25 protein-coding genes and 2 rRNA genes are annotated in these 41,126 nt (G+C 70.5%); 17 read left to right on the forward strand and 10 right to left on the reverse strand.

The annotated features are described in order from the left end of the window. Both HMPREF2883_RS08245 and rrf read left to right on the forward strand, forming a co-directional pair. Positions 1 to 157: ribosomal RNA gene (locus HMPREF2883_RS08245) — 23S ribosomal RNA — on the forward strand; the annotation flags it as partial. A 199-nt stretch (positions 158 to 356) separates the two neighbouring features. Beyond that, positions 357 to 474, forward strand: a 5S ribosomal RNA gene (gene rrf, locus HMPREF2883_RS08250). Positions 475 to 1,023: 549 nt separating this feature from the next. On the opposite strand, the gene HMPREF2883_RS08260 is transcribed toward rrf, so the two are convergent. Beyond that, entirely contained in the window at positions 1,024 to 3,231 is a 2,208-nt protein-coding gene (locus tag HMPREF2883_RS08260; RefSeq protein WP_070660922.1) for a dolichyl-phosphate-mannose--protein mannosyltransferase, read from the reverse strand. Between the two features lie 53 nt (positions 3,232 to 3,284). On the opposite strand from HMPREF2883_RS08260, the gene rsmI reads away from it, so the two are divergent. Beyond that, positions 3,285 to 4,205, forward strand: coding sequence for a 16S rRNA (cytidine(1402)-2'-O)-methyltransferase (gene rsmI, locus HMPREF2883_RS08265; protein WP_070660927.1), 921 nt, complete (start codon positions 3,285 to 3,287; stop codon positions 4,203 to 4,205). A gap of 44 nt (positions 4,206 to 4,249) precedes the next feature. Then, positions 4,250 to 4,852 carry an isochorismatase family protein gene (locus HMPREF2883_RS08270; protein WP_070660930.1) on the forward strand — a complete coding sequence of 201 codons (603 nt, stop codon included), beginning with the start codon at positions 4,250 to 4,252 and terminating at the stop codon, positions 4,850 to 4,852. Between the two features lie 134 nt (positions 4,853 to 4,986). Here HMPREF2883_RS08270 and HMPREF2883_RS08275 read toward each other — a convergent pair whose 3' ends face one another. Next, the gene (locus HMPREF2883_RS08275) at positions 4,987 to 6,054 is read right to left on the reverse strand and encodes a hypothetical protein (RefSeq protein ID WP_070660933.1); all 1,068 of its coding nucleotides are present in this window, start codon (positions 6,052 to 6,054) and stop codon (positions 4,987 to 4,989) included. Positions 6,055 to 6,312: 258 nt separating this feature from the next. Between HMPREF2883_RS08275 and metG the strand changes: the two genes are divergently transcribed. From metG to HMPREF2883_RS08310, 7 genes are all read left to right on the forward strand, one after another. Continuing rightward, complete coding sequence (metG, locus tag HMPREF2883_RS08280; RefSeq protein WP_070660936.1) at positions 6,313 to 8,160, forward strand: methionine--tRNA ligase; 1,848 nt, start codon at positions 6,313 to 6,315, stop codon at positions 8,158 to 8,160. A gap of 6 nt (positions 8,161 to 8,166) precedes the next feature. After that, positions 8,167 to 9,093 (forward strand): TatD family hydrolase, encoded by a 927-nt coding sequence (locus HMPREF2883_RS08285; RefSeq protein WP_070660939.1) that lies wholly within the window; start codon positions 8,167 to 8,169, stop codon positions 9,091 to 9,093. A gap of 319 nt (positions 9,094 to 9,412) precedes the next feature. Beyond that, complete coding sequence (locus HMPREF2883_RS08290; RefSeq protein ID WP_070660942.1) at positions 9,413 to 10,417, forward strand: G5 domain-containing protein; 1,005 nt, start codon at positions 9,413 to 9,415, stop codon at positions 10,415 to 10,417. Between the two features lie 200 nt (positions 10,418 to 10,617). Next, positions 10,618 to 11,520, forward strand: a complete 903-nt coding sequence (locus tag HMPREF2883_RS08295) for a resuscitation-promoting factor (RefSeq protein ID WP_070660945.1) — start codon at positions 10,618 to 10,620, stop codon at positions 11,518 to 11,520. A 128-nt stretch (positions 11,521 to 11,648) separates the two neighbouring features. Beyond that, a complete protein-coding gene (gene rsmA, locus HMPREF2883_RS08300) occupies positions 11,649 to 12,743 on the forward strand; it encodes a 16S rRNA (adenine(1518)-N(6)/adenine(1519)-N(6))-dimethyltransferase RsmA (protein ID WP_070660948.1) in 1,095 nt (364 codons plus the stop codon). Next, on the forward strand, positions 12,740 to 13,726 hold the full coding sequence (locus tag HMPREF2883_RS08305) for a 4-(cytidine 5'-diphospho)-2-C-methyl-D-erythritol kinase (RefSeq protein WP_070660951.1): 987 nt from the start codon (positions 12,740 to 12,742) through the stop codon (positions 13,724 to 13,726). Before rsmA ends, HMPREF2883_RS08305 begins: the two co-directional genes overlap by 4 nt. Further along, positions 13,726 to 15,636, forward strand: coding sequence for an ABC-F family ATP-binding cassette domain-containing protein (locus HMPREF2883_RS08310; RefSeq protein WP_070660954.1), 1,911 nt, complete (start codon positions 13,726 to 13,728; stop codon positions 15,634 to 15,636). Before HMPREF2883_RS08305 ends, HMPREF2883_RS08310 begins: the two co-directional genes overlap by 1 nt. Positions 15,637 to 15,768: 132 nt before the next feature. Here HMPREF2883_RS08310 and HMPREF2883_RS08315 read toward each other — a convergent pair whose 3' ends face one another. Next, positions 15,769 to 16,314: a hypothetical protein gene (locus tag HMPREF2883_RS08315; protein ID WP_070660957.1), complete on the reverse strand. Its 546-nt coding sequence runs from the start codon at positions 16,312 to 16,314 to the stop codon at positions 15,769 to 15,771. Positions 16,315 to 16,411: 97 nt separating this feature from the next. Here HMPREF2883_RS08315 and HMPREF2883_RS08320 point away from each other — a divergent pair, with 97 nt between their 5' ends. From HMPREF2883_RS08320 to HMPREF2883_RS08330, 3 genes are read left to right on the forward strand one after another with little or no spacing between them, the layout of a single operon-like run. After that, positions 16,412 to 17,125, forward strand: coding sequence for an FHA domain-containing protein (locus HMPREF2883_RS08320; protein ID WP_176747183.1), 714 nt, complete (start codon positions 16,412 to 16,414; stop codon positions 17,123 to 17,125). A gap of 8 nt (positions 17,126 to 17,133) precedes the next feature. Beyond that, positions 17,134 to 19,287: an FHA domain-containing protein gene (locus tag HMPREF2883_RS08325; protein WP_070660962.1), complete on the forward strand. Its 2,154-nt coding sequence runs from the start codon at positions 17,134 to 17,136 to the stop codon at positions 19,285 to 19,287. Then, positions 19,287 to 20,753 carry a serine/threonine-protein kinase gene (locus HMPREF2883_RS08330; RefSeq protein WP_070660964.1) on the forward strand — a complete coding sequence of 489 codons (1,467 nt, stop codon included), beginning with the start codon at positions 19,287 to 19,289 and terminating at the stop codon, positions 20,751 to 20,753. Before HMPREF2883_RS08325 ends, HMPREF2883_RS08330 begins: the two co-directional genes overlap by 1 nt. A 129-nt stretch (positions 20,754 to 20,882) precedes the next feature. Here HMPREF2883_RS08330 and HMPREF2883_RS14195 read toward each other — a convergent pair whose 3' ends face one another. The 7 genes from HMPREF2883_RS14195 to HMPREF2883_RS08365 form a co-directional block, all read right to left on the reverse strand. Then, the gene (locus HMPREF2883_RS14195) at positions 20,883 to 24,053 is read right to left on the reverse strand and encodes an RDD family protein (protein WP_083313566.1); all 3,171 of its coding nucleotides are present in this window, start codon (positions 24,051 to 24,053) and stop codon (positions 20,883 to 20,885) included. After that, a complete protein-coding gene (locus HMPREF2883_RS08340) occupies positions 24,050 to 26,635 on the reverse strand; it encodes a transglutaminase-like domain-containing protein (protein ID WP_070660967.1) in 2,586 nt (861 codons plus the stop codon). Before HMPREF2883_RS08340 ends, HMPREF2883_RS14195 begins: the two co-directional genes overlap by 4 nt. Then, on the reverse strand, positions 26,632 to 28,011 hold the full coding sequence (locus tag HMPREF2883_RS08345) for a DUF58 domain-containing protein (RefSeq protein WP_070660970.1): 1,380 nt from the start codon (positions 28,009 to 28,011) through the stop codon (positions 26,632 to 26,634). The genes HMPREF2883_RS08340 and HMPREF2883_RS08345 overlap by 4 nt, the downstream gene beginning before the upstream one ends. A gap of 5 nt (positions 28,012 to 28,016) precedes the next feature. After that, the gene (locus HMPREF2883_RS08350) at positions 28,017 to 28,982 is read right to left on the reverse strand and encodes an AAA family ATPase (protein ID WP_003787581.1); all 966 of its coding nucleotides are present in this window, start codon (positions 28,980 to 28,982) and stop codon (positions 28,017 to 28,019) included. Between the two features lie 80 nt (positions 28,983 to 29,062). Continuing rightward, positions 29,063 to 35,353: a fibronectin type III domain-containing protein gene (locus HMPREF2883_RS08355; RefSeq protein ID WP_083313567.1), complete on the reverse strand. Its 6,291-nt coding sequence runs from the start codon at positions 35,351 to 35,353 to the stop codon at positions 29,063 to 29,065. Beyond that, the gene (locus tag HMPREF2883_RS08360; RefSeq protein ID WP_070660973.1) at positions 35,350 to 35,790 is read right to left on the reverse strand and encodes an FAD synthase family protein; all 441 of its coding nucleotides are present in this window, start codon (positions 35,788 to 35,790) and stop codon (positions 35,350 to 35,352) included. The genes HMPREF2883_RS08355 and HMPREF2883_RS08360 overlap by 4 nt, the downstream gene beginning before the upstream one ends. Next, positions 35,790 to 37,244, reverse strand: a complete 1,455-nt coding sequence (locus HMPREF2883_RS08365) for a sugar transferase (RefSeq protein ID WP_070660976.1) — start codon at positions 37,242 to 37,244, stop codon at positions 35,790 to 35,792. The genes HMPREF2883_RS08360 and HMPREF2883_RS08365 overlap by 1 nt, the downstream gene beginning before the upstream one ends. Before the next feature lie 718 nt (positions 37,245 to 37,962). Between HMPREF2883_RS08365 and HMPREF2883_RS08370 the strand changes: the two genes are divergently transcribed. The 3 genes from HMPREF2883_RS08370 to HMPREF2883_RS08380 all read left to right on the forward strand — a co-directional run bounded on the left by HMPREF2883_RS08370 (position 37,963) and on the right by HMPREF2883_RS08380 (position 41,085). Continuing rightward, positions 37,963 to 39,222 carry an oligosaccharide flippase family protein gene (locus HMPREF2883_RS08370; protein ID WP_070661141.1) on the forward strand — a complete coding sequence of 420 codons (1,260 nt, stop codon included), beginning with the start codon at positions 37,963 to 37,965 and terminating at the stop codon, positions 39,220 to 39,222. Positions 39,223 to 39,391: 169 nt separating this feature from the next. Then, a complete protein-coding gene (locus HMPREF2883_RS08375; protein ID WP_070660979.1) occupies positions 39,392 to 40,126 on the forward strand; it encodes a CDP-alcohol phosphatidyltransferase family protein in 735 nt (244 codons plus the stop codon). 53 nt (positions 40,127 to 40,179) lie between these two features. Next, complete coding sequence (locus HMPREF2883_RS08380; protein ID WP_070660983.1) at positions 40,180 to 41,085, forward strand: O-fucosyltransferase family protein; 906 nt, start codon at positions 40,180 to 40,182, stop codon at positions 41,083 to 41,085. Positions 41,086 to 41,126 lie beyond the last annotated feature (41 nt).

Here is a 41,126-nt window from a genome sequence, read left to right on the forward strand (position 1 = left end):
CTAAGCGGGAAACCATCTTCAAGATGAGGTCTCCACAAGAAGGACTTGTCCTTTTTGGTAGGCTCCCAGTAGATGACTGGGTTGATAGGCCAGGAGTGGAAGACTGGTAACGGTTTAGAGAGCTGACTGGTACTAATAAGCCGATACAAACAACAACAACCCCCACACCATCAGGTGAAACCAGCGGGGCGAGCACAGTTAAGAAGCGTAGTAGCGTCCACTATACGGTCCACACCCAACCCAGCCACCAGGCCACACACGCGCGTCGTGTGTGGTGTGGGTGGGCGGCTGGAGTCGGATAATTTGATAGCGTCCAACACAGACGACAGCGTATTGTGCACTGCCCGTGTAGTCGTCTCGGTGGTCATAGCGGCAGGGAGACGCCCGGCATCCATTCCGAACCCGGAAGCTAAGCCTGACAGCGCCGATGGTACTGCACCCGCCAGGGTGTGGGAGAGTAGGACACCACCGAGCACAAGCTAACTGGTTCAGCCCCCGAGGGGACTCCGTGACGGAGCACCCCCTGGGGCTGAATCTGTTTCTGTGGGGCGCTCGTCTCACCTCGATCGTCAAGAAACGGTACGGCCGCCCGTCCGGAGCTCATGCCTGGTCCACACAGTCAGCACAAGGGGCCAGCGAAAGGGGCTGCGCTCGGCGTCGCCTCGCACCTGCTGCGCGTGGCCGTCGGCGAGAGCACGGCGGGCCTCACGAAAGGCTACCCAAGGCGAGATCGCCGGCCTCACGAAAGAGACTGTGAGTGGCACCGTCGTCGCACTGCGCTTGCCCGCGGGGTCCGGGAGCGACTTGGCCCGAACTGACACCGTCCGTCCCGCAGTCCGCCCCAGGAGCCGACGGGCCGTGCTCATCATCGGGGGCGCAGCGGTGCTGAACTCGCCCACCGATCCCGGCACTCCTGGAACTGACGAATCAACCCCCGAACACCTGGCGCTCGCCGTCGTCGACGAGCTGGAGCACCCCGGCGGCGAGCAGCACATCACCGTCGTCGCCGGGGGCCCGGGCGACTCAAATCCAGGACGACAGGAACATGTGCGAGACCCAGAAGGAGCGTGAGACCGTCTGCCCGGTCCAGATCGGCCACCAGAAGGCTGCGGCCGCACAGGCCAGGAGCGTGACCGCGATGATGAGGCCGATGCCCTCGGTGCGGATCTGCCACGTGGGGGCCATCGTCCACCTCGCCAAGGAGGCCCACGGGCGGCGCCGGTCAGCCAGCCGTGGCACGCCGCCGTCGGACCACGCCGGCTTGGTGGCGTCCCCGGATGTCGACGGGGTCGGGTAGCCGGTCATCTCGTCGTAGTTGCGCGCCAGGGCCGCATCGGTCCGCGGGTCGCTGAAGGGGGCGCCGGGCTCGAGGTCGTCGCCGTCGACCAGGGTTGGGTTGATGCGGTAGATCCCGGGGTCGGTCTCCTCCACTGGCGGCGTCCACACGGGTGTGCGCGCGAACTGCGGGCCGAAACCCAGGAACCTGGCGCCCATGCCGCGCCACGGTCGGATACCCGGGCCGATCTGCCGCCTGAGGAGGGCCACCATCTGGGTGTCGGCGCTCGCCGAGCCCGGCAGCGGTGGCAGCAGTCCGGACGCCATGCCCAGCGCCAGCACGAGGACGAGCACGACGCAGGGCACGAAGGCCACTGTGTAGAAGGTGAAGATGGTGCGATCCCGGTACTGGAACCAGGGCACATACAGGCCCAGGTAGCCGATGAGAGGCACCCAGGCCCGCCAGTCGCGGTTCTTCACCCCGATGATGATCACGGCCACCAGCGCCACCACGGCGGACCACCAGATGACGATGTTCCCGATCGAGGTGATGGCCTGAATGCAGTCCCCGCCCCCGCAGGTCTGCGGCACCTGAGCCTTGTCCTCCCAGAAGAAGGAGGTCGGTCGGGTCTGCAGCAGCCAGCCCGAGGGCTTCGACTGGTACGTGTGCGGGGCGTCCAGGCCCACGTGGAACTCGTACATCTGCTGGTGGTAGGCGATGAAGTCGTTGATCTTCTCGAACACCGAGTTGTCGACGTAACCGGACAGCCAGGGGGCGGGAACCGGCAGCCCCTGTTTGATCTGCTCGGCCGTCCAGCCGTGCTTGAAGGCACCCGGGTGGGTGAACCAGGACCACCAGCAGCCGACGTAGACCACGATGACTATCGGAATCGCTTGCAGGAAGTCGCTCACGCCCTGGGCGACCGTCCCCTCCAGGAACCAGGCCCGTGCGCGCACTCGCCGTAGCGCCAGAGTGTCCCAGGTGACGACGGCGATGCCGGATACCGCGACGAGGTAGAGCCCTGACCACTTGATGGAGCAGGTCAGCCCCAGCGCGATGCTCGCGGCCAGCAGCCAGGGGCGGATGGTGGCGTGCGGGGCGCGCGCCCCGGGCGTGGTCCCCGCCATCCTGCGGGCCAGTCTCGTCCGCGACCACTCCCGGTCGCGGACCAGGCAGTACAGAGACAAGGTGGCGAAGAAACCGATGAACACGTCCAGCAGCCCGATGCGGGACTCGGTCAAGGCCACGCCGTCGATCGCCAGGAGCAGTCCGGCCAGGCCCGCCAGCAGCGGTGAGCGCGTCAGGCGCATCGTCAGGCGCGCCAGCAGCATCACCGTGAGGACTCCGGCGACGGCAGGCATGAACCGCCACCCGAAGGGGGACGCCGGCCCGAAGATCTCCATGCCGGCGCCGATGAGCCACTTGCCCAGCTGAGGGTGGACGACGTAGGCGGCCTCGGTGGACAGCCCGGAGAAGTCCCCGTTGGCGAAGGCCGCATCGGAGTTGGTCGCCCAGCTCCCCTCATAGCCCAGGTGCCACAGGGAGTAGGCGTCCTTGACGTAGTAGATCTCATCGAACATGAGCGTCTTGGGGTGGTTCAGTCCGATGAGGCGCAGCAGGGCTGCGATGACGCCGACGACGCCGGTGACGATCCACCCGCGGGCCCTCACGTCGAGGGGCATCACGGCACCCACCGGGCCCAGCCCGAGCATGGTGCGCAGCTCGGCCTCGGTGCGCTCGGCGGCGGGCTCGGTGTCGCGTTCGGCGATGACCGGCTCGGCGACGGCGACCTCGACCGGCGCGGGGCCCGTGGCCTCGTCCCGCGCCGGGGCGGCTTCCTGTGCTCGTTCCTGCTCCGCGTCCGGGTCGGGGGAACCGTCGCGGGACTGCTCTGGGGACTGCTCTGGGGCCTGTTCGGGGGACTGTTCGGGAGACAGCGCGCTCGGAGTCGTCACACCCCGAGTGTAGGCGGAGGCTTCATCGAGGGCGCACCGACATACTGTGTCCTATGACTGAGAGCAGCCCGCCCCCACCTGCCGCCGCCGACGTCGATCCCGTCGATGCCCCCGCCGCCCACAGCCCGGACCTGCGCGGCGGGACGATCACCCTGGCCGCCACCCCGATCGGCAACGTCTCCGACGCCTCCCTGCGGCTGCGTCGCGCCCTGGAGCAGGCCGACCTCATCGCCGCCGAGGACACCCGCCGGCTGCGGGCCCTGGCCCAGCGCCTCGACGTCGAGGTCGGTGGGCGCGTCATCGCCTTCCACGAGCACAATGAGCGCGAGCGCGCCCCCGAGCTGCTCGAGGCCGCCCGCGCCGGCCTGCGCGTCCTGGTGGTCTCCGACGCCGGTATGCCCTCGGTCTCCGACCCCGGGTACCGGCTCGTCCAGGCGGCGGTGCACGAGCAGGTGCCCGTCACCGTTGCACCGGGCCCCTCGGCAGTGCTGACCGCTCTGGCCCTGTCCGGGCTGGCCTCCGACCGCTTCTGCTTCGAGGGGTTCCTGCCGCGCAAGCCGGGGGAGCGGCGCCGGGCCCTGGAGTCCCTGGCCAGCCAGGAGCGCACCATGATCTTCCTGGAGTCCCCCCGCCGCGTCCACGACTCCCTGACCGCCATGGCTGAGGTCCTCGGTGACGACCGCCCCGCGGCACTGTGCCGGGAGCTGACCAAGACTCATGAGCAGGTGCTGCGGGGCTCCCTGGCGGAGCTGACCCGGGCCACGGCCGACGGCGTCCTGGGGGAGGTGGTCCTCGTCGTCGCCGGAGCCGAGCCCCTCGTCGCCAGTCCTGAGGCCGCCGCGCACAAGGCCCTGGCGCTGGCCGAGGCCGGTATGCGCCTCAAGGCGGCCGCGGCCCAGGCGGCAGGCGAGGGCGGTCTGCGCCCCAACGAGGTCTACCGTGCGGCCCTGGAGCTGCGTGACACCAAAGGCTGAGCCGACCGGGCTCCTGGCGGGGCCGAACCCGCTATGGTCGGGTCATGAACACCGAGCACCGCACCGGTTCCCAGGCCCCCGCTCGCCGGGCCCTCATCATCGTCGACGTCCAGCCCACCTTCTGCGAGGGAGGCGCCCTGGCGGTGGCCGGCGGCAACGCCGTCGCCGAGCGCATCGCCGCCTACCTGTCCTCCCACCGGGAGGACTACGACCTGGTGGTCACCACCCAGGACTGGCACATCGACCCTGGAGAGCACTTCTCCAGCGAACCCGACTTCATCGACACCTGGCCCGTTCACGGCGTGGCCGACTCCGCCGAGGCCCAGCTCCACCCCGCCCTGAACGGACTCGAGGCCGACGCCGCCGTGAAGAAGGGCCAGTACGCCGCCGCCTACTCCGGCTTCGAGGGCGTGGACGAGGACGGGCGCACCCTGGCGGACATCCTGAGCGCCGCCCGTATCGAGGCCGTCGACGTCGTCGGCCTGGCCGAGTCCCACTGCGTCAAGGACACCGCCCTGGACGCGGTCCGACAGGGCTACCGGGTGCGGGTCCTGACCGATCTGACCGAACCGGTCAGCCCCGAGCTGGGACGCGTCGCCCGCGCCGACATGAGCGCCGCCGGCATCGAGCTGGCCCCCTCCCACTGAAGGACTGCCCGCACCGGTCACCGGGGCCGGTCGCCAGGCTGCTCACCAGGGTTGCGGCCCCAGTCGCCCCCGAACACCATGGGTGCCCTCGCCGATTGCCTCGGCGAGGGCACCCATGCGTTGCCTGAGACGGGTTACTGGGCCGGCCAGCCACCGGGCTGCTGGTACGGGCCGGGCTGCGCCTGCGGGTTGTACTGGCCCTGCTGGCCCTGCTGCACAGGCTGAGTGAAGACCGAGGGCTGCGCGGACTGAGCCTGCTGCTGCGCCGGTTGCTGACCCGTCCAACCGAACTGGGCAGTCGGGGCCACCTGCGAGTACTGGGGCTGGGCTCCAGCCCCCGCGGCCGAAGCTGCATAGGGGGCCTGCTGGGGGGCCGGCTCGGGCTGCTGGTACTGGGGCTGCTGGGCGTACTGCGCCGCCTGCGGCTGCTGGTCGGACTGCCAGGCCCCCTGGGTGTAGACGGTCGGGGTCCCGGGCGCCGCGCCGGACATCGGGCTGAACGCCTCACCCGCCGCAGTCGGAGCGGTACCGGCGGCGGCCAGCTTGGAGCGCCAGGCCATGCCGCCGGCGCCCATCACCAGACCCACGACCGCCATGATGATCGTGCCGACGACCCCGAACATCGACATCAAGGTGGCCTTCCCCGACGAGGGGGCGATGATCTCACCCATGGAGACTCCCGCAGTGTTGTTGCAGTCAACGGTGTAGGCGCCCGACTTCTGGGAGGAGAAGGTCGAGAAGAGCTTGCCGCCCTTGACCTTCGTGGACGACGAGCTGGACTTCGTGTCGACGTCGTCGCCATCGGGAGAGGCCACTGAGCACTCCGGCGCGTCGTCGCCGTCGCTGTAGAACAGCCCGTAGGTGCTGCCCTTGTCCAGCTTCACCGTGGCGGCCTGGTCATCCGGCAGGTCGGTGATGGTGGCGTTGAACTGGCTGCGGGTGACCGCCGAGCCGATTCCGCCGATGATGGCGATCAGGAGAATGGCCAGGCCGGCCACCGCCAAGGCTGTCGGGGCGGCCAGGCTCCTGGACGCCGCCGGCTGGCTCGCGGCACCTGAGTAACCGCCCTGAGGCGTCTGGAACGGTGCGGCCGGCGGGTACTGCGAAGGCTGAGGCTGACCGCCGGCAAGAGCCGGGTCATAGCCGTTGGCCGACCAGCCTGCTGAGCTCGCTGGGTACTGGGAGCCGGGGTACTGGGACATAGCTGGCCTTTCTGGTCCATCGTGTCCGTGTGAGAGGCGCGTGGGAACACGTCATGACGGCGTGCACGGCAGCAACGCGAGGCTGGAAGCTCGCAGCGCACCCGAGGCCTCACAGGAGGCGTCGATATGTCGGAACAATTACCGGGCGGGAGCCGCACGACTCGGATAGACTACCGGCAGGTGGCGGTGCCTCGCAGGCCGTGGACCAAATCTGTGGCCGTGAACTGAATCGGCCGGGAACCCGATAGGCTGACCTCCATGACCCACATCCTGTCCGCAGTCGCCTGGCCGTACGCCAACGGCCCGCGTCACATCGGCCACGTCGCCGGCTTCGGTGTTCCCTCTGACGTCTTCTCGCGCTACATGCGCATGGCCGGTCATGACGTCCTCATGGTCTCGGGCACTGATGAGCACGGCACCCCGATCCTCGTCGCCGCCGACGAGGAGGGCCTCAGCGCCCGTGAGCTCGCCGACCGCAACAACCGGCTCATCGTCGAGGACCTCGTGGCCCTGGGCCTGTCCTACGACCTGTTCACCCGCACCACTGCCGGCAACCACTACCACGTGGTCCAGGACATGTTCACCACCGTGCGGGACAACGGCTACATGGTCCAGCAGGTGACCCGCTCTGCGATCTCCCCCTCCACCGGGCGCACCCTGCCCGACCGCTACATCGAGGGCACCTGCCCGATCTGCGGCGCCGAGGGGGCCCGCGGGGACCAGTGCGACACCTGCGGCAACCAGCTCGACCCCACCGACCTCATCAGCCCGCGCTCGCGGATCAACGGCGAGACCCCCGAGTTCGTGGAGACCACCCACTGGTTCCTGGACCTGCCCGCCCTGGCCCAGGCCCTGGGCGCCTGGCTCGACGAGCGCGAGGCCTCCGGCACCTGGCGGCCCAACGTCATCAAGTTCTCCCAGAACCTCCTGGGGGACATCCGCCCGCGCGCCATGACCCGGGACATCGACTGGGGCATCCCGGTGCCCGGCTGGGAGGACCAGCCCACCAAGCGCCTCTACGTCTGGTTCGACGCCGTCATCGGCTACCTGTCCGCCTCCGTGGAGTGGGCGCGCCGCAGCGGCGACCCCGAGGCGTGGCGCGCCTGGTGGAACGACCCCCAGGCCCTGTCCTACTACTTCATGGGCAAGGACAACATCGTCTTCCACTCCCAGATCTGGCCCGCCGAGCTCCTGGGCTACAACGGCCAGGGGGAGCGCGGCGGCGAGCCCGGGCGCCTGGGCTCGCTCAACCTGCCCACCGAGGTCGTCTCCAGCGAGTTCCTCACCATGGAGGGCAAGAAGTTCTCCTCCTCCCACGGCATCGTCATCTATGTGCGCGACTTCCTCCAGCGCTACCAGGCCGACGCCCTGCGCTACTTCATCTGCGCGGCCGGCCCGGAGACCGCGGACGCGGACTTCACCTGGGCAGAGTTCGTGCGGCGCACCAACGGCGAGCTCGTGGCCGGCTGGGGCAACCTGGTCAACCGCACCGCCTCCATGATCCACAAGCGCTTCGGGCAGATCCCCGAGCCCGCCGAGCTGGAGGACATCGACCGCGCCCTGCTCGACGCCGTCGAGGCCGGCTTCACCTCCGTGGGCGACCTCATCGCCCAGCACCGCCAGAAGGCGGCCCTGGGGGAGGCGATGCGCCTGGTCGGCGAGGCCAACAAGTACGTCGCCGACACCCAGCCCTTCAAGCTCAAGGGTGAGGACCCCGCCACCCAGGCCCGCCTGGCCACGGTCCTGCACACGCTGGCCCAGGCGGTCACCGACCTCAACCTCATGCTCTCGCCCTTCCTGCCGCACGCCGCCAACGACGTCGACCGGGTCCTGGGCGGGAGCGGCCGGATCGCCCCGATGCCCCGCATCGAGGAGGTCGACGAGCTCGACCCCGACCACCTGCCCGAGGCCTTCGACGGTCGCACCGGCTACCCGATCATCACCGGCGACTACCAGGACGCCCCCACCTGGGGACGCCACCCCGTCACCGTCGGCACGCCCGTGGCCAAGCCGGCCCCGGTGTTCACCAAGCTGGACGAGTCGATCGTCGAGGCCGAGCTGGCCCGCTACGCCGGCTCCGTGCCCGACGACGTCACCGGTTCCTGAGGGCGCATGGGCTCGAGGAAGCGCGACCGCTCCTGGCCGCCGGCCGACGCCGTCGCCCCCCTGGCGGTCCCGGTCACCGACAACCACACGCACCTGCCGGTCGCGGCGGACGCCGGCGGCCCCGGCTCCGAGGCGCCACTGAGCGCCGCCGAGCTGGTCGAGCGGGCCGCCGCCGTGGGCGTGACCCGCGTGGTGACCTCCGCCTGCGAGACCACCACCTGGCAGGAGAGCCTGGCCCTGGCCCGCGAGCTGCCGGGAGTGCGCGTGGCCCTGGCCGTGCACCCCAACGAGGCCGTCCTCCACGCCGGAGTGCGCGAGACCGGTCCCGACGGGCTCGAGCCGCGGGCCCAGGAACACCACGGCGAGCCGCTCGAGTCGGTCATGGCCCGCCTGGAGGAGACGCTCAGGGCGAACGCCGACGTCGTCGTCGCCGTCGGGGAGAGCGGCCTGGATTTCTTCCGCACCGGTGAAAAGGGGGCCGCCGCCCAGCGCGAGGCCTTCCGGGCGCACATCGCCCTGGCCAAGGAGCTCGACCTGCCCCTGCAGATCCACGACCGTGACGCGCACGCCGCCTGCGTGGAGGTCCTCAAGGCCGACGGCGCCCCCGAGCGCACCGTCTTCCACTGCTTCTCGGGTGGGCAGCAGCTGGCCGCCGCCTGCACCGAGCACGGCTGGTACGCCTCCATCGCGGGCCCGCTGACCTACCCGGCCAACGACTCCCTGCGGGAGGCGGTCGCCGCCCTGCCCGACGCGCTGCTCCTGGTGGAGACCGACGCCCCCTACCTCCCACCCAAGCGCTGGCGCGGCCGCCCCAACGCCTCCTACCTGCTGGGTGACACGGTCCGCTTCCTGGCCGAGCAGCGGAGCCTGGGTGAGGAAGACCTCTGCCGCCGCCTGCAGGCCACCACCGAGGCGGTCTACGGGAGTTGGTGATCGCCGTCGGCCGCCGAGGACCGGTGGGGGACGCCCGGGGCTCAGACCTATGGACCCTGACGTCCTGCGGGGAGATGCCCGCAATCCCGGGAAGAGGAAAAGAGTGCGCGGCGGTGACGGCGCGGCCGATTTTGTCCGGACGATACCTCCCAGGTTAACACCGTTCACCCAGGGGCGTCCCAGGTGGGTGGCAGGTGAGAATCAGGGCCTGTCTGCACGGTTCCATCACAAGCGCACAGGGTGTGAGCAGGTACATTGGCACGTCCCTGGGTCATCGGTTACGGTGACACGCAGTCGTCAAAACGAAGGAAGTTCTATCGTGGGTCGTCACTCCCAGACCAGCTCCCTGAGTACTACACTCGCCGGCCTTGGCTCCTTGGCCTCCAAGAGGCAGACCGCCTCCGGCGTCCGCGGACGTCGTCGCGCCGAGGGGCCCGCCAAGACCTCCCTGACCCCCATGCTCTTCAAGGCGGGGGGCGCCGCAGCCGCCTTCTCCCTGGCGGTCTCCGGTGCCGCCTACGCGGCCATCTCCGCAGGGGGTGACGAGGGGCGCTCCTCCTCGGGCGGTTCCTTCGGGCTGATCGGCGGCGAGTCGGACGGACAGGCCAAGGCCGCCGCCACCCAGAAGGCCGGTGCCGGCAAGATCGCCAGTGCCCAGACCTCCACCACCACCGTCGACGAGCCGCAGGTTCACAGCACGGTGAAGAAGGAGACCGACTCCCTGCCCAAGGGTGAGACCAAGGTTGAGACCGCCGGCGTTGACGGGCTCGTGCGCACCACCTACGAGGTCACCACCCAGGACGGCAAGGAGGTCTCCCGCACCCCGGTCGCCCAGGTCGTCGTCACCCAGAAGGTGGACGAGGTCGTCCTGGTGGGCACCGGGGAGCAGCAGGCCCAGCAGGAGGCCGCCCAGCAGGCCCAGTCCGCCGGTGACGGGCAGACCGCCCAGTCCAACGGGGGCGGTGAGGGCTCGAACAGCGCCACTTCAGCGCCCGCGGCCAGCTCCAGCGCGGGGACCGACCCTGACGGCGCCAAGGCCATTGCCCGCTCCATGCTGGCCAGTCACGGCTGGGGAGACTCCGAGTTCACCTGCCTGGAGAGCCTGTGGACCCGCGAGTCCGGCTGGAACTACCAGGCCGAGAACGCCTCCTCGGGCGCCTACGGCATCCCCCAGGCGCTGCCCGGCGCCAAGATGAGCGAGGTCGCCGACGACTGGGCCACCAACCCCGCCACCCAGATCACCTGGGGTCTGAACTACATCTCCGGCCGCTACGGCTCCCCCTGCTCGGCCTGGGCCCACTCCGAGTCCGTCGGCTGGTACTGAGCGAAGCGGCCCGCCCGGGGTATCTTCTTGCCCCACACGGCACCCGGAACGTCGTCGACGGCGCCCGTCTCCCTGTGAGACTGGCGCCGTCACCATTGCTGTGGGAGGTAGGTCACACGGGAGTGAGGTGGCTAATTGTCGCCACTGTAACGTTTCCACTACCGTGGCACTCGCCGTCGACTGGAAGGACGTCCCCCCCCATGACTCCCCTCGCTCGTTCCCACGCCCACGTCCTGCCGGAGGAGCCGCAGGCCCCGGCCCCGCAGGAGGCGGCCCAGGAACGGCGCGGCATGCGCAGCATCGCGCTGCGCGCAGGTCTGGCGGCCCTGGCCCTGTCGGTCGCGGTCTCCGGGGCCGCCTACGCCGCTGTCCGCGCGGGGGAGCCCTCTCGGGCCTCCGGTGCCGAGGCGGCCGCACAGCGCACCGATGGCCTGGGTGCTGAAGGTGGTCGTAGCCGGGTCTCAGTCACGCCGAGCACCCAGAAGGTGACCACCGAGACGGTCGACGCCACCGACCCCCACGGCTCCGTCCAGCAGGAGAACGGCGACCTGTCCGAAGGCGAGACCAAGGTGGCCACGGCTGGTGTCGACGGCGTCGTGCGCACCACCTACGAGGTCACCACCGTGGGCGGCAAGGAGGTCTCCCGCACCCCCGTCGCCCAGGTCGTCGTTACCCAGAAGGTCGATGAGGTCGTCCTGGTGGGCACCGGCACGGCCAAGAAGCAGGAGAGCAAGCCGGATCAGTCTCAGTCCCAGGAGCAGAGTCAGGCTCAGTCCCAGGGACAGGGCCAGGCTCAGGCGCCCTCGCAGTCCGCCGGCGGTTCGGCGTCCGGCGGCAGTGCCGGCACGAATGACGGTTCGGTCGGGGACGATGTGTGGGCCAAGCTCGCCCAGTGCGAGTCCGGCGGCAACCCGGCTGCCAACACCGGTAACGGCTTCTACGGCATGTATCAGTTCACCCTGGAGACCTGGCAGGCCCTGGGCGGAACCGGCTACCCCCACGAGGCCGACGCCGCCACCCAGACCGCCATGGCCAAGAAGCTCCAGGCCCAGTCCGGCTGGGGCCAGTGGCCCGGCTGCGCCGACAAGCTCGGCCTGCACTGAGCGGCCCGAGCCGCACCGGGGCGCCGCGCACACCCCGGGTCTCGATCATCCCGATCATGCAGAGAGCGTGCGGCATGTTCCCAGATATCTCACAGTGACAAAGGGTGGGTGCCGGTTACTGTGTCCCCATGACGTTGCCGGCCCCCGATTCACAGGTGCCCCCGGCAGGAGCAGCCCCCACTGACGGGCACGACCCTGCGGGAGCCTGTGAGGCCACCTCCGAGACTCCCGCCGACGCCGCCTGTGCAGAGCACGCCAGTCAGGAACCCCGGGATCCCCAGGATCACGGCGCCTCCCCGGGCTCCCGGGCCGCCGGCCTCCTGGGCCCCACCGAGGTCCGCGGCCTGTCCCAGGCGCTCGGTATCCGCCCCACCAAGGCACTGGGACAGAACTTCGTCCACGACGCCGGCACAGTGCGCCGCATCGTCAGGAGCGCGGGCGTTCGCCCCGACGACACGGTCCTGGAGATCGGGCCGGGCCTGGGCTCCCTGACCCTGGCTCTCCTGGAGACCGGGGCGCGAGTGATCGCCGTCGAGATCGACCCCGCCCTGGCCCGGGCACTGCCCGTCACCGTCGCCGACCGCATGCCGCAGGCCGCAGGCCGCCTGACCCTCATCCAGGCCGACGCACTGAGCATCACCGGCCCGGACTCGCTGGGCGAGGCCGGAGCCGCTCCCACCCGCCTCGTGGCGAACCTGCCCTACAACGTGGCCGTCCCCGTCCTGCTCACCGCGCTGGAGGCCCTGCCCAGCCTGGAGAGCGTCACCGTCATGGTCCAGGCCGAGGTCGCCGACCGCCTCGCCGCCGAACCCGGCTCGCGGACCTACGGGGTCCCCAGTGTCAAGGCCGCCTGGTACGCCGCGGCCCGCCGCACCCTGACCATCTCCCGCTGCGTCTTCTGGCCCGTGCCCAACGTCGACTCCGCCCTCGTCGAGCTCGTGCGCCGCCGGCCCCCCGCCACGCGCGCCACCCGCGAGCAGGTCTTCGCCGTGGTCGACGCCGCCTTCGCGCAGCGCCGCAAGACCCTGCGCAAGGCCCTGGCCAGGCTCGCCGGAGGGGCCGACGCCGCCGAGTCCGCCCTGCGCGCCGCCGGCATCGACCCGACGCGGCGCGGCGAGACCCTCGACATCACCGCCTTCGCCGCCCTGGCCGAGGTGCTGCAGCCCGTCGCCGTCGATGAGACCGCTGCGCCGACGCCTCCCACCTCACAGGAGCAGTCATGAGTCATCTGCGTGCCGTCCCCGACGGCCCCACTGGTCCGCGCGAGTCCACCGTGCCGCCCCGCAGCGGCTCGGCCAGCTCGGTGCGCGTCGAGGCCCCCGGCAAGGTCAACCTCTTCCTGTCCGTCGGCGCCCCCGGCCCCGACGGCTACCACCCGCTCACCACGGTCTTCCAGGCGGTCCGCCTCATCGAGACCGTCACCGCCCGCCGGCAGTCCGCCCAGGACCACGGCACCGTCACGCTCACCCTCGAGGAGCCCGACGCCGACGTCCCCGCGGACGACTCCAACCTGGCCGTGCGGGCCGCCACGCTCCTGGCGCAGACCACCGGCGTCAGCGAGGGCGTCGACCTCCTGCTGCGCAAGCGCGTTCCCGTCGCCGGTGGGATGGCCGGGGGATCCGCCGACGCCGCCGCCGCCCTCGTGGCCTGCAACGCCCTGTGGGGCACGGGCCTGTCCCTGCCCGAGCTCTCCGCCCTGGCCGCCCGCCTGGGAGCCGACGTCCCCTTCCCCCTGACCGGGGCCACCGCCGTCGGGAGCGGCCGCGGTGACCTGGTCACCCCGATCATGACCCGGGGCGTCTACCACTGGGTCTTCGCCCTGGCTGAGGAGGGCCTGTCCACCCCGGCGGTCTTCCGGCGCCTCGATGAGATGGCGGGCGGCGGGCAACCCGCTTTACACGACGTGCCCGAGGCCCTCACCGCCGCCCTGCGCGCCGGGGACGCTCGCGCCCTGGCCGGCTCCCTCTACAACGACCTCCAGGCCGCGGCTCTTGACCTGCGCCCCGAGCTGGCCGAGGTCATCGCCGTGGCCGAGGAGGCCGGGGCCCTGCGCGCCATCGTCTCCGGATCCGGCCCCACCATCGCCGCCCTGGTCGAGGACCCCGGCAGCGCCCAACGGGTCTCGCGCGCACTGAAGGCCTCGGGCCTGGTCGCCGACGTCCTGCGCGCCGACGCCCCCGTGGCCGGCGCCCGGGTGGTGGGCTGATGGCGCACCTGCTCGGCGTGGAGAACCTGCGTCTGACCGTCGGCTCGCGCCTGCTCCTGGACGAGGTCACCCTGGGGTTGGAGGACGGCACCCGCGTCGGCGTCCTGGGCCCCAACGGCGCAGGCAAGTCCACCTTCCTGGCGGCCCTGGCCGGTCGGCGCGAGCCCGACGGCGGCCGCGTCACCCGCACCGGCGGCGTGAGCGTGGTCGTCCTCAGCCAGACCGACGACCTGCCGCCGGGCGCCACCGTGCGCACCGCCATCCACGGCCAGGCCCCCGAGCACGAGTGGGCCTCCGATCCGGCCGTGCGAGACATCCACTCCGGACTCATCGCCGACCTCGACCTGTCCGCCGACGTCGCCACCCTCTCGGGGGGACAGCGCCGCCGTGTCGCCCTGGCCGCGGTCCTCACCCGCCGCGCCGACGTCGTCATCCTCGACGAGCCCACTAACCACCTCGACGTCGAGGGCGTGGACTGGCTCGCCCGCCACCTGCGGGCCCGCTTCAACGGCCCGGGCGGCCGAGCCTGCGGCGCCCTGGTCACCGTCACCCACGACCGCTGGTTCCTGGACGCCATCTGCACCAACGTGTGGGAGGTCGTCCCCGGCATCGACCCCGGCGGCGGGCGCCCCCAGGTGGCCGGCCGCATCGAGACCTACGACGGCGGATACGCCGCCTACGTCCTGGCTCGGGCCGAGCGCGCCCGCCAGGCCGCCGTGGCCGCCGTCAAGCGCGAGAACCTCCTGCGCAAGGAGCTGGCCTGGTTGCGCCGCGGCGCCCCCGCCCGCACCTCCAAGCCCCGCTTCCGCATCGAGGCCGCAGAAGCCCTCATCGCCGACGTGCCGCCCCCGCGCGACACCGTTGCCCTGACCGCCATGGCCACGGCCCGCCTGGGCAAGAAGGTCCTCGACCTCGAGGACGTCACCGTGCGCTACCCCGGGCCGCCCACCAACAGCGGCGAGACCACCCAGCGGGAGGTCCTGCGCCGGGTCACCTGGCGGCTCGCACCCGGTGAGCGGGTCGGCGTCGTCGGCGTCAACGGTGCCGGCAAGACCACCCTGCTGCGCCTGCTCGAAGGCGTCCAGGAGCCCACTGCCGGCCGCGTCGTCCGCGGCAAGACCGTTCAGGTGGCCACCCTGTCCCAGTCCACTCACGAGCTCGACGCGCTCGCGGACCTGCGCGTTGTCGAGGCCGTGGCCATGGTGGGGGAGAGGGTCGTCGTCGGGGACAAGGAGATGACGGCGGCCCAGCTCGTCGAGCGCCTGGGCTTCACCCGTCAGCGCGCCTGGACCCGGGTCGGGGAGGTCAGCGGCGGGGAGCGCCGCCGGCTCCAGCTCCTGCGCCTGCTCATGACCGAGCCCAACGTGCTCCTGCTCGACGAGCCCACCAACGACCTGGACACCGACACCCTGGCCGCCGTCGAGGACATCCTCGACTCCTTCCCCGGCACCCTCGTGGTCGTCTCCCACGACCGCTACCTCCTAGAACGGGTGACCGACCACCAGGTGGCGCTGCTGGGCGACGGCACCGTGCGCGACCTGCCCGGCGGAGTCGAGCAGTACCTCCAGATGCGCCGTGAGGCCATGGGCGGCGCCGGGAGCCCCAGAGCCTCAGCGGGCGCCGCGGCATCCGCGACGACGCGGGCGGCGGCTGAGCCCACGTCTGAGCGCAGCGCCTCCAGCGGGGCCCGCCGGCACGAGGCCCGCAAGGCCTTGGGGCGCATCGAGCGGAAGATGGAGCGCGCGGCTCAGTCGCTCGCCACGCTGCACGCGCGCATGGAGGAGGTCTCGGCCGATCCGAACCGGGTGGGGGAGCTGGCCGAGCTCGGCCGTGAGCTCGTGGCCGCCGAGGCGACCCACGCCGATCTGGAGGAGCAGTGGCTCGAGGCGGCGGAGGCGCTGGAGGCCTGAGAGGCGCCGTCACGGCCCTGGGCCTCATCGCTGGAAGCGGTGGGGAGGGAGTGGGGTTCGGGGAGAGGGATCAGGAACGGGGAGGTGAGCGGCGGCGTCACTGCTCACGACCGCCCGGACCGTCCGTGCCGCTCAGACGACGGGGGCGACCTGGCGGGCCAGCTCGACGAGATGATCCAAGTTGGGGGCGATGTCCTCGGCGGCGGCGCCCCACAGGCGCATGACCAGGTCCACCGGGACCGTGGGCAGTCCCGCCAGCCTCAGGACGACGACGCCCTGGGTGGGTCCGTTGGACTCATAGAAGGCTGAGAACCCCACCATGTCCGGGCCCGGTCGCAGGCGCACCAGCTCGGCCTCGGGCAGGAGCGCGGCGACGAGCTGGCGCTGGGTGGCACGGCGTCCCTCCTTGGAGCCGTCATCCTTGGCGATCTCCAGGCTGAGGTCGATGACGAAGGGCGGGTGGGCGACGTCGTCGATATGCAGGAGACGGGCGAAGCGTCCCTGGCGCTCCATGGCCTGCAGCTCGTTGAGCAGGGACTCCAGCTCGGAGCGCCACTGCGGTCCGGTCACTCCCAGGTGGGCGCTGCGGTGCCTGGCCTCCTCCCGCGCCCACCCCGGAGGTGGGAAGGGCGGGATGATCACCCATCGCTGGGGATCAGGGGTGACCGCGATCTGCACTGTGTGTTCCTTCCGAGACCTCGTCCGACTGCGAGGCAGTGGGCTGGGCGCCTACCATGTCTGTCCTATGAGGACCCGAGAGCGACATACGACAATTATGCCTGCATCCGCACGCCGCCGTGTGGTTCGCGTACTGGTGGATGCGGGGCTCATCATCGCACTGTGTGCCGTCACGGAGCGCTGCTGTGGAATCTTATTCGCTGTCGGGGCGGTTGTGCTGCTTCTTGCTGTGATGACTGCCATGATGGCGATGACAGGCGCCACACCCGGCGGGCTGGTGACGGGGGTCCGGTTGCGGAGGGTGGCGGACACGAACGGCCCCCCTGGGCGCTCTGCGGTGATTTACGTCGCATTTTTGGGTCTGTCTTTGGTGGCAACCGCAGGGTTGGCCCCCCTAGTGTTGTGGATTCTCTCACTCTGGCGTGCTGAACAGCGCACCTGGTTCGACCGACTGGCCGGTACGGTTCTTCTCAGTGCTAGACCGACCTCGGTCTCGACCTGCTCCCTGGTGGTTGAGGGCTCAGTAATCCCAGTTCTGGGGCCGATTGTTCTCGGGCGTCGGCCGGCCCCGATCGAGTCCCACCCCGATGCTCAGCTCGTTGCGGTGCTCCGTTCGGAGGACTCCGTGTCCAAGACGCACGCCCTGTTCGTGCCCGCTTCGGATGGGGTACTCGTCACAGATCTGGGTTCGACGAACGGCACCCACGTCGAGGACGAGGAAGGCGTTCACCGACTCTCACCCGGCCGACCGGAGTACGTGCAGCGGGGACGGCAGGCATACTTGGGTGACGGTGTCTGTATCGTCCGTTGAGGAGAAAAATGATGACAAACAGCCCGAACAGCAGCGCGAACAACGAGGTCTGGTGGACCGAGGGTTCGTGGACAGGCGTGGTCACGCCACATGCTGTGATGATCCTGCCCCCGTCGGTGCCGCAGGACCTCACCGAGCGCCTGTGGCGGCTGCTGCGCAGTGAGGAGGCCTCGCTGACGCGGGCCCTGGATGAGCTGGTGATGGGAATGGGCGGACGTCTGGGTGCGATCCCGGACTTCGTGCTCGCCGTCTCGGCGCCCGAGGACGTCTTCCACGTGGCGCTGCGCGGTGCCCCGCAGATGGAGGTCGACGGCAAGGCGCTGGACGCCTCGGCGGTCACCACCTGGTTCGAGACGACGGTGACCGCCCCCAACTCGGTCATCGTCAGCGCGCCCGACGGCGCCGGTCAGGTGCGCCGCCCGGCGGTCGACGCCGTCGTGAGCACCGGCCACCTGGTGCTGCGCGGATCGGAGAAGTCGAGCGGGACCCCGTCCCCCAGCCGTGCATCGTCGAAGGGGTCCGGTGACTCCGACGACGATGACCCTGACCCGGCTGGTCCTGACTACTCCACCGCTTCTGCCGGTTCCGCCGGCACCCCCGCTGCTGCCGTGAGGACCTCTCGGTCCTCCCGTCGGGCATCGCGTCGCGCCTCGCGCCGTCAGTCCGCCTCGTCGGACCACTCGGAGCAGGACGACTCGTCTGAAGGGGCGCCTGCCGAGACCGCGGCTTCCGCCGACGTCGTCGACGACCTCATCGAGATCGCGCAGGACAACGCCGAGCAGCAGGCCCTCGAAGGTGCCGAGCTCGCCGCGTCCCTCGAGAGTGCTGAGGCCGCTGAAGCCGCCGTCGGTCAGTCGGAGGACTCCGACGCCTCTGAGGAGTCGACCCTGAACGCCGACTCCGAGGGACCCGCCGACCTGCTGGCCGTCGTGGCCGGCATCTCTGAGGCGACTGAGGTGACGCCGTCACCCGAGCTGCCCGAGTCGGCCGAGTCGGCCGAGGCCCCCGTCGCGACCCTGGACGCCCAGACCCCTGAGGCTGCCCAGGCCGCTACCCAGTCCTCACCGGAGGCCTCCGATGAGGATCTGCTGATCGCCCCCGTCTTCGATATCCCGGCCCTGCCGATCCCCTCCGCTCAGGAGGCAGAGGCCATGATCCCGCCCCCTCCGCCCCCGTCGAGCGAGGATCTTGAGGCTGCTGGTATCAAGGACGCTGCCGCTGAGGTCACCGAGGTCGTCCAGACCCCGGCCGACTTCGCGCCCGTTGAGGCCGCCGAGGCTGCCGTGGTCGCGGAGGCCACTGCTGTTGCCGAGGCCGCCGCGCAGGTGCACGCCGAGGAAGAGCCCGTACGCTCCGGGGACCACGACGGACAGACCATCAACGGCCTGCCCGAGGACCTCTCCCAGGAGCTGCGCGCTGAGCTGCTCAACCAGGGGCTCGGCCCCCTGGAGCCGAGCCAGTCGGCGGAGGTTGCCGAGTCTGCCGGATCCGCGGCCGCGGATGCCGCAGTGGTCGAGCCCGTGCAGCCCTCCGGCGACGAGCCGGCGACCGCGGAGCTCGGTCGCGGGGATCACGACGGACAGACCATCAACGGCCTGCCCGAGGACCTGGTCGGCGAGCTCGTCTCCCTCGTGGGAACCGGGCCCTCCAGCCCGGCCTCCCCGGTCTCGGCGAGCTCTCCCAGCGAACCCGACGCCATCCGGATCGTGCTGTCGGCGGTGTGCCCCCAGGGCCACCCCAACCCCACGAACTACACCGTGTGCCGCGTCTGCGGAGCTGAGCTCAACCGTCCGGCCAAGTCGGTGGCCTGCCCCCCTCTGGGGCGCGTGGTCACCTCCGGCGGCGAGAGCATCGAGCTCAACCGTCCCCTCCTGGTGGGTCGCAACCCTGTGGCCGACGACATCACCAGCGTCGCGGAGGTCCCCCTCCGTCCGCTGACCGTCGCCAGCCCGAACCAGCTCGTCTCCCGCAACCACATCCTCATCGACCTGGATGCGTGGAGCGTTCTGGCCCAGGACCTGGGCAACTGCAATGGCACCGTTCTCAACCGCCAGAACGAGGCGCCCGTGCGCCTGTCCTCGGCGAATCCGGTGCTCCTGCGCAGCGGAGACGTCCTCGACCTCGGCGATGGTCAGACCCTCGCCTTTGAGAACCTCCCCTGATGCTGGATCACAAGGGACCGCCTCCGGTCATCTCCGGGTTCACGTACCTGGAGAGACTCGGAGCGGGAGGCTACTCCACGGTCTACCTCTTCGAGCAGCACATGCCCCGCCGCGAGGTCGCGGTCAAGGTCATGAACGCTGACGTGGAGGACAAGACCGCCTCCCGCTTCGAGTCGGAGGCGAACCTCATGGCGCGGGTCTCCTCCCACCCGGCCATCCTGTCCATTTACGGCGCGGGCGTCTCCGCCGACGGCCACCCCTTCCTGGTCATGGAGTACTGCCCGCCGCCGCAGCTGGGTGCCATCTTGCGCCAGGGTCCCCTCAATGTCGCTGAGACCCTGTCCACGGCGATCCAGATCGCCGGAGCGGTGGAGACCGCTCACCGGGCCGGCATCGTCCACCGGGACATCAAGCCCGCCAACATCCTGTTCACCACGTACCGTCGTCCGGTGCTCTCGGACTTCGGCATCTCCGCCATGAGTGGGCCGGAGGGGGCTGAGGAGCTGCGGGGGATGAGCGTGCCCTGGGCTCCCCCCGAGCAGCTGGTCGGTATGCGCTCGGCCAATCCGGCTTCCGACATCTACTCCCTGGGTGCGACCACCTTCGCGATGCTCACGGGGCACAGCCCCTTCGAGACCGACGGCATCCCGGACGTCTACGAGCTCTCCCGCCGTATCGTCAAGGACCCCCTGCCGCCGCTGGGGCGTCAGGACGCCCCGCCGTCGTTGCACCGCGTGCTGTCGGTGGCGATGGACAAGAACCCGGACTCGCGCTACCCAACGGCACTGGCCTTCGCCCGCGCGCTTCAGCAGGTCCAGGCCGAGCTCGACCTGCCGATCACGACTGTCGACCTGTTCCAGGAGCCGGACAAGGCCGCGAAGTCAGCCCGGCGGCCCAACCCCGACGAAGCTGACACCGCCACGAAGATGGGGGTGTTCAACCAGGTCGATGTCACCAGCGAGCACATCGCCATGCGGGTGGAGCCCGACAGCGAGGACAACGGCTCGTCGTCGGACTCGGAGGCAGGTGAGCCGAGCCGCCCGAACCGCATGCGGGCCGTGCTGACCGGGCTGCTCGTCGTGGCCATGATCGCCGCCGTCGTCGCCGCGATCGTTGTCTCCCAGAACCAGGACAAGCGCAAGAAGCCCAACAATCCCATTGCCACGATCGCCCCGCAGCCCGACGCCAACCCCCTGCAGGCCTCGGTGCCCATGGTCGGCGATATCGTCGGCGAGGCGCAGGGCGACGGCACGGTGAAGTTCACCTGGGGCGAGCCGGAGACGAACTGGAGTGGCAGCTACCTCTACCGGGTCAAGCTGCCCGATGAGGAGACCGAGCTGGACTCCGTGCACACCAACGAGGTCGTCGTCGACGCCCAGCCGGCGCGCACCTGCCTGGAGGTCACCGCGGTGCGCTCGGATGGTAAGGCGTCCCCGGCCAAGACCGCCTGCGTCGACACTCCCTGAGGCCACCTCCCGAGGGGATCACGCCCGAGGCGTTGTTGAGCCAACGCCCGCCAAGACCCGCAGACACTGGGGCCCGCACTCCTGGAGAGGAGTGCGGGCCCCAGCCGCTTGAGGGAACCGGTGCGGGACTCAGACGACCTCCACCTTGAAGGCGATGCGGCCGAAGAAGATCGTGCTGCCCTCCAGGGCGGACAGGGCCTTGTCCGGTACGGCCTCGACGGTGCGTCCATCGCGGTACTCCACCCGCGTCCCGTTGGTGGAGTGCAGGTCGGTGACCCACACTCCGTCCAGCAGCGGGAAGATCGCCGCATGCGTCTTGGACACCGAGCGCGTGGGATCGTCAAGAGCGACGCGCTCCGCCCCGGGGTAGGCCGAGATGTTGTCGGGGTCGCGGCCCACCACTGTGGGCTCGTGGATGAGGATCGGGTTGCCGCCCAGCAGCGGGACGAGACGTACCGACAGGGCCGGAGCGGCCGAGGAGGCCGACGGGAGCGACGGCGTGGCGGTCTGGGCACTCGCGTTGGGAACCGGGGTGAGCGGGGGCAGGGAGCCGCCTGCAGCGGGGGCGGAGGCCGGTGCGGCAGCCTCCGGCATGCTGCCGGCACTGCGCCTGGACACACCGGTGCGGGACTCATCGGGGACGGCGCGTCCGTCCGCGGGCGAGGGGATTCCCGGCCCCGAGAAGCGGTGTGAGGCGTGGGACCGGCGCGAGGAGCTCTCCTCCGGAGCGGCCGCGCTCGTCGCGCTGCCGGCGGAGGCCCGAGCATGGCTGCGGTGACTGCGCACGGTCGGGTGCGCCGTGCCCTCCGAGGCGGCAGGCAGGCCACCGGGCACGGTGGCGGGGTTGGTCAGGTCCATCGGGGACGCGTGCTGCGCAGGCGCCGACACCGTCTTCGGCTGCTGGGGCAAGCCGTCGTCGGAGACGATGGCTCCCTCCGGCAGGGAGTCCACCGTGGCGGCATCGACCGAGGTAGGAACCGAGGACCAGGGCACCGAGTCGATGAGGGCCTGCGTGTTGCGGTCCTCCGAGGGCAGGATGCTGGAGGTGTCGAAGGTGTGCGCCACCTCCAGGACGGGGCCGGCTCCGGCAGCGTAGCGCTGCCGCTCGGTGGTGAAGAGGCTCTCGCGACGAGGTACGCCGGGCTGTGACACCGACTCTCGCTGATCCTCGGCAGGTGCAGCAGACGAACCGGAGGACTTCTTGCCGGTGTGACCGGGCTGAATCCTCCAGCGCTGGGCGTGGGCGTGTCGTGGTTCCATCGTTTGTGATGTTACGGGTTTTGTGGCTTTCGAGCGCGGGACTTGTGGTGTGGAAGTCGCATCGTGCGACGTGGAGGACCGGGATGCCTCGGAATCGGCAGCAGTTTTGGAGGATTCCGCTGAGGGCGTCGTCGCTTCGGACTGCTGCTGATCGGCCGGGTGCTGAGATGAGGGCGGCGCGTGGGTCGAGGGCTTCTCGGCCTCGTCACCTTGACTGTCGGCGTCATTCGTGGACTGAGACGGCGCGTCCTCCACGACGTCGAGCGTAGCGGTTTCGGTGTCCATCGGCGAGGGCTGCTGCGACGCGGCGTCGTCGGAGCTCGACGCGGCTGCCGACGGCTCCTCGGCTTCCTCGGCCGGCTCCTCGGTCGATGTCGGGCTGGTCGGCTCTGATGATGTTTTCGGTGCGGCATCGTGCGCTGCCGGCTCCGTGGCCTCGGTGAGGTCGTCCGGTGCTGTGTCCGCGTCCCCCTGAGCCGGGGAAGCGGCACCCTCCGGGGCCTTGGGGGCGGTTGCGACGGCGTCCTCGTCGGCCGGCCCCGCCGAGGGCCTCGAGGCCTCCTCCACCGCCGGCCGGGACCCGGCACGGGCCGCAGTCATCGCAGCGGACGCCTGAGGGTCCATGGGTGTGGCGGAAGCGACTGCAACGGCCTCGGCGTCGGTCTCCACGATCGCCGGACCGGCGGAGGCCGCCGACTTCGCAGAGGCGGACGATGAGACGGTCGCCGCCTTGGTGGCCTTGGCGGCGGTATGAGGCGCGGCCGCGGTAGTCGCGGCAGAGGTGCTCACGGCCTGTTCCTCGGCGGAGGTTTCTGAGACCGCTGACGCATAGCCGCTGGACGAGCCGGTGTTCAAGGCGCGACCGGCATGGCGTGCGGGCCGGCCCGGGCGGGCCGGACGGGGCCGACGGATCGAGGGGGAGACCGGATCCGACGTCGTCGGGTGCGCACTCCTGCCGGAGGACTCGGTGATACCTGCCTCGGCGGCGCTCTGGGCGCCCGCGGCGGTGGCCTGCCGGGTCTCCTGTGCTGCCTCTTGACCGGACCGTGCGCGCGTCGAGCCCGGGCGGGGGCCGCGTTTCCTGGCCTTCTTGCCCCGTGCCGCCTTCCCGGCCTTCTTCTCGGCCTTGCGCTCAGCCTGTTCGGAGGGCCGAGCGCGGGAGGCGGACTCGTCTGGCACCTCGGTGGCCTGGGCGGACGGTTCCGAGGCGGGTTCCCGGCTCGTGGCGCTCTGCTCGTCGGAGGAGGAGAGGGACGCGCGCCTGGCGGTGTCCCACGCCTCACCGATGTCCCGGGAGGTGGACTCCTCCGGCGTGTCGGCGCCGGCGTCGGTCTGAGGGCCGGAGGAGGCGGGTTCGGTGACGGGGTGGCGCTCCGATGCGGCCGCTGAGGGAGCGGGCCGTGCGGGGCGCCTCGTCCTGTGGGCGCTGAGCAGCGCCATCCCGGAGAGCTTGTCGTGCCAGCCGCGCCCCTCAGAGTCAGCGGCCGCCGTGCGCATGAGGGCGATGGTGCCCAGGCCGAGCGTGGTGATGCTGACGGCCAGGATGAGGTCGGCGTGGAGGAAGGAGCCCAGCGGTGAGGGGGTCTGGTTGCGGGCCCCCAGCATGCGGATCCTGAGCAGTCTCCCGCCCAGGGACCAGCCGGTGGCGGCGATGGTGAGCCAGCGCGCACCGACGACCAGCCCGAAGGCGATGAGCCCGCTGGTCAGGACCGGGCGCCCGCCCACCTGCCAGATGACGGTGGTCAGGCCTCCCACCAGAAGTGAGCCGATGACGAGGTCGATGACCCCGGCAACAATGCGTGCCCGCACCGGGGCCGGGGGGAGGCGACGATGCGCAGAGGAGGGCGTATGCGCAACCGGCCGGGCCGCATCGGGCTCCGAGCCTCGGGAGCCGTCGCCGTGCGGGTCATCGGGGGCGCTCAGCGCCGTGCCGTACGGACTGACGACGTCGGTGTGCGGCGCGCCATCGGACACGGGGGAGGACGTTGGCGGGCCCGCAGCGGTCGAGGCGCTGCTACGAGCGTCAGCAGTGATCGTCATGACCGCAACCTCCTGGGGGGACGTGACCGCCTGTCGGCGGGATGGACGAGGGAGCGCGGGGACAAACGGGCCCATACCCGCCCCAGGCGCGAGCGTTCCGCCCCCATGCAGCGGACGATCGCATCTGAGGATTCCCACAGCTCCCCTAGAGCGTACGATGGCGGCTCCCCGGAGCTGAAGACCTGGGAGTCAACTGCTCCGGCGAATCGAGGCAGATCGACCTGCGGGAAGTGAGGGTCCAACTGAGCGGCCGCCTCCCGCCGAGTGGCTCCCCACCCGGGGAAGCGCCCCAGGTCACGGGCCCGGTCGAGGATCTCCTCCCAGGCCCCCAGGGCCTTACCGACGCCGGTGCGTGCGCGCCGGCGACTGCGCCGCCAGGCCTTCCACCCCAGGACCGAGCCCACGATCATCGCGATCGCCAGGACGGAGCCTCCGACGGCGATGACCGCGGTCGGCAGGCCGCCCTTGTCCTTGTCCTGGGGGTCGTCGCGCTGCGGGTCCTCGTAGTTGGGGGGCAGCTGGGCGGGGTCCTCATTGGGCAGCGGGGGCTGGAGGACGTTGGGCTCGGGGTTGGAGACCTTCTGGGTGGTCTGCTGCTGGGGAACCTGGTTGCGGTCCGGCGTGACGTCGAAGGACACCCAGCCCAGGCCCTCGAAGGGGATCTCCACCCAGGCCTTGACGTCCTCGCCGGTGACGGTCTTGGCGTCGCCGTCGGTGGCCGGGTCGAAGCCCATGACGACGCGGGCCGGGATGTTGAGCGAGCGGCACATGAGCATCATGAGCACCGAGTACTGCTCGTCGTCGCCGATGAGGGAGTCGGCCTCCACCATGGAGGCGATGCGGGCGGCCCCGTGCCCGGGCTGGGAGGGGCTCTTGGTGCCGTCGGAGTAGTAGCTCGTGCGCAGGCGCTGCTGGAGCGCCCGGATCTGAGCGATGGGGTTGGACTCGGCCCCGACGATCTCCTTGGCCAGGGCGGTCACCGACGGCGGTACCTGCTCGACCGGTCCCAGTGAGGTCTGCGCCAGCGCGGCCTTGTTGAGGGCGGCCTCGGAGGGCGCGGTGTAGGGGGCGACCCGCTCGGTGAGGACGTCGCCCGAGGCCAGGCCGCTGGTGGCGATCCCGGTGGAGGAGAACTTGTCGTAGTACATGCCCTCGCGCAGGGCGGACTGACGCGGCCCGGAGGACTCGATGCGGATCGTCTCGGGCATGGTGGGCACCCAGGGGAAGCTGTAGTCCTCGATGGTCAGGGAGGAGGTCTGCTTGCGCCCGTCGAGCCGGTTGGCCGTCAGCTGGGTCTTGTCACCGATGCGCTCGAAGCGCGACTGGCCGTTCTCGTTCTGACCGATGTGGGCCGACAGGCCGTCGTAGGAGTCCAGGGCGGCGATGCGGATGCGTCCCCCCGAGGGCAGGTTGACGGGCTTCATGAGTCGGGTGTGGGCCTTGTCCGTCTCCAGGGTGCGTACCAGGGACAGCGGGCTGGCGTACTCGGTCACGTCCAGCGGCGGCTGGAACAGGTCACGCACCACCGTCCGGGAGGTGGGGGCGGCGGGGGCGAGGACCATGGCGGCCAGGGAGGTGACCAGCAGCAGCACGGCGGCGATGACCGTTCCGCGCAGGGCCGCTCGGCCCAGGTCCCCGGTGGAGCGGGCGCTCGTGGCGCCCGAGGTCGTCGAGAAGGAGCTCAGGTCCAGGGCCTCGACGACGTGGCTGCGCCGCTGACGAAGGGAGCCGCAGGTCCACAGCGCCAGGATCCCGACGACGAACAGGACGCCCAGCACGGTGGGGCGCACGGTCTCCTGCCCGCCCCAGCCGATGCCGACGGCGGGCAGGCAGGCCAGAGTCAGGCCGGCCAGGACCTCGCGGCCCGCCAGGATGAGGCGGGTCGCCAGCGCCGAGACCACCAGCCCGGTCATCCAGGGCAGCACCGTCATGCCGCTGAAGGAGCTCAGCGGCATCGGCACGGTCAGGGCATCGCGCCACACGGTGATCGTGGAGCCCAGCACGGTCTTGATCGCCGCCGTCCCGGAGCCGACGTCGGTCAGCAGCCACGGGGCCACCAGGACGTGGACCAGCGCCAGGGCCGCCATGCTCGGCAGCACCGACAGGCGCAGGCGTGAGCAGATCAATGAGGTCAGGGCGCCGATGAGCGCGCCGTAGCCGACGGCCAGGCAACCGACCACGGAGGCGAAGACCGGCAGGAAGGGGACCGCTCCGATGGCGAGGATCCCGGCCATGAGGACCAGCTCGAGGGCGGCGGCCGCCGGCGTGGGCGGCTTGGCGCCGCGCCGGGGAGGCAGGAAGCGTCGGGCGGAGAGCGCCGGCCGGGAGGGGCGCGACAGGAGTGGGCCTGCGCCGGTGATGGAGCGGGCCTGACGAGTCGTCTCGTTGCTGGAGAGGCTGCGCGTGCGCGACGACGTCGCCGTCGACCACGAGGAGGGCGACTCGCCCGAGCCGCCTAAGGGCGCGGCGGTGACCTGCGAAGGGGCGTCGGCCGGAGAGGACGCCCCGGCCGGCGAGGCGCCCGAGGTCGGGGAGCCCGCGGTGCGGGGGGACGCGGTGGTGAGGGTCGTCGTGGGGGTCATAGTGCTCGCCTCAGGGCGGTGGGAAGCTGCTCAAGACGGTCCATGTCCACGACCGGCATCGTTCCGGCGTGGTGGCGCGACAGACCGTGCTGGCCCGCGCGCAGAGCAACGGTCACCATGGGCAGCGGGGCGAAGCCACGAGCCCGGGCCAGCACGGCGCGGTCGACCTGCTGACCGGTGACAAGGACGACGATAGAGGCATCGGGGTGCGCCGTACAGGCGTGTCGCACCAGGAGGTCGCAGCCGAAGTCGTCCTCACCGGTGCTCAGCAGGCAGGACGTGTCCAGCATCCGCAGGGCGGAGGAGGTGGGCAGGGCCCCGATCTGGGTGATGAAGCGGACCTCGCGCCCGTCCTGGATCGCGTCCATGGCCAGTGAACAGGCGATGGACACCGCGGTCTCGAAGTCCTCCTCGCCGGCGTAGTCGTCCTGGCGGGTGGACAGCAGGACGAGCAGGCTGGAGCGGCGGGTCTCCTCGAACTGACGCACCATGAGCCGGCCGGTGCGGGCCGTGGTGCGCCAGTGGACGTTGCGCCGGTCATCGCCGGGGACATACTCGCGCAAGGCGTGGAAGGCGACGTCGGAGCTGGACAGGTCCTGGGTGACGGCGCCCTCGATGTCCCGCAGGACGCCGTGCAGGACCGTGCCCAGGCGCACGGTACGCGGGTGGATGTGGATGTGCTGCGGAGTACTCAGGGAGCGCTCGCGCTGGAGCAGCCCCACCGGATCGCGCTGGACCGCCAGGACCGGACCGACGGTGACGATGCCGCGACGCTGCGTGGGCAGGACGAATCCGCGCTCGTGGACGGCTCCGGGGGTCAGGGTCGGCACGACGAAGACGGCGCGCCCCGACCCCACCGGCATCTCCATGCGCGAGGGCAGCAGCGGCCGGGTGCGGGGGTTGGTGACGGTCAGACGGATGAGGGCGTGGTCGCCCACGGTGACGCGGGGCTCGAGCAGGTTGTGGTTGACCGAGTAGCCGCGGCGGGGGATGAGCCACAGCCAGGCGCTCACCGCGACGATGCCGACGGCGGCCGCGGCGCTCCACGCCTCCTGCCAGCCCATGACGGCCCCGGTCAGTCCGCAGGCCGCCAGCAGCACCAGGCTGCCCCATCCGATCGGGGTCACGGTGTGCATCAGCCAGCGCAGCGGCCGCAGCGCCGCCGCGGCCAGTGCGGTCAGCCGGGACTGCGAGGGCCTGGCGCTCAGGGCCTCGCTCGCGGAGGTCGACGACGCGGCCGATGGCGCGGACTGCGCGGACGCCGGCGTCCCCGAGGACGTGGGGGCCGCGGCGGAAGAAGGGGATGCGCCGGACCCGCCCGCCGAGCCCGGACGGGCCTGGCGGGCAGGTTTCTGCGACGTCGTCTGAGGCGTCATGCGGCTCAGTCGCGGGTCGTGGGGGCGGGGACCTGGGCCAGGGCGGCGGTGATGACGCCGGAGGCGGTGGCGCCGGTGAACTCGGCGTCGGGGTCCATGACCAGGCGGTGGGCCCACACGACCTCGGCGAGGTCCTTGACGTCGTCGGGCAGGACGTAGCTGCGCCCCTGGGAGGCGGCCCACACCCGGGCGGCCCGTGCCATGCCGATGGCGCCACGGGTGGACACGCCCATGCGGGTCTCGTCGGCTGCGCGAGTGGCCTCCACCAGCGCCCCGATGTAGTCCAGCACCGAGTTCTCGATGTGGTTCTCCGCGGCGAGGTCGGCCATGGAGGCCACCACGGAGGAGGCCACGACCGCGGACAGGCTCTTGGAGCGGTCCGGGTGGGCCGAGCTCGACAGAATCCGGGTGAGCGCCTCCCGGTTGGGGTAGCCCACGGAGGTCTTCATCAGGAAGCGGTCGAGCTGGGCCTCGGGCAGGCGGTAGGTGCCGGCCTGCTCGATGGGGTTCTGGGTGGCGATGACCATGAAGGGGCGCTCGGTCGTGTGGCGCACGCCGTCAACCGTCACCTGGGACTCCTCCATGACCTCCAGGAGGGCCGACTGGGTCTTGGGGCTGGCCCGGTTGATCTCGTCGGCCAGGACGATGGAGGAGAAGATCGGGCCGGCGTGGAAGTCCCACGTGCCGGTCTTCTGGTCGTAGATCGTCACGCCCGTGATGTCGCTGGGCAGCAGGTCGGGGGTGAACTGGATGCGCGAGTGCGTCCCCTGCACCGAGGCCGCCAGGGCCCGGGCCAGGGCGGTCTTGCCGGTGCCGGGGGCGTCTTCGAGCAGAAGGTGACCCTCGGAGAGCATGGTGGTCAGGGCCAGCTTGATCACGTCCTCCTTGTCGAGCAGCGCCTGACCGACGTTGTTGACAATGGTGGAGAAGGCGTCAGCGAACCATGTCGCGTTCTCGGGAGTCATCGGCATGGAATCAATGATCCTTCGGGTGGAGAGAGGTGAGTGTGTGACTTGTTGCGTTCCGGGCATCGATCTGGTTAATGATCCGGTTACTTCTGGGTGCAGGTGACGGTCTGGTTCCATCTCGGTGTGCGGTGAGGGAACTTGTGCCGGGCGTAACCGTTCTTATCGAGAGTGATCTCCTCCTCGTTCCAGGCGGGCTGCCAGTCCCAGGTGTCCCAGTACCAGTAGCCGCAGGACAAGGTGCTGTTGGGGTTGCCGGAGAGGTCGAAGACCATCTGATAGCAGGTGCCCCAAGGGCCGAAGGGGCGGCATGTCTGCGAGTAGTCCACGGAGAACTGCTGCTGCGTGCCAACCGCGACGGGCTGCTTCTTGTCGTCGTCGTCATCGTCATCGTCGCCGCTGTGCTTGGGCGGCCTGGTGACGGTGTCGCAGCCCCACTCGGAGGTGCTGGCGTTGTTCCTGGCCCGCACGCACCAGGTGAGCGACTCACCGCGCTTGAGCTTGCCGTCGTAGGTGTCACCGATCTCGACGTTCTCCACGGACTTGCCGCCGTCGTCGGTCTGCTCGTACTCGGCGCTCGCGCCGTTGTTGGCCCCGGGGCTCCAGGAGCAGGAGACCTTCCTCTGCTTCTTACCGGTGAGCTCGCAGCTGACCGAGGGAGCCGACGGCGGGCCGTAGGGCGCCACCGGCGAGGAGGCGACGACGTCGGAGTACTGGCCGCTGCCGTTGGCGCGGGCGTAGACGGTGTAGGCCTGCCCGTTGGTCAGTCCCCGGATGGTCGAGGAGCTGGTCCAGGTGACCTGGTCGACGGAGTACTCCACCGTCAGCTCGCCCACGCTCCAGCCGTTGCCGGCCCGGGGCGAGGAGCTCACGGACAGCTCGCCGCTGTTGCCGGTGGCCTTGACGGCGGGGGTCGACGGCGTCAGCGGGGTCGGCTTGTAGGTGTAGCTGGCCTGGCCCGAGGTCTTGGAGCCGTGACCGTTGTCGGCCTCGACCCAGAAGGTCCAGGTGCCGCGCGAGACCGAGACCGTGGTGGAGGTGGAGCCTCCCACGTTCTTGGAGTCGCTGGTGTGCCCGTTGGAGTAGTGCAGCGTGTAGCTCACGGGGCTGCCATTGCCGTTGGCGGCCTGCCAGCTGACGGTGACCGTGCCCCCGTTGGAGGTGATGACGGGGGTCCCGGGGGTGCCGGGCTCGCCGTAGGGCGTCACCGAGTTGGACGCGGAGGACCACTCCGAGACCGTCCCCTGGCTGGACCTGGCGCGCACCTGAGCGGTGTAGGCGCGTCCAGGGGCGACGTCGAAGGAGGCCGAGCCCCCGGAGATGCCCGTCTGCACGGTGCCGTCCGACAGGCGCACGTCGTAGGTCGCCGTGCCCCCGAAGGGGTCGTCCACCTCGGCCCAGGTGGCGGTGAGTTTGCCCGAGCCGGCCGTCAGCGTGGGCGCAGCCGGGGTCTTGGTGGTGGCGTTGTGCTGATAGGACACCGTCGCGGCCTCGGAGTCGCCGTACTTGTTGGTGGCCACGACCTGGATGCTGTAGCTCTGACCGGGCGTCAGGCCGCTGATGAGGCAGTTCGAGGTCGAGCAGGCCTGCTCGGTGCCGTTGACACTGACCTTGTAGCCGGTGATGGGGGAGCCGTTGGCGGAGCCGTCGGTCCAGGACACGCGCGCCGAGTCGGCGCCCACGGGGGTCACGCTCACCCCGGAGGGGGCTGCGGGCGCCACCCCGCCGACCTGCACGGTGATGGTGCCGGTGACGGCCCGGGACTCCGAGCCGGTGGAGTCCAGCACCTTGTACTGCGCGGTGATGGTGCCGTGGAACCCGCTGTTGGGCGTGATCGTCACGGTTGTGCCCGAGGCGCTGATCGCGCCCTGGCCGGAGGTGATCGTCGGGGTGCCGGACAGGGTGATCGGCTTGTCCGGGAAGGGGTTGCTCACCGCCTTGGACACGTCGGTGCTGACCGCCTCTCCGTTGCGGGACTCCAGGTTGATCGGGGCCGTGGTCATGAGGGGCTTGTTGGAGGCGCTGACCCGCACGGGCAGGGAGGCGCTCACCGGCGGGTTGACGCCGTCGGAGACCGTGATCGGGATGGAGCCCGTGGTGCCCTCGGCGGTCTTGTCGGCGGCCTTGACCGACAGCGTCGAGCCGCTCAGGGAGATCTCGAATCCCGCGGGGGCCGGACCGGCCTGGAAGGAGAGCTTGTCACTCGGGTCGGGGTCGGTGGTCATGGCGGCCAGGTTGGCCGTCACGGCCCCCTCGCCGGGGGCCACCGTCACCTCGGTGGGGGTGAAGGTCGGCGGCCGGTTCGTCGAGGACTCCACGATGATCGGCAGCGTGAGCGTCGCGCTCAGGGCGTCCGAGCCGGTGCCGTCGGCCACGGTGAAGGTCACCGAGGTCTGCCCGGTGAAGCCCGAGTCGGGGGTGAAGGACAGCGCCGACCCGCCCGAGGCGGCCTTGGCGTCCTTGGTGCCCTTGGCCATGTGGATGGAGGAGGTGTCCGTGATGACGGGCTTGGTGCCCTCACGGGTGAGGATGTAGGAGGACAGGTTGATGTCTGTGGTCTTGTCCGACAGGACGCGGGCGGGAACGGCCGAGGGGTTGATGCGGGGTCGCAGGGCCGAGCGTGCCGGCACGACGACGACGGCGTGACCGGTCAGCCCGTCGGCGTCGGTGATCGTGTAGAGCACGAGCCGCTGGGTCTCGCCCACCGTCAGGCTCAGGGAGTCCTTGCCCACCTCGACGTCGGGGTCGGAGGAGGACAGCTTGAGGTCCCACGGCGAGCCGTCGGTGTCCTTGTCGTTGTCCAGGACCGGGACGGTGACCCGGCCGTTGGCGTCGACCTGGTCGACGGTGACGTAGTCGTCCACGCCTACCGGGTTGGCCAGGGGGGCGTTGCTCGAGACCTGGACGGTGACGGTGCCGGTGTCCGTGCCGCCGCGTCCGTCGGAGACGGTGTAGGCGACCGAGTAGTTGCCCTCCTTTTTCGGCAGGTCGAGCACCAGGCGGCCGGCCCGGGTGGACACGCCCAGGGAGGGGTCGCTGGAGACCGGGTCGCCCTCCAGGGACAGGCTGTCGCCGTCGGTGTCCAGGTCGTTGGACAGCACGTCCACGGCCACGGTGCGTCCGGGCTTGGCCACGACCAGGTCGTCGGTGGCCACGGGGGCCACGTTGAGCGGCGAGGCCGGGGCGACCCCCACCCGGACCGTGCCGGTGGCCTGAGCCCCGAAGCGGTCCTCGACGACGTAGGTGAAGGTATCGGTGCCGGTGGCCCCCTCGGAGGGCGTGTAGGTCAGCCACGAGGAGTTGATCTCCACCGAGCCCAGGGACGGGGCCTGGTTGAGGCCCACGAGGCTCACCGAGTCGCCGTCGGGATCGATACCGTCCAGCGGCACGGTGATGTTCGTGGCCGAGCCGGCCAGGGTGCGGGCCTCCAGGTTGCGCGGTGAGGGCGCGGAGTTGTGCTCGGCGTCCTGGGCGCGCACCTCCACGGTGAGGATGCCCGAGGCGGTCTGGCCCTGGTCGTCCTTGGCCGTGTAGGCGTAGGAGGTGCGGCCGGGCTGGTTGCCGGCGCGGAAGCGGACGGTGTTCTCGCTGACCCAGGCGGTGCCCAGCTCATCGCCCACCAGGCCGACCTGGGAGTCCACCGACAGGTTGAGGCCGGCGGGGGAGGAGTCGTTGTCCAGGACCGGCACGGTGACGACGTCGCCGGCTCGCACGACGGCGGTGTCGTTGGTGACCACCGGCGGCTGGGGCTGGGACTGGGTCACCGGGACGATGGAGACCTTCCCGGTGGCGCTGGAGGTGCCGTTGGTGACCGTGTACTCCACCGTCAGGTTGGCCGGCACGGTGCTGGCCGCGCTGATCTGCAGCAGGGAGTGGTCCACGACCGTGACGGTGACCCCGGAGTCCGGCGGGGTCTTGACCGACTGCAGGACCAGGATCCCCCCGGAGGGGTCGAAGTCGTTGTTGAGCGGGGCGATGGTTGTCGAGCCGCCGTTGCGCAGCAGGGCGGTGTCGTTCTCGGCCTCGGGAGGCACGGTGGCGTCGGCCTTGGGCGTGACGTCCACGCGCACGATGCCCTGGGCCGTGTTGGCCCCGTCCATGACGTCGTAGGTGAGGTAGTAGGTCTGGGCCTGGGCATTGGCCTCGGTGGAGAAGGTGAAGACACCGGCCTGCTGGTCGACGCTGATCGAGGTCCCGGCCGGGGCCTCCTGCACCGCGGCCAGGCGCAGGGTCCCCCCGGAGGGGGAGGTGTCGTTGTCCAGGGGCGAGACGACGGCCTTGGTGCCGGCGACGACGCGCACGTGGTCGGCGTTGGCGATCGGCTTGGCCGACTGGGCCGGCTGCACGTCGACCTTGACCACGCCGGAGGCGGTCTCCCGGCCGTCGGAGACGGTGACGGTCAGGTCACGGGTGCCGGTGCCTGCACCCAGCTCGCGCACCGTGACGGTGCCCTCGTTGGAGACCTTGGTGTCCAGGCCATCGCCCTGGGCGGAGACCAGGTAGAGGTCGTCCCCGTCGGGGTCCAGCCAGTGGCCCAGCACGTCCAGGGAGCCGGAGGCCTTCTCGGCGACGGTGAGGGTGGGGGTAGTGATCTGCTTCGGGGCGCCGTTGACGTCCCAGCCGTGGACGTCAACGGTGGCGACGGCGGAGTCGCTCATCCCGCGGCCGTCGTCGGCCGTGTAGGGCACGGAGTAGCTGCCGGAGGCGTTGTCCGGGATGTCCATGCGCAGAGCCAGCCCGCCCTGGGCCTTGGTGGCCTTGAGCGACCCGCCGTTGTCCTGGGGGGTGGCGGTGAGGACGTCGCCGTCGGGATCGGTGTCGTTGGCCAGCACCGGCAGGAGCGCGGAGCGGCCCGGGCGCACGCCGAAGTTGTCATCGACCGCCTTGGGAGGGTGGTTCTCCTCGGTGCGCTCCGGCGGGGTCTGGGAGTCCGAGGTGTTGGCCGAGTCGTCCTTCTGATCGGCGTTGTCGTCGGTCTGGGCGGTCTTGTCCGTCCAGTCGTCGATGAGGACGAGGTCCTCGTTGGGCAGCCACACCGAGCCCGTGTCCAGGTCGTTGAGCACGATGGCGTCGCGGTTGACCCGGAAGATCGGGGCGGAGGAGGAGGCGAGCTTGTCGTCGTGGGCGGTGTCGGTGCCGCCGCCGAACAGTCCCGAGCAGCTGCGCACGAACTGGCCCGAACCGGACCAGGCCGCGTACACGCACTTGCCCAGGCGCACTGGCTGGGCGGGCACGCCCTCGGGGGCGGAGCCCTCCTTGGCCGACGGCGTCCTGGTGACCTTGCCCCCGTCCATGGGGACGGAGATGAGCTCGTTTCGGGAGGCGACCAGGACCGAATCGGCCTCGGGACCGGGCTGCTGGAGCACCAGGCCGGAGGTCCCCAGGTTGACGGACTTGCCCTCGGGCAGGTGGAGGATACCGGTGCCGCGCTCCAGGACCACGGGCTGGTCGCCGACGGCGGTGATGGCCAGATCGGTCCCGGCGGTCAGCTTCAGGGAGGTGTTCGTGGCCTCCTTCCAGCCCTTGTCGCTGGTTTCCAGGGAGACCAGCGACTTGCTGGTGGCCGAGGCGGCGTGGATGGCGCCGTCCTTGCCGATGGCGGCCACGACGTCGGGCATGCCGGTGACCACGGGGGCGGCCGCGGTCAGGGAGCCGGCCTCCTTGGTCTTGGCGGCGCGGATGGTGCCCTGAACCTTGTCGACCGCCATGACCCGGTCCCCGCCCTGGGCGATGGTCACGCCCTTGGTGAGCTGGGTGCGCCCGGAGAAGGCGACCTGGGAGGGGTCGACCGAGGAGACGGAGGCGTCGCCGGAGTCGGGGACCAGGACGTCCTCGGCGTTCTGGGTGACGTCGAAGGAGGACGAGGAGGTGCGGATCGCGCCGTCGACCTCGCGGGAGGGGTAGTTGAGGCGGGCCACCAGGTGCTTGGAGGTGGAGGTGACCCACACGCCGCCGTCGTTGAGGTGCAGGTCGGCCTGGGCCACGCCCTCGTGGAGCCAGGCGGCCGTTCCCAGGGCGGTGACGCACACGACGGCGGCCAGTGTCGACATGCGCTTGCGCAGCCGCACGCGCTGGGCGCGCGACTGGGGGATGCGGAAGGTCGCGGCCAGTCGGGAGGTGGTGGTGCCGGAGGTCAGGCCCGAGCCGACGTCCTGAACGTCGTCGGATCGGGAGGCCCTGCTCCGCCGCCGCAGGCGCAGGGCGCCGGCGGCACGGGCGAGCAGACCGGGACGGTCCGCGGCGGACGACTCGGTCTGAGCGGTGCCGGAGTCGGATCGGTTGCTTCCTCCGTCACCGGCACCGGAGGCGGCTGCGGTGGAGTCGATGCTGCTCGACGGGGTGTCGGGCGTCTCGAAGTCGTTGCGTGAAGTGGTCACTTGGCCCCTTGGGGACTACGGGATGCGACCTCCTGGACGAGGGTGCGTCGCAGCATCGTCGAGGAGGTGGTGGGTGTGTAGGGCAGGTAGATCACCGAGGCCCCGACCTCGGCCATCTCGGCCTCCAGACGGCGGCCCTTGTCGGTACCCTCCCAGTCAGTGCCCTTGAACAGCACGTCGAAGGGGGAGCGCTTCCAGGCCAGGCGCTTGTCCTGGTCATAGTCGGGGACCACGGAGTCCACCATGCGCAGGGCGGCCACCATGGCCATGCGCTCGGCCAGGGGCACGATGGGGGCGCGTCCCTTCATCCGCTCCAGCGACTCGTCGGTGGCAACCCCCGCGATGAGGCGGTCGCAGCGCTTGGCCGCCTCGGTGAGGATGTTGAGGTGCCCCACGTGCAGCATGTCGAAGCCGCCGGGGACGTAGCCGGTGATCATCAGTAGGCTCCTTTTCCGCCGATAACCGCGCGCAGCGTTCCGGCGAAGATCTTCGCGTCCAGGGCTCCGCCCCGGTTCTCCACGTAGTGACGGTCCAGGGCCACGGTCGAGGCCCAGGACAGGTCCGAGCGTCCGGAGATCTGCCACAGGCCGGTCAGCCCGGGCTTGACCAGGAGACGACGCAGCGCCTCGGCGTCGTACTTGGCGACCTCGACGGGAAGGGCGGGGCGGGGCCCCACCAGGCTCATGTCCCCGCGCACGACGTTGATGAGCTGGGGGAGCTCGTCGATCGACAGGCGGCGGATCCAGCGGCCCACGCGGGTGATGCGCGGGTCCTGACGGTCCTTGAACATGACCTCGTTGCCGGCGTCGCCGCCGGCCTTGACCACCGAGGCGCGGCGCGCGTCGGAGTCGATGTACATGGAACGGAACTTCCACATGGTGAAGGGCTTGCCGTTCTGGCCCACGCGGGTCTGGGTGTAGAAGACCGGACCGGGGGAGTCGAGGCGGATGGCGAGCGCGGTGGCCGCCAGCAGCGGCGAGATGAGGGCCAGCCCGATGGCGCCGGCGAGGCGGTCGAACAGGGCCTTGCCCGCGGCGCGGGTGCGGCGGGTCTTGACGGCGATGAGACCGGTCCAGCCGTGCGTGACGGTCAGGGCCCGCATGCGCCCGGGCACGACGTCCTGCAGCCCGGGGGCGACGACGAGGCGCACCTGGGTGCCCTCCAGGCCGCGCATGAGGGTGACCAGGTCCTCGGGGATGACCGAGCCGACCGTCATGACGGCGTCGATGCGCTCGGCGTGCAGGGTCTGGGCGATGTGCTGGGGGCTGCGCACGGGCTCAGCCGAGTGGAAGGCGCGGTCCTGCCCGGAGGACAGGTAGCCCACGATGAGGAAGCCGTCCATGGGGTGGCGGCGCAGCTGGGTGAGCATGGGCTGGGAGCCCGAGCCCATGACGATGAGGGTGCGACGCAGGGCGTGCCCCTCGAGGCGGCGGCGGCGCAGCCACCCGGCCTCGATGGAGCGTCCGGTGATGGCCAGGAGGAGCTGGACCGCCAGAGTGACCAGCAGGGTGGTCCGGGCAACTCCGGACAGGTCGGCCAGCAGCAGGGCCACCGGGACGCTCACGGCGGCCGCGGCGACGAAGCGGCCCGTACCGGGGCCGGCCTGCTCGACGGCGTCGATGCCCAGAGCACCCAGGAACCAGGCGACGAGCACCATCGTGACGCCCACGGTGGTCGCGGACCAGACCAGTGGCAGGTGGCCACCCAGGAGGGCGAGCCAGAAGGGGACGGCGACGGCGAAGAGATCGGACAGGACGAGCCAGATGACGAGGTCGTGGCGCGTGCGTGCCCAAGGACTGCGCGGAGCGGTGGGGGAGATGGCGTCGGCTGCTGCTGTCGAGGGACGCCGGTGCTGCTCGCGCTGGGGCAGTGTCAGGGTCGAACTAGACAAGGTGGACTCCGCAGGGATGATCGTGGGTGGGCAATAACTGGTCGGCTAGTGCTGACGGGACGTCGTGAACAGCAGCGTTTTAGAATGCTACTAACTCTTGCGGACGTTATTTGTGGGAAGTGGCCAAGATCGCAGGGACAAGGTGAGGAGTCGAAGGGTTTCTGAGACGTCTGTATGTTACAGGTGAGCAACGATATGGAGGTGTCAATGCACCTGTGAGGGACCTTTCAGGGTTCTTCCAGCGAGCCGCGTTCTGGCTGGTCATGACCGGTTTGCTGGGGTTGTGCCAAGGGGGGTGGGTGGGGGACCGTCTATGTCACAAGACGATAAACAAAAGATACCAGGTCGCCGGTCCTGATGCGTCTACTCTCGTGCCTGTCTTCGGGCGTCTTTCCGATGCCGGATTGTGACCTTCCTACAACATCAGGAGTGCTACGTGACCCAGTCGAGTTCTTCGGCGCCACAGCCGGCTTCCGAGCCGGCCGTGGCGCAACCGGCGTCCGGCGGTGCCCCGGCGGGTGCCTCTGAGCGCGGGCGAGATGCGGATAGCTCAGGCGCCGCAACCCTCTCGGAGGTTGAGGTGAGTGATGGGGCGGCCGCGTCCCGGGGCTCTCGTCGTTCTCCGCTGCGGCGGCTCGGCGGGGCCCTCAAGCGGGGGTCGTCGTCGGGCGCCAGCTGGTCATCTGTGGGAACCACAGCCGTGGCCAAAGTGGTGGTCATGGGGGTGTCCGGCATCTTCGGGCTGGTCAACACCAGTCTCATCATCAGGCACTTCGGGGCCGACGCCTTCGCCCAGTACGGCCTGCTGGCCACCTTCCCCACCCTCATGCCCTTCACCGACCTGGGCATCGGCGCGGTCATCCTCAATACGGTGGCGAGCTCGAGCGACCCGGCCCACGACTCGACCGTACGGCGCACGATCACCACCGCCGTCCGCGTGCTGCTCGGCTCCGCCCTGGTCATCAGCACCGTCGGCGTCGTCGTCCTGCTGCTGGGCGCCTGGCCCTGGCTGCTGGGGGACAAGCTCATGGAGGGTGGCGGGCTCACCGCCACCGTCTGCCTCATCATCTACGCCGCGGCCCTGCCTCTGTCCGTGGGTCAGCGGGTCATCATCGGCCTGGGGCGTTCCACCACCCAGGTCATCAGTCAGGGGGTCGTCTCCCCGGCCATGTCCTGCTTCCTGCTGCTGGCCATTGTCACCGGACTGGGGCGCGGCAACGCCGTGTCCATCTACTCCTACATCGCCAACGCCCTGGTGTCGGTCATCTGCATCGTCGTCGCCTGGCGCGCCACCCGTCCCCTGTTCAAGGGTGCCCTGAGAGACGTGCCGCGGCTGCGCAGCGTGCGCGGCGTGCGCATCGTCAACACCGCGGGACCCCAGCTGTTGCAGTCTCTGGCCATCCCGATCGCCTTCCAGACCGACCGCCTCCTCCTGTCCCACCTGGGGCAGTCCCAGGCCCTGGCCGAGTACAACCTGGCCAACAACCTGTTCAACATGCTCACCCAGACCGTCATGGCCGCCGGCGTCGCCATGTGGCCCATGTTCGCCAGAGCCCGGGCCGACAAGCGCATCGAGAGCCCCTTCAAGCCGGCCATCGCCTTCAGCGGGGGCGGCTTCCTCCTGGCTCTGGCCCTCGTTGCCATCACCCCCTGGGCTGCCCGCGTCATGTCCCACGGCAAGATCGTCCTCCCAACCGTGCTCGTGTGGGCCTTCGCCGCCTATGTCGCCGTCGAGGCCGGCAAGCAGCCGCTGGGCATGTACATGACCGACCCGCGCGGCCTGCAGTTCCAGGTCATCCCGGTGCTCATCCTGGTGCCGATGAACCTCGCCATCTCCTGGGTCCTCATTGGGCCCTTCGACGCCGCCGGGCCTATCCTGGGCTCGGTGATCTCGGTGGTCCTGTGCCAGATCCTCCCGTATGCCTGGTGGGTTCGCCGGGACGTGGCCAGGCGTCGTCGAGAGCTGGCGCAGCGGTGATCCCCTCCTCGTCGGCCGCCGGTGCGGAGCCGGCTCGCGGAGCCCGGGAGCCGACGCCGTGGCCCGACGCCCGGCCGCTGCCCGATGTCCCCCGACTCCCTGATCTCGCCGTTCCTCATCTGTCCAACACCCGGTCCGGTTCCCCGGACCCCACTCAAGGAGAGGCCTCATGAGCTCCCCTGCTGGTTCCCCCACCATCGCTGAGAACATCAGGGCCCTGTCCCGGGCTCAGAAGTCCAAGGCCGGTGCCCCCCTCTACTCCCGCATCATCAACCGCCCCGCGGGGCGGGTCCTGGCCGCGATCGCCCACCGGCTGGGCGCGACCCCGGACCAGGTGACGGTCCTGTCGGCACTGTGCACCTACAGTGGCATCGCCCTCATCGCCCTGTGGCGTCCTACAGTCGTGTCCGCCGTGGCGACCGCCCTGCTGCTCATGTTCGGCTATGCCCTCGACGCCGCTGACGGGCAGCTGGCGAGATTGCGCAACGGCGGATCAAAAGCCGGTGAGTGGCTCGACCACGTCGCAGACGTTATTAAGCTCTCGACAATTCACGGAGCCATCGCGATCTCACTGTTCCGTTTTGCAGAATTACCGGCCCCGGTCCTGCTTATTCCGCTCGCGTTCGGGGCGGTTCAAAATATTCACTTCTTCAGTTACATTCTGACGTATCAGCTGCGTTATCACGGTGGGACGCCCCTGGCCAAGGACGAGTCCCGCCCCGGCGTCCTCAAGTCGGTCCTGTCGGCTCCCACGGACTACGGGCTCATGTGCTTCGTGCTCATGACCCGCTTCGCCCCCACGGTCTTCCTGTGGGTGTACGGCATCATGCTCCTGGGCTACGCGGGCTACGTGGCCCTGGCCCTGCCCAAGTGGTACCGAGACCTGCGCAACGACCTCCAGTAGCCCCTCGCGAGATCTCCAATCGCTTTTCCCTCAAACGTCTGTTAAGGAATCTTATGGCTCTGCTAACCGGCCGCAAGGCGCTACTGGTCTATACGGGACGCAAGGACGGACTGGGCAACCGCGTGCGCGCGCTGCTGTCCGCCCAGGAGCTCGCCCGAGTCGAGGATCGCGACCTCTACTACGTGTGGAGCACCGATGAGTACTTCGGCCCCAGGATGGATGAGCTGTGGCACTTCGAAGGGGGCAGCCCCGTATCGCGCCTGACCTCCCGAGCACTCCTGCCCGTGGCCCAATACCGCCGGCCCAAGGGCGTTCGAATCACCGCCGACCTGCGTCGCCGCCACCTGTGGCAGATCCACTCCCACGGCCTGCCCGTCACCTGGGAGGACCCCGCCTGGCGGGGGAGCGCCGGGGAGGGGACCGGGCCCGCCGGGCCGCGTCCCTGGACCGAGCGGCTGCGCGAGCTCACCCCCGTTGACGAGATCGCCGACGAGGTCCGCTCCCTCTACGACGCTCACCTGCGGGGACGCCCCTACGTCGGCATCCAGGTGCGCACCCATGCGGTCTCCCACGCCAAGACCATCGAGTCCTCACCGGTGGAGTGGTTCGCCAACCGGATGCGCCAGATCCGCGCCGACCACCCCGACGTGCCCTTCTTCCTGTCCTGCGACACCCCCGAGGCTCAGAAGCAGTTGGCCGGGGAGTTCGACGGCTGCGTCTTCCTGACCGACAAGGGCGGATACAACACCGTCAGGGGCGTGCGCTCCGGCCTGGTCGACCTCTACCTGCTGGCCAGCTCCCAGCACCTCATCGGGGCCTCCTTCTCCAGCTTTGTGGAGATGGCCGTCTTCCTGTGCGACGGCGTCGTCCCCTTCGAGCGGCCCGACCAGCCGCTCGAAGGCGAGTTCAGCCTCTCCCTGGGGCTGGCCGAGGACCCGCTGCGCCCCGCCCAGCGCTGACGCCCCACCGAGCCGGGCATTTTTCGCGTAGCCCTACAGAA

The organism is Actinomyces sp. HMSC075C01 (assembly GCF_001812965.1).
Classification (GTDB): Bacteria; Actinomycetota; Actinomycetes; order Actinomycetales; family Actinomycetaceae; genus Actinomyces; species Actinomyces acetigenes.

Excerpts from the sequence above, each read along its gene's own strand:
- HMPREF2883_RS08345 (WP_070660970.1), bottom strand. The coding sequence starts at position 28,011 with ATGACGCCTCAGACGACGTCGCAGAAACCTGCCCGCCAGGCCCGTCCG.
- HMPREF2883_RS08380 (WP_070660983.1), top strand. The coding sequence starts at position 40,180 with ATGGCTCTGCTAACCGGCCGCAAGGCGCTACTGGTCTATACGGGACGC.
- HMPREF2883_RS08305 (WP_070660951.1), top strand. The coding sequence starts at position 12,740 with ATGAGTCATCTGCGTGCCGTCCCCGACGGCCCCACTGGTCCGCGCGAG.
- HMPREF2883_RS08350 (WP_003787581.1), bottom strand. The coding sequence starts at position 28,982 with ATGCCGATGACTCCCGAGAACGCGACATGGTTCGCTGACGCCTTCTCC.
- HMPREF2883_RS08340 (WP_070660967.1), bottom strand. The coding sequence starts at position 26,635 with ATGACCCCCACGACGACCCTCACCACCGCGTCCCCCCGCACCGCGGGC.
- HMPREF2883_RS08295 (WP_070660945.1), top strand. The coding sequence starts at position 10,618 with ATGACTCCCCTCGCTCGTTCCCACGCCCACGTCCTGCCGGAGGAGCCG.
- HMPREF2883_RS08370 (WP_070661141.1), top strand. The coding sequence starts at position 37,963 with ATGGGGGTGTCCGGCATCTTCGGGCTGGTCAACACCAGTCTCATCATC.
- HMPREF2883_RS08360 (WP_070660973.1), bottom strand. The coding sequence starts at position 35,790 with ATGATCACCGGCTACGTCCCCGGCGGCTTCGACATGCTGCACGTGGGG.
- HMPREF2883_RS08375 (WP_070660979.1), top strand. The coding sequence starts at position 39,392 with ATGAGCTCCCCTGCTGGTTCCCCCACCATCGCTGAGAACATCAGGGCC.
- metG (WP_070660936.1), top strand. The coding sequence starts at position 6,313 with ATGACCCACATCCTGTCCGCAGTCGCCTGGCCGTACGCCAACGGCCCG.
- rsmA (WP_070660948.1), top strand. The coding sequence starts at position 11,649 with ATGACGTTGCCGGCCCCCGATTCACAGGTGCCCCCGGCAGGAGCAGCC.
- HMPREF2883_RS08330 (WP_070660964.1), top strand. The coding sequence starts at position 19,287 with ATGCTGGATCACAAGGGACCGCCTCCGGTCATCTCCGGGTTCACGTAC.
- HMPREF2883_RS08285 (WP_070660939.1), top strand. The coding sequence starts at position 8,167 with ATGGGCTCGAGGAAGCGCGACCGCTCCTGGCCGCCGGCCGACGCCGTC.
- HMPREF2883_RS14195 (WP_083313566.1), bottom strand. The coding sequence starts at position 24,053 with ATGACGATCACTGCTGACGCTCGTAGCAGCGCCTCGACCGCTGCGGGC.
- HMPREF2883_RS08270 (WP_070660930.1), top strand. The coding sequence starts at position 4,250 with ATGAACACCGAGCACCGCACCGGTTCCCAGGCCCCCGCTCGCCGGGCC.
- HMPREF2883_RS08325 (WP_070660962.1), top strand. The coding sequence starts at position 17,134 with ATGATGACAAACAGCCCGAACAGCAGCGCGAACAACGAGGTCTGGTGG.
- HMPREF2883_RS08275 (WP_070660933.1), bottom strand. The coding sequence starts at position 6,054 with ATGTCCCAGTACCCCGGCTCCCAGTACCCAGCGAGCTCAGCAGGCTGG.
- HMPREF2883_RS08310 (WP_070660954.1), top strand. The coding sequence starts at position 13,726 with ATGGCGCACCTGCTCGGCGTGGAGAACCTGCGTCTGACCGTCGGCTCG.
- rsmI (WP_070660927.1), top strand. The coding sequence starts at position 3,285 with ATGACTGAGAGCAGCCCGCCCCCACCTGCCGCCGCCGACGTCGATCCC.
- HMPREF2883_RS08320 (WP_176747183.1), top strand. The coding sequence starts at position 16,412 with ATGCCTGCATCCGCACGCCGCCGTGTGGTTCGCGTACTGGTGGATGCG.